The 47711-nt window shown below is 39.5% G+C and carries 44 protein-coding genes and 1 riboswitch; of the genes, 29 read left to right on the plus strand and 15 right to left on the minus strand.

Annotation, left to right across the window (positions count from 1 at the left end; translation table 11 throughout):
- The 6 genes from OCV67_RS10280 to OCV67_RS10305 all read left to right on the plus strand — a co-directional run.
- Positions 1-196, plus strand: a 196-nt coding sequence (locus OCV67_RS10280) for a hypothetical protein (protein ID WP_262644533.1), incomplete at its 5' end; no start/stop codon positions are given.
- 35 nt (positions 197-231) lie between these two features.
- The gene (locus OCV67_RS10285; protein WP_262644534.1) at positions 232-561 is read left to right on the plus strand and encodes a hypothetical protein; all 330 of its coding nucleotides are present in this window, start codon (positions 232-234) and stop codon (positions 559-561) included.
- A gap of 1 nt (position 562) precedes the next feature.
- Entirely contained in the window at positions 563-709 is a 147-nt protein-coding gene (locus tag OCV67_RS10290) for a hypothetical protein (RefSeq protein WP_178085096.1), read from the plus strand.
- Between the two features lie 81 nt (positions 710-790).
- Entirely contained in the window at positions 791-1888 is a 1098-nt protein-coding gene (locus tag OCV67_RS10295; protein WP_262644535.1) for a DNA adenine methylase, read from the plus strand.
- 969 nt (positions 1889-2857) lie between these two features.
- Positions 2858-5473, plus strand: a complete 2616-nt coding sequence (locus tag OCV67_RS10300; protein WP_147643901.1) for a cellulose binding domain-containing protein — start codon at positions 2858-2860, stop codon at positions 5471-5473.
- A gap of 121 nt (positions 5474-5594) precedes the next feature.
- On the plus strand, positions 5595-6545 hold the full coding sequence (locus OCV67_RS10305) for a dockerin type I repeat-containing protein (protein WP_147643902.1): 951 nt from the start codon (positions 5595-5597) through the stop codon (positions 6543-6545).
- A gap of 271 nt (positions 6546-6816) precedes the next feature.
- Here the strand turns inward: OCV67_RS10305 and OCV67_RS10310 are convergent, their stop codons facing one another.
- Together OCV67_RS10310 and OCV67_RS10315 are read right to left on the minus strand one after the other, a co-directional pair.
- Positions 6817-7386 carry an ANTAR domain-containing response regulator gene (locus tag OCV67_RS10310; RefSeq protein WP_147643903.1) on the minus strand — a complete coding sequence of 190 codons (570 nt, stop codon included), beginning with the start codon at positions 7384-7386 and terminating at the stop codon, positions 6817-6819.
- A 15-nt stretch (positions 7387-7401) separates the two neighbouring features.
- Positions 7402-8691: a glutamine synthetase family protein gene (locus OCV67_RS10315; protein WP_147643904.1), complete on the minus strand. Its 1290-nt coding sequence runs from the start codon at positions 8689-8691 to the stop codon at positions 7402-7404.
- Positions 8692-9147: 456 nt separating this feature from the next.
- On the opposite strand from OCV67_RS10315, the gene OCV67_RS10320 reads away from it, so the two are divergent.
- The 4 genes from OCV67_RS10320 (at position 9148) to OCV67_RS10335 (ending at position 16061) form a co-directional block, all read left to right on the plus strand.
- Positions 9148-10902 carry an ammonium transporter gene (locus tag OCV67_RS10320; protein WP_147643905.1) on the plus strand — a complete coding sequence of 585 codons (1755 nt, stop codon included), beginning with the start codon at positions 9148-9150 and terminating at the stop codon, positions 10900-10902.
- A gap of 173 nt (positions 10903-11075) precedes the next feature.
- Entirely contained in the window at positions 11076-13403 is a 2328-nt protein-coding gene (locus OCV67_RS10325) for a glycoside hydrolase family 9 protein (protein WP_178085097.1), read from the plus strand.
- A 99-nt stretch (positions 13404-13502) separates the two neighbouring features.
- Positions 13503-13608, plus strand: a riboswitch (SAM riboswitch).
- 110 nt (positions 13609-13718) lie between these two features.
- Positions 13719-14906, plus strand: a complete 1188-nt coding sequence (gene metK / locus OCV67_RS10330; RefSeq protein ID WP_147643907.1) for a methionine adenosyltransferase — start codon at positions 13719-13721, stop codon at positions 14904-14906.
- A 69-nt stretch (positions 14907-14975) separates the two neighbouring features.
- A complete protein-coding gene (locus tag OCV67_RS10335) occupies positions 14976-16061 on the plus strand; it encodes an SGNH/GDSL hydrolase family protein (protein WP_147643908.1) in 1086 nt (361 codons plus the stop codon).
- Between the two features lie 30 nt (positions 16062-16091).
- Here the strand turns inward: OCV67_RS10335 and OCV67_RS10340 are convergent, their stop codons facing one another.
- Both OCV67_RS10340 and OCV67_RS10345 read right to left on the minus strand, forming a co-directional pair.
- Positions 16092-16418, minus strand: coding sequence for a DUF1294 domain-containing protein (locus OCV67_RS10340; protein WP_317235033.1), 327 nt, complete (start codon positions 16416-16418; stop codon positions 16092-16094).
- A 97-nt stretch (positions 16419-16515) separates the two neighbouring features.
- On the minus strand, positions 16516-19089 hold the full coding sequence (locus OCV67_RS10345) for a cation-translocating P-type ATPase (protein WP_147643909.1): 2574 nt from the start codon (positions 19087-19089) through the stop codon (positions 16516-16518).
- Positions 19090-19392: 303 nt separating this feature from the next.
- Here OCV67_RS10345 and OCV67_RS10350 point away from each other — a divergent pair, with 303 nt between their 5' ends.
- The 7 genes from OCV67_RS10350 to OCV67_RS10380 all read left to right on the plus strand — a co-directional run bounded on the left by OCV67_RS10350 (position 19393) and on the right by OCV67_RS10380 (position 24280).
- Positions 19393-20700: a leucine-rich repeat protein gene (locus OCV67_RS10350; RefSeq protein WP_178085098.1), complete on the plus strand. Its 1308-nt coding sequence runs from the start codon at positions 19393-19395 to the stop codon at positions 20698-20700.
- A gap of 126 nt (positions 20701-20826) precedes the next feature.
- Positions 20827-21138 carry a 50S ribosomal protein L21 gene (gene rplU / locus OCV67_RS10355; protein WP_147643911.1) on the plus strand — a complete coding sequence of 104 codons (312 nt, stop codon included), beginning with the start codon at positions 20827-20829 and terminating at the stop codon, positions 21136-21138.
- A gap of 3 nt (positions 21139-21141) precedes the next feature.
- Positions 21142-21459, plus strand: coding sequence for a ribosomal-processing cysteine protease Prp (locus tag OCV67_RS10360; protein ID WP_147643912.1), 318 nt, complete (start codon positions 21142-21144; stop codon positions 21457-21459).
- 3 nt (positions 21460-21462) lie between these two features.
- Positions 21463-21744, plus strand: a complete 282-nt coding sequence (gene rpmA / locus OCV67_RS10365) for a 50S ribosomal protein L27 (RefSeq protein WP_147643913.1) — start codon at positions 21463-21465, stop codon at positions 21742-21744.
- Positions 21745-21832: 88 nt separating this feature from the next.
- The gene (obgE, locus tag OCV67_RS10370; protein WP_147643914.1) at positions 21833-23110 is read left to right on the plus strand and encodes a GTPase ObgE; all 1278 of its coding nucleotides are present in this window, start codon (positions 21833-21835) and stop codon (positions 23108-23110) included.
- Between the two features lie 6 nt (positions 23111-23116).
- Complete coding sequence (locus OCV67_RS10375) at positions 23117-23524, plus strand: Mini-ribonuclease 3 (RefSeq protein ID WP_147643915.1); 408 nt, start codon at positions 23117-23119, stop codon at positions 23522-23524.
- 27 nt (positions 23525-23551) lie between these two features.
- Positions 23552-24280 (plus strand): YebC/PmpR family DNA-binding transcriptional regulator, encoded by a 729-nt coding sequence (locus tag OCV67_RS10380; protein WP_147643916.1) that lies wholly within the window; start codon positions 23552-23554, stop codon positions 24278-24280.
- 111 nt (positions 24281-24391) lie between these two features.
- Here OCV67_RS10380 and queF read toward each other — a convergent pair whose 3' ends face one another.
- The 10 genes from queF to OCV67_RS10430 all read right to left on the minus strand — a co-directional run bounded on the left by queF (position 24392) and on the right by OCV67_RS10430 (position 31899).
- Positions 24392-24880 (minus strand): preQ(1) synthase, encoded by a 489-nt coding sequence (queF, locus tag OCV67_RS10385; RefSeq protein WP_147643917.1) that lies wholly within the window; start codon positions 24878-24880, stop codon positions 24392-24394.
- Positions 24881-24884: 4 nt separating this feature from the next.
- Positions 24885-25565: a 7-cyano-7-deazaguanine synthase QueC gene (gene queC / locus OCV67_RS10390; protein WP_147643918.1), complete on the minus strand. Its 681-nt coding sequence runs from the start codon at positions 25563-25565 to the stop codon at positions 24885-24887.
- Between the two features lie 11 nt (positions 25566-25576).
- Entirely contained in the window at positions 25577-26155 is a 579-nt protein-coding gene (gene folE / locus OCV67_RS10395) for a GTP cyclohydrolase I FolE (protein ID WP_147643919.1), read from the minus strand.
- A 3-nt stretch (positions 26156-26158) separates the two neighbouring features.
- Entirely contained in the window at positions 26159-26824 is a 666-nt protein-coding gene (queE, locus tag OCV67_RS10400) for a putative 7-carboxy-7-deazaguanine synthase QueE (RefSeq protein WP_262644537.1), read from the minus strand.
- 1 nt (position 26825) lies between these two features.
- On the minus strand, positions 26826-27248 hold the full coding sequence (queD, locus tag OCV67_RS10405; RefSeq protein ID WP_147643921.1) for a 6-carboxytetrahydropterin synthase QueD: 423 nt from the start codon (positions 27246-27248) through the stop codon (positions 26826-26828).
- A gap of 148 nt (positions 27249-27396) precedes the next feature.
- Positions 27397-28557 (minus strand): hypothetical protein, encoded by a 1161-nt coding sequence (locus OCV67_RS10410; RefSeq protein WP_147643922.1) that lies wholly within the window; start codon positions 28555-28557, stop codon positions 27397-27399.
- Between the two features lie 11 nt (positions 28558-28568).
- Positions 28569-29816: a glutamate-5-semialdehyde dehydrogenase gene (locus OCV67_RS10415; protein WP_147643923.1), complete on the minus strand. Its 1248-nt coding sequence runs from the start codon at positions 29814-29816 to the stop codon at positions 28569-28571.
- 16 nt (positions 29817-29832) lie between these two features.
- On the minus strand, positions 29833-30621 hold the full coding sequence (gene proB, locus OCV67_RS10420; protein WP_147643924.1) for a glutamate 5-kinase: 789 nt from the start codon (positions 30619-30621) through the stop codon (positions 29833-29835).
- A 20-nt stretch (positions 30622-30641) separates the two neighbouring features.
- Entirely contained in the window at positions 30642-31589 is a 948-nt protein-coding gene (locus tag OCV67_RS10425; RefSeq protein WP_147643925.1) for a D-2-hydroxyacid dehydrogenase, read from the minus strand.
- Positions 31590-31593: 4 nt separating this feature from the next.
- On the minus strand, positions 31594-31899 hold the full coding sequence (locus OCV67_RS10430; protein WP_147643926.1) for a hypothetical protein: 306 nt from the start codon (positions 31897-31899) through the stop codon (positions 31594-31596).
- Positions 31900-32067: 168 nt separating this feature from the next.
- On the opposite strand from OCV67_RS10430, the gene OCV67_RS10435 reads away from it, so the two are divergent.
- The 6 genes from OCV67_RS10435 to OCV67_RS10460 all read left to right on the plus strand — a co-directional run bounded on the left by OCV67_RS10435 (position 32068) and on the right by OCV67_RS10460 (position 38017).
- The gene (locus OCV67_RS10435; RefSeq protein ID WP_147643927.1) at positions 32068-33465 is read left to right on the plus strand and encodes a leucine-rich repeat protein; all 1398 of its coding nucleotides are present in this window, start codon (positions 32068-32070) and stop codon (positions 33463-33465) included.
- A 106-nt stretch (positions 33466-33571) separates the two neighbouring features.
- Entirely contained in the window at positions 33572-34042 is a 471-nt protein-coding gene (gene greA / locus OCV67_RS10440; RefSeq protein ID WP_147643928.1) for a transcription elongation factor GreA, read from the plus strand.
- A gap of 21 nt (positions 34043-34063) precedes the next feature.
- Positions 34064-35650 carry a lysine--tRNA ligase gene (gene lysS, locus OCV67_RS10445; RefSeq protein ID WP_178085099.1) on the plus strand — a complete coding sequence of 529 codons (1587 nt, stop codon included), beginning with the start codon at positions 34064-34066 and terminating at the stop codon, positions 35648-35650.
- 202 nt (positions 35651-35852) lie between these two features.
- Positions 35853-36269, plus strand: a complete 417-nt coding sequence (locus tag OCV67_RS10450; protein WP_147643929.1) for a TIGR04076 family protein — start codon at positions 35853-35855, stop codon at positions 36267-36269.
- Positions 36270-36419: 150 nt separating this feature from the next.
- The gene (locus OCV67_RS10455; RefSeq protein ID WP_147643930.1) at positions 36420-37841 is read left to right on the plus strand and encodes a zinc-ribbon domain-containing protein; all 1422 of its coding nucleotides are present in this window, start codon (positions 36420-36422) and stop codon (positions 37839-37841) included.
- Positions 37838-38017: a hypothetical protein gene (locus OCV67_RS10460; RefSeq protein WP_147643931.1), complete on the plus strand. Its 180-nt coding sequence runs from the start codon at positions 37838-37840 to the stop codon at positions 38015-38017. The genes OCV67_RS10455 and OCV67_RS10460 overlap by 4 nt, the downstream gene beginning before the upstream one ends.
- Before the next feature lie 185 nt (positions 38018-38202).
- On the opposite strand, the gene OCV67_RS10465 is transcribed toward OCV67_RS10460, so the two are convergent.
- Positions 38203-39033, minus strand: coding sequence for a class I SAM-dependent methyltransferase (locus OCV67_RS10465; protein ID WP_147643932.1), 831 nt, complete (start codon positions 39031-39033; stop codon positions 38203-38205).
- Between the two features lie 704 nt (positions 39034-39737).
- Here OCV67_RS10465 and OCV67_RS10470 point away from each other — a divergent pair.
- The 6 genes from OCV67_RS10470 (at position 39738) to OCV67_RS10495 (ending at position 47645) form a co-directional block, all read left to right on the plus strand.
- Positions 39738-40562, plus strand: coding sequence for a ParA family protein (locus OCV67_RS10470; RefSeq protein WP_147643933.1), 825 nt, complete (start codon positions 39738-39740; stop codon positions 40560-40562).
- Entirely contained in the window at positions 40519-41454 is a 936-nt protein-coding gene (locus tag OCV67_RS10475; RefSeq protein ID WP_147643934.1) for a ParB/RepB/Spo0J family partition protein, read from the plus strand. The genes OCV67_RS10470 and OCV67_RS10475 overlap by 44 nt, the downstream gene beginning before the upstream one ends.
- A gap of 263 nt (positions 41455-41717) precedes the next feature.
- A complete protein-coding gene (locus OCV67_RS10480; RefSeq protein ID WP_147643935.1) occupies positions 41718-45887 on the plus strand; it encodes a SpaA isopeptide-forming pilin-related protein in 4170 nt (1389 codons plus the stop codon).
- 181 nt (positions 45888-46068) lie between these two features.
- Positions 46069-46332, plus strand: coding sequence for a hypothetical protein (locus OCV67_RS10485; RefSeq protein WP_262644541.1), 264 nt, complete (start codon positions 46069-46071; stop codon positions 46330-46332).
- Positions 46333-46344: 12 nt separating this feature from the next.
- Positions 46345-46614 carry a hypothetical protein gene (locus tag OCV67_RS10490; RefSeq protein WP_147643937.1) on the plus strand — a complete coding sequence of 90 codons (270 nt, stop codon included), beginning with the start codon at positions 46345-46347 and terminating at the stop codon, positions 46612-46614.
- Between the two features lie 68 nt (positions 46615-46682).
- A complete protein-coding gene (locus tag OCV67_RS10495; RefSeq protein WP_262644542.1) occupies positions 46683-47645 on the plus strand; it encodes a hypothetical protein in 963 nt (320 codons plus the stop codon).
- The last annotated feature ends 66 nt before the right edge of the window (positions 47646-47711 follow it).

The following is a 47711-nucleotide window of genomic DNA, read 5'->3' on the forward strand; positions in this document are numbered from 1 at the left end:
CCCATTCATTTTGAAAAATCTTTACTTTAATCTTTTTTCTTTTCGCCTTTTTCTGTCCAACTTATTGACTATGGTCCAATATATCCCTTTCGAGGAAGATACTGATCCCAACTTTACAGGCTATACGATGACGCCGCAGGAATTTGCCGATGAGGAACTCGATGAAAATCAGGAATTCGGAGGAATGCAGCTATGAGCATTAAAAAAATCACTACGAAGGATCTTCGCCGGATGAATGACAGCGATGGACTTGTTCTGCAAGGCTGCGGCGGAGATTTGCAGGAATGGCTGGACGAGATCAATAGTCTGTTTACCGAGGAAAAACTGCTGCTTAACGGAACGAAATTTGAAAACATTTATGCTTTCGAAAACGAAGGTTTGACAAACCTCCTCTTCCCGTTTAACGACAGTGCCAAACTTGACATGGGCAGGCTTGCCATATGGCGGCTTGGTTCTCATGAGCAATTCGGCGGCACATGGCTTTCCGATTATGTTCCCAATCGTCTCAGCGATTTCACAGAGGATGAGGCGGAAAATATAGACGAAGGGATGGTGATGTAGGATGAGTGAGCTTGCATGGCTGCTGGCAGGACTTCTGATCGGCGGCTGTATTGCAGTAACGGTACTCTGCTGTGTGCAGATTAACCGAATAAACAACTATGAGCAGGAAATCAGAAGGCTTCAGCAAAAGCTGAACGACAAAATCTAACAAGCTGGTATCAATCGCCCTGAAAACGATTGGTATCGGCCTTTTTTTATTTCAGGGCGGTTGATGTCGCCAAAGGAGGTGGTGATTATCAAAAGCCCTGTCAGTTGGATGGGAAACAAAACTTCCATCCTTCACATTTTATACGCTTTGTTTTCGCTGAGCTACGGGCGGTATATCGAGCCTTTCGGCGTATCGGGCGCTGTGCTGCTGGGCAAAGCTGTTCCCGACAAGTTTGAAGTTTACAACGATTATAACGCAAACCTTGTCAATCTGTTCCACTGTATGCGTGACCGGCCGATGGAATTCATCCGGGAGCTTGGCTTTCTCAATTTAAACGCAAGAGACGATTTTCTCGTCCTCAAGCGTTTTTTTGAGAAGCAGGAATTTACCGATGAGTTTTTGAAACAGGAGCTTGACCTGACGAACATCCTGCTCCCGGCGCCAAAGGCATCGGAAATCAGGCTGCTGTATAAGACGGCCAAAGAAGATTATGATTTGCGCCGTGCGGTGATGTTCTTAAAGCTCGTCCGCTACAGCTATTCCAGCGGAGGAAAATCCTATGCCTGCCAGCCTTTCAACATTGCAAGCCTGTTTTCTCTGATTGAGCAGCTTGCAAAGAGGCTTGCGAATGCAATCATCGAAAATCAGGATTTCGAGGTGCTGATCCGGCACTATGACCGACCGGACGCTTTTACCTACTGTGATCCGCCGTACTTCACCAGCGAATATGTGTATGAGTGCGGCTTCACATGGGATGACCATGTCCGGCTTCACCGTGCGCTTGCAGAAGCAAAAGGCAAGTGGCTGGTCTCCTATAACGACTGTCCTGAAATCAGGAAATTGTATCAGGACTATAATCAGTTCGGATTTAAGCGAATCCACTCAAAGGAATCGCTTATGAAAAAACAAACAGACATGGAAGAAGTAAAATCCATTGCAAAGATGCTGCTCATGACCGATGTTTATGAAACGAAATTCTCGCCAATCGTTGTGCAGCATCCATGCACTTCCTCCGGTATTGTTGTTTTGCCGGAAAAGGACATCAAGAATTTCAAATCGGTGGATATTACGCAGGATGAGGAAAATCTGCAGGCATGGAGAAAGGCGGTCAGTTCAGCAATCGACCATACGGAAAATCCCTATGAGCTGTACATGATGGTCAATAAGCCTACGGTCTGACATTCCTCAAATATTCAGCTCCCCATTTATCCAAGAAAGATTTCTCTGAAATCCTTTCAAGTGCATGGATTATGTGTGAGGCTCCCCACAATGATCCGGATGTGAGTTTAGGTCGTTATGTTTCAATCCGCCGATCCCCAAGTCCTCATGGATGAGGATGAATACAGGGACTTTCAAGGGCTTAGCGATTGTATCACTGCTGCCGAGAGTGATTCTGTAGCCTCCCTTAAACAAACTTTATGCTATGCTTTCAGGATTTAAGTAAATAACGCCTTTAAGGTCTGAAATTATTTCACTTTTTTCTTTACCGTTCATAAGCTCGGACATGAAATCAAGGTTGACGTCTGCTTTTTCAGAAATGGAAACGGCAAGAGCGTCTGCGGTGGTATCAACGTGCGTTATCCTTACAGGAGGCTGTAATGTACGTTTTGTAAAAATGTCCGATTTACCGATAAGCTTGCCGTCCTTGACCTTTTCCAGTGAAAGAACAAGGGGAAGTGAAACGTCCTCACGGAAAATGTTTCTATTGGTTTTATCATTTAATAATCCGTTTTTCTTTGTGAAATCATCATAAAGCTGATTCAGTTCTGTACGCTTAAAATAACTTTAAGATCGGCAATAGCAAGCAATTAGAAAAAGAGATTTATTAAAAGCGTTAGAGCTTGTGGAAAAGTGATTACAAAATAAAAAATGAAACTTATGAAACTATTGCAAGCGGAGAATAGTCATGTTCCAGATCACGAATTATATAAGCAAGATCAAATTTTATAAATACAGAATTTAGAATAAATGTTGAAATTAAATTTATATTATTTAATATTAAATTAACAAAATTAGTTGCTTTTTTCCATATTTTGTGTTAAAATATAAATATGGCTTTTACATTTATCAAGAAGATTAGTATTATGATGTATAATTGATAAATGGAATGCTAATATTTAAATAAAATTTATAAGGAGGAAGTTGAAAATGTTAAAAATCAAAAAGATATTTTCTACTTTTGTAGGTGTGGCTATGGCAGCCAATGCTTTTATTACCATGCCGATTTCTGCTTTTGCAGATGAAGAAACCAGTCATACATATACATATGACGGTTATGAAGTTTCGTATGACGTTACAAATGCATGGGGAAATACGGAAGTTGTTTCAGTAACATTATCCAATACCGGCGACAGTGCAATTGAAAACTGGATGCTGTATTTTGAACCTAATGGACAGGTACACAACACTGTCAATGTTCAGGAAGCACAGACTTCTACCGGAACAACATATTTTAGAAACAGCGGATATAATGCGAATATTAATCCGGATTCGTCAGTTTCGTTCTGCTATATGGTTGATGACTGTGAAGCTGTGCCGGACAATTTTACGCTTTGTCAGACAAGAGAAGAAAAAGAATCTGGTTACGAAGTTTCACTCAAGGTAAACCAAACTTGGGGAGATTCATTTAATGGTGAAATAATTATTCAGAATAACACTGACAAACCTATTGAGTCGTGGGAACTGACAGTTGATACTAACTTTACTATTACAGAGATAACCAACAGTTGGGCGGCAACTGTAAAAGAGCTTGAGCCTTACAGCTATATGCTGAAAGGTACGTATACCGGAACTGTATATCCAAATTCAAGCGTTTCTCTTGGATTTAACGGTGTAAGATCCGGCGAACCGACAATTACTGATTATTCACTGACGGAAGTGGTTGCAGATGAAAATTTAATTGCAAGTGCAGATAATTATCTTACTTCAAGTGTAAAAGAAATACTGGTAGGAAAAGACAACAGTGAAGTGTATTTCTATCTTAATTCCCTTGAGACAGATACTAATATAACATTGTATGAAAATGATATTCCTGTAGCAGTATTCTATGATGATGGTAATTATGCAGCACATGGTGATGATATTCAGGGTGATGGTATCTATTCTGTAAAGTATAATGTAGATATAAATACTGATATTGATTCATCTAATGTTTATTATGCAAAATCTGATAATAATTTTGCTTCAAATGAGATTTCAGTTGACCTCATCATTCCATTTACAGAAAAGGAATTGTCTGATATGGCATACGTGGACAATGCAATATCAGCTGTTATTAATGACAATAGTTATCAATCTTCTACCATTGATGAGAGAAAAGAATCAATGTTAGACCTTCTTAATGAACTTGATATTAATAATAAGATAGTTGAAGATTCAATTGAAATTGATGAAAAAAATAGCATCTTATCTTTTAAGTATACGAGAGATGTAGTTGGAGATATTCTACTAGAAGAGTTTGATGATGAAACTGACGGTATTGATTTAACTGATTCAATAATGCCAAGTGTAGATGCTGTTAACCTTTTAAATACAACTCAACCATTGAGTCAGGTAAATGTTGCAATATTAAATTCATTTGAAAATACACCATTTAGAACTGATTATTACGAATCTCTAGTTTCTGATTGGACTGAACAGGGATTAAATGTATATTATGACGATACTGTTACAGTAAATGATTTGAAAACCGCATTACTTAATAAACAAGTTATTTCATTAAGCGGACACGGAACAATTGAACGTTTTTGTCTTAATGGTGAAGATGAAATTGCAAATTCAGAGAAAGATCAAGAATATGAGACCGATATATTAAAGGGTAGAATAGTTAAAAGCTATAATTACGGCAAGACCTATTTTATTAAGCCTGAATTTTTTAGCTATTATTATGATAAAGGCTCTTTAGATGGTAGTTTTATTTTTGGAAATTCCTGTTCACTCATGGGGCATGGTGAAAAAATTAATGAAGCATTTGCCAACGCATTTTTAGGTGCTTCTGCAGAAGGATTTGTAGGTTATTGTAATAATGTTGAATCAGGATACTCAAGAAATGTCATGAGAAGTTATTTTGAAGCATTGATGACCGGAGTTACTTCAGCTGAAGCTCTTGATATGTCTGTTTCAGAACATGGAGAACATTGTTATTGCGGAGCATACCCGGTGTTACGTGGAGATCCTAATGCTATACTAATAGGAACAGATATTGAAAATGGTGATTTTGAAGGATATACCCAAAAATATGTTTCTACACCGCTAAGTTGGAAATGTACTGGTGATGTTCGTGTATTATCCAAATTAGGTGATGATATTATTCCTTATGACTCAAGAATGGCTTTCTTATCAACAGGAATAGGCTCTAAGGAAGAAAGTTATATTTCTGGAACGCAAGGTAGTTCCATGTCTCAGATTGTAAAGGTAGGTAGCTATTCCACACTTAGTTTTAATTATGATGTTGTTTCAGAAGAACCTGAAGAATGGGTCGGATCTATATATAATGATAAATTTGAGATTCAAATTCTTGATGAAAATGATAACATACTTTCTAGTGAAATAATTGAAGCTGTAAATACGTCAACTTGGTATTCCGTAAGTGGAATTAATTTTGATGGCGGAGATGATACAGTATATCATACTGGTTGGGCAACTAAAACAATAGATATTTCTAACTATCAGAATAAAATTATTCAAGTTCGCTTTTTGGTATATGATGTCGGAGATTCCATTTATGATACCGCAACTGTTTTAGATAATATTAGATTGAACTAATATTTTTATTATTTAGATATCATAATTAGATAGAAAATATTATATAATTAAAATAAGTGTTGACTTTTTAAGCATCACTCTGTTTTATAAATATAAAACTAATGAAAGGAAGTTATTACTTATGAAAAAAATATGTAAAGTCACTAATTCTGCTCTTGTTAGTGGAGCATTACTTTTATCGTTGATTGGTATTACCCCGGTGCATGCTTTAGAAACAGGAGATGATTCTTCATTAAAAAATGTATCAAACTCAGATTCATACGTTTCAGATCCACACGTTGATGAAAGGGTTTTGAGTGCATCAAAAAAAGAAATTCTTGTTGGAAAAGACAGTGATGAAGTGATTTTCTATTTTGAAACGCTTATTGATTCTGATGAGTATGTATTATATCAAAATGATGTTCCGATAGGTTATTTGGTTGACAGCGGAAATTATGCTCAGGATGGTGATGATATCAAGGGTGATGGCATTTATTCGATTAAAATTACTGTTGATGTTACAGGTAATAATGCCAAACCTACAGAAAACAGTAAAATAGTATATAATACATATAGTGTTCGATGTGGCGATTCACTTGTTTCTAATGAGATATCAATCGATTTGATTACGCCTTTTTCTGACCAGGATCTTATTGATATGTCTGTAGTAGATAATGATATTGACGAACTTGTGAAAAGTGATAAATTTAAGTCGATGAACCAACAGGAAAAGATAGATGCTTTAATGGAACTGTTGACAACTCTTTCAGAAAATAAATTAGTAAATTCAATTGTATTAAGTGAGGATCGAATTGAATTTATCTATTCTTCCGATGCGTCAGGAATGATCTTATTTAGTTCTTTTGGTGAAGGAATTGATGGTATTATAACAGGAGATGCGAACGGTGACGGAAAGCTTGCAGCAAGCGATGCAGCATTTATCGCAAAAGAGCTTGCAGAAGCATCAATTAACAGTGAAAAGATAACAGCTGAGGCTTATCCGGCTATGGATTTCAATCAGGACGGTCAGGTTACAGCCAAGGATGCAGCGGATATTGCAAAGTATTTGGCAGAGCAGTCGATAAAGCAATAAATAATAATCATTGATTCTCAAAAACAAATACTATAGCAATGAAACGTCAGAATGTGATCACAGGAAGTGCAGAGCTTTTGACTGAATAAAGAGGACAGAATTCTTTTTAAACTAAAAAATACTGTTCAACATAAGTAAATTGATTTTATAAAAAAAGCACGTCATGAGACGTGCTTTTTTATTATTATTTGCCAACGGCGAATTCATCAAAGTTTCATGCTTATTATCTTTTACTAGATTGATGTATTAATAATTATGCCGCAGTATATTATTATGTTTCATAAGTAGACAGTATACGCTGCGCAACTTCCTTACGGGTCTGACGGGTATCCATAGCCTGTTTTTCAATATATCTGTGAGCCTGTGGTTCAGAAAATTTTAAGTATTGGATCAAGCAGCATTTGGCTCTGTTAACAAGACGTATTTCTTCTATTTTGGTCTGTAGCTTAAAATTTTCATTCTGAAGTCCCAGCATTCGTGAACGTGTTGCAGAAACAAGTCTTACCGACTGGTGAAAAACAACTTTGTTTACCGGTTTTGGAACGACGCATACTCCATAACAGCTGAGTTTGTCTGATACATCTTCTGAAATATCCGATTTACAAATAAGTATGATGCCAGAATTTGAACATTCTGCCGCCTTTATTGAAAATTCATGCCCGAACTCATCAGTAAGAGGTGTGTTAATAACAATAAGCTCATATTCGGTTTGATTTATGCAGCGGCGTGCGTCGTTTCCGCTTTTTGTATTAGTAATTTGATTGTATCCTGATTCCCGCAAAAGCTGTGATAATAATGTTATGCCTTTATCTGAACCTGAAGCCAAAAGCACTCTTTCCATAAAATTCCACAACCTTTAAATACAATTAAAATAAAATTCATCTTCAAATTTAGATTTATCATCTGCCAAATTATATTTTGTAAGAGTATATGATAAGTGTGAGAACATTGTTTCATAAATTTCTTCAGACAGATTATTTTTAACAAAATCGCTTTTTTCAGCAATGGCAACAGCTTCTTCAAGGGTTCCCGGAAGCTCGTCAAAATTAGAAGTAGAACCGCATGTAAACGTTTTTTCGCTTAACGGCATTTTATTTTCAATGCCTTCAAATCCGGCTGCGAGAAGCAGTTTGAATACTATATAAGGATTGCATGAAGCGTCTGCGGAACGCACTTCTATTCTTGGGTGTTTTCCGGCAGTATAAGGAATTCTGATAAGCTGTGAACGGTTTTCAAATGACCAGTTTACATATTTTGGAGCAAAATGCTCTCCCAAACGCTTATAAGAATTGGTTATAGGATTAAGAAAACATGTTATTTCCCTTATTCTGTTTAAAATTCCCGCAACAAACTGACTGCCGAGCTCAGTTTGGGTTTCCGGAGTAGGAGAAAAAATGTGTTCGCCGTTCTTTTTTATAGCTATTCCTATATGCAGTCCGCTTCCGAACTGGTTTTCCAGAGGTTTAGGCATGAAAGTTGCAAACAGACCGTTTTGTGCCGCAACATTTTTAACGACAGTTTTGTAGTATACCATGTTATCGGCAGATGTCAAAGCATCACTTCTTTTAAAATCGATTTCATTCTGTCCTGCGCCGTAGGTATGCCGTGAACTTTGGGGATTAAATCCCATTTCTTCAAGAGAAAGACAGATTTCACGTCTTACGTTTTCACACTTGTCCAGCGGAGCGATATCAAGGTAACCTGCATTGTCATGAGGAATTTTTGTAGGTTCTCCGTTTTCGTCTGTATTGAACAGATAAAACTCGCATTTTGTATCAATTTCGCAGCTATAATTTTTTCGTTTTAAGTTATCAATATAACTGCTGAGTTCATTTCTTAGGTCGCCTTTATAATCAGAGCCGTCAGTACATTTAATGTTGCAGAAAAAACGTATAACCCGACCTGTTTTGGGCCTCCACGGAAGAACAGAAAGAGTAGATATATCCGGAAAAAGCAGAAGATCGGAATGGCATCCGGCAAGAGTTGTTGCGTCAAAAGGAATGCCGTGTTCAAAAGCGTAGGGAAGCTCGTCAGGCATAATGGCGATATTTTTCAGATTACCATGGATATCAGCAAAAGTAAGTCTGATAAATTTAACGTCGTTTTCCTCTACAAAGCTTAATATTTCTTTAGGTGTGTAATTCATATCACTAAACTCCGTTTTCAAATATTAATATACAAAAATAAAGCAGGGATAGCTTCAATTCTATCCCTATTATTATACGATATTTTTTAACCGATGTAAATAGTACAGATTAAAATCATAGTATTTTTATTTACTTAATAATCAGAATAAAGGCGTTCACTAGTACTGTTTCAATTGGATGCAATACTGATGAACACCTTTGTTCTATTTTTAATATAATACTATATTTTTACTAAAATGTCAAGAAAATTCTTAAAAAAATATAGTATTATATATATGCGGGTGTTGAGGACGGAAATAAAAATATTTTTTTTGAAAAAATGCTTGACAAATTGAAATATTTGTTATATACTTAAAACATAGACAGCAAAGGTGCTGAGAAAGAAGTTAAAATTTCTTTTTCAGTACCTTTTTTTATTTTCCGGAAAAGCAGTCAATAAATACATATTTTGGAGGATGATTAATATGGATGCTACTTTTAATGTATGGTTTTTAATCGGCGCTGCGCTGGTATTTTTCATGCAGTGCGGATTTGCAATGGTGGAAACCGGCTTTACAAGAGCAAAAAATGCCGGTAATATTATAATGAAAAACCTTATGGATTTCTGTATCGGAACTGTTGTATTTATTTTAATAGGCTTTGGCTTGCTTTTCGGTGAAGATGCAGTGGGTCTTATCGGTAAACCAGGCTTTGATATTTTTACAAATTATCAGAATTTTGACTGGTCAAATTTTGTTTTTAATCTTGTGTTCTGTGCTACAACTGCTACAATTGTTTCAGGCGCTATGGCAGAAAGAACAAAGTTTATTTCATATTGTGTTTATTCAGGTGTTATTTCAGCTCTTATTTATCCGATTGAGGCTCACTGGATCTGGGGCGGCGGCTGGCTGTCTCAATGGGGATTCCATGACTTTGCAGGTTCATGTGCAATTCACATGGTAGGCGGTATTTCCGCATTGATTGGCGCTAAAATCCTCGGACCTCGTATTGGTAAATTTGAAAAGAAAAACGGTAAAATTACTAAAGTTCACGCAATTCCGGGACACTCTCTTACACTCGGTGCATTAGGATGTTTTATTCTTTGGTTTGGATGGTACGGATTTAACGGAGCTGCTGCAAAAACTGTAGAAGGTCTTGGTTCAATATTCGTAACAACGACAATTGCCCCCGCAGTTGCAACATTTGTTTGTATGATATTTACATGGCTTAAATACGGCAAGCCTGACGTTTCAATGTGTCTAAATGCTTCGCTTGCAGGTCTTGTCGGAGTTACAGCAGGTTGTGATGTTGTTGACGCTTTAGGTGCAACAGCAATCGGTGTGGTTTCCGGTTTGCTTGTTCCGTTTGGCGTATGGCTTCTTGATCATAAGCTGCATATAGACGATCCTGTCGGCGCTGTAGCAGTACATATGATGAATGGTATCTGGGGTACTATAGCCGTAGGTCTTTTTGCAACAGGCAATGCTCCTGAAAATGCAACATATGACGAACCTTTTAAAGGCTTATTCTATGGCGGAGGTTTTGATCTTCTCGGTAAACAGCTTGTAGGTATTCTTGCAGTCGGCGCATGGACAGCCGTTACAATTACAATTACATTCCTTGCAATCAAAGCTACAATCGGACTCAGAGCTTCCAAGAGAGAAGAAATTATTGGTCTTGATGCTACAGAGCATAATCTTCCATCCAGCTATGCTGACTTTATGCCGTCGTTTGAAAGTGTTACAGAAATGCAGACTCAGGGTGCAAAGGCTGGGGTAAATACTGCCGGAGTCGTACCTGTGGCACAGGCTGTTCCGGTTTCCGTTGAAACTAAATCTACAGCTCCGTCAGACGGAACGCCTAAGCTGACAAAGCTATCAATTATCTGCAAACCGGAAAAACTTGAAACGCTTAAATCATCTCTCAGTTCTATAGGCGTAAAAGGCATTACAGTAACTAACGTTATGGGATATGGTACTCAGAAGGGTCAAAAGACATATTACCGTGGTGTTGAACGTGATGAAGTTCAGCTGCTTCCTAAAACAAAGGTTGAAGTTGTTGTTTCCAAAGTACCAGTTGATACGGTCGTTAATACCGCTAAACAAGCTTTATATACCGGTAATATCGGCGACGGTAAGATCTTTATCTTTGACGTAGAAAATGTTGTAAAGGTTAGAACAGGTGAAGTTGGTTTTGATGCCCTTCAAGGAGAAGATGAAGAATCATTTTAAATATAAAAAATCCCTTGATTTTCAAGGGATTTTTTATTTATGATATTGTTAATAAAATGTTAATAAAATGTTAATAAAAAAGCAATAAAATAAAATCGTGAATATTGTATAATATAATTATTGCAATGTGTATTTTTTTATATATTTTTACTGTTAAGAGAGGAAGGATATTTATGAAGAGTTCAGGTATATTGAACAAAATTAAAGCTGCAGCAGTCAGTATATCGGTACTGGCGGCTGCTTTGGTTTCGCCGGGCGCCTTGTCGGAAGATTCTGCCGACGCTGCGGAAAGTATTAACTATGCCAAGGCTTTGCAGTATTCGCTTTATCTTTATGACGCTAATATGTGCGGATCTGAGGTGGGAGAAAAATCACAGCTAGACTGGCGTGACGACTGTCATACTTATGATTCTAAGGTTTCAACGCCGTACGGAACAATGGATTTAAGCGGCGGTTATCATGACGCAGGCGATCATGCAAAATTCGGTCTGCCGGCAGCATATTCTGCCACTATGCTTGGTTGGGGGTATTATGAATTTAAAGACGCATATACCCAGACAGGTCAGGCGAATCACCTCAAAACAATAACGGATTATTTCTGTGATTATTTCAAGAGATGTACGGTATTTAACGGAACTTCTGTTAAGGCTTTCTGTTATCAAGTTGGCGATGGTAATACTGATCATGACGAATGGAAATCACCTGAAAGTCAGACTCTTGCAAGACCTGCATATTTTGCTGATTCAAGTAATCCATGTACCGATGTAGTTGCAGAAACAGCAGCTGCGCTTGCTATGAATTACCTGAATTTTAAAAATGAAGAAGATCTTTATTATGCAAAGGCTCTTTATGAGTTTGCAAAGACAAATAATAAGGGAAACCATAATTCCGCTCCGTTTTATCAAGGCACATGCTATCTGGACGATCTGGCACTGGCTTCAATTATTCTATATAAGGCAACAGGAACTTCTTCATATAAAACCGATTGTGCAAATTGGATCAGTCAGTCTAACTGGGCGTATACAACTCAGCAGCCGCTATGTTGGGACAGTGTGTGGCCTGCTGTGAATGCGATATATGCAAACGAGTGGAACAGGGTGGCTGAAAATATTGACGTACTTAAGGGAAAAGCTAATTCCGAGGGCTATGCTTGTCACGATAATTGGGGATCGGCAAGATATAATACAGCTGAGCAGCTTATATGTCTGGTATATGATAAATATAATAATTCAAATTCTTATACGACATGGGCGAAAGGTCAGATGGAGTATCTTTTCGGAAACAATAAACTTGGAAATTGTTATATGGTAGGTTATAGCAGTAATTCAGTAAAGCATCCGCACCATAGAGCAGCAACAGGCTTTACTAATTTTCCGTCAGAAAATAAGGGAAAAGAACATGCATATGTGCTTGTAGGCGCTCTTGTAGGCGGCCCTGACAGAGACGGAAATTATTACGATGTTACTGATGAATACCACTATACAGAAGTATCTGTTGACTACAATGCCGGGTTTGTGGGTGCTTTGGCAGGACTTTATCTGAAATATGGTTCAGGACAGTCTGTGGATTCAAGTATTCCAGGTGTTTCCGGATCAACCCCTGTAGTTACTACACCGGCAGTTACAACAACTCCAGTTGTTACAAAACCAATTATAACATCAGCTTCAACCAGTTCTTCGTCATCTTCAACTTCATCAAAAGTGACACAAGAAATTACAACTACATCAAAGTCTGTTGTTACCAGTACTTCTGCAACAGGCGGGGCTGATAGCGGAACAAAGGTTGTTAATGTAAATACCTCGCTTAATTATTCCAGTGACAATAATAAGATGTATAAAGTAAATATTTCTGATTTAGTACCAAGCGGAGCAAAAGCAGAAAAATTTATTATAAAGCTTTCTGCTAACGGTAATATTGGTTCTCCGTCTATCGGCGGCGGAATTTCAGTGACTAACAATACTAATAATTGGCTTGATTTAAACGGAATTCAGAATTTCAGCGGTTCGTCGGGTACAATAGAATTTGATGTTTCTTCAATTAAGAATGATATTCAATACGATGGAGGTATTTTCCAGATAGGATACTGGTGGGGAGAACAGTCAAATATAAATGTTGATTCAATAACATGTATTTATACTTCTGAAAGTCAAGCGGTTACTACTGCTTCAACTGCGGTTACTACCAGAAAAACCACGGTGTCTTCAACTGTTTCAACTAAGATAACGGCTGGTACTACTACTGCTGCAACGACGCCGGATTACGGCGACATTGACTGGGATAAGGTAAAGTACGGTGATGTTAATCAGGACGGTTATGTAGATTCGGCTGATATAGTTGTTATTAATAAATACCTGTTGAGTCAAGTTGAATATCCGATGAAAAATGCAACTGCTATGGAAAATGCGGATTGTGACCGTGACGGTGAAATTACAACCAAGGATTCATTTGTGATAATAAATTGCGCTTTGGGATTAATTAATGAAAGTCAAATTGGAAAATAATTAAAATACAGACCGCAAAATAACCAGGTTTTAAATTTATATTTATAGGTATTGACAAAATAAGAGCATAAGTGTATAATATAGACAAGAAATAAATTCGCCTTATCAAGAGCGGTGGAGGAACAGGTCCTGTGAAGCCCGGCAACCTAATTGTGATATAATCAAGAAAGGTGCTAATTCCTGCGGTTTATCCGAGAGATGAGGATTTTAATAAAAATCACAGTGTCCGGATATGATTCGGACACTTTTTCTTTTATACAGGGTGAATTTTTCTTGAAATTTTGAAAGGAGGCTGCCAAATGGCAGCGAAAAGAAATGGCAAAAAAATTTTTTACATCTGAATCAGTTACTGAAGGACATCCTGATAAAATCTGCGATCAGGTATCTGATGCAATTCTGGATGCCCTTCTGGAGCAGGATCCTAATTCGAGAGTAGCTTGTGAAACTGTCTGCACAACAGGTATGGTAATGTGCATGGGCGAAATAAGCACTAAAGCTTATGCTGATATTCCGAAAATTGTAAGAGAGGTTATTGTTGATATCGGATATGATCGGGCTAAGTATGGATTTGATGGCTATACATGTTCAGTGATTACAACAATCGACGAGCAGTCGGGCGATATTGCAATGGGTGTGAACGAGGCGCTTGAATCAAAGGAAGGCGATATGTCGGACGATAATTCAACAGGCGCCGGCGATCAGGGACTTATGTTCGGATATGCCTGCAATGAAACTCCGGAGCTTATGCCTATGCCGATTTCTATGGCTCATAAGCTTGCGCTGAAGCTTACCGAAGTAAGAAAGGACGGTACCTTGCGTTACCTTCGTCCTGACGGAAAAACGCAGGTTACTGTTGAATATGATGATGATAAGCCGGTAAGAATTGAAACTATTGTAGTTTCATCACAGCATGCTCCGGAAATCACACTTGATCAGATAAAGAAAGATATTATTGAATATGTAATCAAACCTGTTGTTCCGGCAGAGCTGATTGACGAAAATACTAAATATTATATTAACCCTACAGGTCGTTTTGTAATTGGCGGTCCTCAGGGCGACAGCGGTCTTACAGGAAGAAAAATTATAGTTGATACTTACGGCGGTTATTCCCGTCACGGCGGCGGAGCATTTTCAGGTAAGGATCCTACAAAGGTTGACAGATCTGCGGCATATGCGGCGAGATATATTGCCAAGAATGTTGTTGCTGCCGGACTTGCAGATAAGTGTGAAGTTCAGCTGGCATATGCAATAGGAGTTGCCAAACCTGTTTCCATACTTATTGACACATTCGGTACGGGAAAGGTTGACGAAGAGAAGCTTTCAGCTGCTGTTGACAAGGTGTTCGATCTTCGTCCTGCCGCAATCATCAAGATGCTTGATTTAAGAAAGCCTCAGTATAGAAAGCTTGCCGCTTACGGTCATATGGGACGTGAAGATTTAGGCGTTGTATGGGAAAAAACTGATAAAGTTGACGCAATAAAAGAGGCTTTGGCGGAACTATAATTTTTAGTAAATGTTGATAAAGCCCGTTAATACGGGCTTTATTTATGATTATAAAAAGGAGGAATAAAAATGCAGTTAAGAAAAATGTTCAGCGGAATTTTGACTGCTGCGGTTTCCTTTACGGCGGTGTTATGTATTGGTCAGAATAGAAGCGATAATCCTGTAAGAGTATCTGCGGCGGAGGAGCCGGTAAAAATTATGGCGTTGGGCGATTCCATAACAGACGGTTATTTCGGGACCGACGGATATCGCAAATATTTTTATCACAATATGACTGAAATGGGTCATGACATTGATATGGTCGGCGCAAAGGATTACAGCGGCTGGAATCCCTCATATACTGACAGTAACGGGGTGACCTTTGAGTATGACGGAGACCATTCCGGCTACAGCGGATATGCAATTCAGTATATGACCGGTACTGAAACAAGACAAGGACTGTTGGAAACAGTGCAGAGTACTGATATGATAAAAAAATGCGATCCGGATATTGTTTTGCTGCAAATCGGAACAAACGATATTTTAAGCAATTATAATGAAGGTATAATAGACCGTCTTGAAAATCTTGTAAACGTTATACTTGAAGATATGAATGATTCTGATGACGTTGTTTTTGTTTCTACTATTCCGTATATGGACGTTTTAATGGTTTATGATTGGTTCTGGTCATACGGGGAGGTTAAATCCGATAATTCTCAGGAGGACTTTGCAAAGATTGTTCATGGATATGTAGACAGTTACAATGATCAGATAAAGCAGATGGTAACGGAAATGCAGACGCAGGGAAAACCCATAAAATTTGCAGATATCAACAGTGTTATTGATCCGTCAACTGATTTGCAGGATGGTATTCACCCTAATGAGACAGGCTATCAAAAAATGGGAACTTACTGGTCAAATCTTGTGGATGATTATTTGAGTACTGAGCCTGAAACTACAACTGAGGAAACAACATCGGCTGATAAGTATAAAAAAGGCGATGTAAATACTGACGGTGAGATTAATGTTTCTGATATGATTGTTTTACAGAAATATCTGCTGAAAAAAGGCGGTATTCTTCCGGAACAGACTTACTATGCAGATATGGACAATAATAACATGCTGAATATATTTGACAGTATTCAGCTGAAACGTTTGCTGATATTAAACGAATAAAAAATAAGAATCCTCCCTTTTGGAGGATTCTTATTTTAATATACAAATAATTCCGTTAATAATAATCAGAATATGAACAATCAGTAATGCCGGAACCAGTATGTAAAACTTAGGATGTTTGGTTTTATGTCTGAAAATTTTCATACCGGCTGCTGCACCGAAGCTTCCTCCAATAAAGGCAGATAAAAGAAGTGCAGATTCTGAAATTCTCCATTGGTGCTTTATAGCACGCTGCTTATCAATATAAAACATAGATATTGATATAATATTAATTAGTATAAAATACAAAATAAGTATTAACGGAAACCTCATAAAGCCGTTACCGATAAATTCAGCAATTTTAAATAAAGTATTCAATTTTGTATCCTTTCAAACTGTTTGGGCAGAGCAGTATATTTCCGCTCTGCCCCTAAGCTAATTATAACATACATATAGCCATGATTCAATAGACAGATTACTTCTTAACTGATTTTTTAATAAACTTAATAAGCTGAATTAAAATCAATGTGCCAATTGATGTGGCTGCAATCATTATAATCTGTACAATATTTAAAGGTTCAGCTTTAAATATTGTAGAAACTGCCGGTACAAACAATACTAAAGCCAGCAGTAAAACACCGATTCCGAAAGCTCCGAAAATAAATTTATTGTTGAAAAACTTTTTGGTAAATAAAACAGGGTTATCAGATTTGCAGTTGAAACCATGAATCAAACGTGAAAGACATATACTCGCAAAGGCCATAGTACTTCCTACGGCAGGACTTGTTTGCAGTCCGAAAAGGAAACATGCAGCAGAAGCCGCTGCAATAATAAGTCCTTCTGACATTACACTCAGAATAAATGATTTTGTAAGAATGGATTCGTTGATAGGACGTGGCTTTTCTTTCATTACATCATTGGTATGAGGTTCAAGACCGAGAGCGATTGCCGGAAGTGAATCGGTCAGCAAATTGATAAATAAAAGATGAACGGCGGCAAAAGGTACAGGAAGCGCAAAAATTGAGGCGAAAAGTACTACAAGTATCCCCGCCGTATTTCCGGAGAGAAGAAATTGAATGGAACGTTTTATATTGGCATAAATATTACGTCCGTTATTTACTGCTTTAACAATTGTTGCAAAATTATCATCAGCTAAGACCATTGAAGCGGCGTCCTTGGAAACCTCTGTACCCGTAATGCCCATTGCGACGCCTATGTCAGCCTGTTTCAACGCCGGAGCGTCGTTTACGCCGTCTCCTGTCATGGCAACAATGTTTCCTCTTTCCTGCCATGCTTTGACTATTCTGATTTTATGCTCCGGAGAAACTCTTGCATAGACAGATTTTGTCGGAACATATTCCTTTAACTGCTCATCGGTAATATTGTCAATTTCACTGCCCTCTGCCGCTTCGGAATAGTCTTTTAATATACCGATTTCTTTTGCGATAGCAGCGGCTGTTACCTTATGGTCTCCGGTTATCATAACGGGTTTTATTCCAGCGCTGATACACTCGGCTACTGCTGCTTTAGATTCTTCTCTGGGCGGATCCATCATTGCAATAATTCCCATGAAAGTAAGACCGGATTCATCTTTAACAGAGATATCTGCACTTTCTATTTCTTTATATGCAAATGCCAGAAGTCTCAGTCCTTGAGCTGAAAGTTGAGCAGTTATCTCAGAAATGGCAGATTTTTCTGGATCAGTAAGATTCATTCGGTCAAGCAGAATGTCTGCCGCACCTTTTGTGATCATTGTAAGGACGCCGTTTACATTGTGAACTGTAGACATAATCTTTCTGTCTGAATCAAATGGAATTTCTGTAATACGGGGATATTTTTCACGGATATATTTAAAATTGAAATTATACTTTAACCCGAAATTGACTAACGCTGTTTCTGTGGGATCGCCGATTTCTTTTCCGTCCTTACAGACAGCGTCGTTACAAAGAATGCTTGAAAGAAGAAGTCTTTTTTGATGATTGATATCAAAGTTACCGTTTTCACAGTCAATTATTTCGTTATCTACATAGAATTTTTTTACGGTCATTTTATTTTGAGTCAGCGTACCTGTTTTGTCAGAACATATTACAGAAACGCTGCCAAGACCTTCAACAGCATGAAGCTTTCGTATTATAGCATTTTCTTTTGACATCTTTTGAGTACCAAAAGACAGTACAATTGTAACGATTGAGCTTAAAGCTTCCGGAATAGCGGCAACGGCCAGAGCTACGGCAAACAAGAACGAATTCATTATATCTTCGCCACGGAAAACATTAAGTCCGAAAACCAGTGCGCAGATAATAAGAATTCCTATAGAAAGCTTTTTTCCGAAGCTGTCAAGATTTGCTTGAAGGGGAGTTTTTCTTTCCTTTGCACTGTTGATAAGTCCTGCAATTTTTCCGACTTCAGTATTCATACCGATATCGGTAACGAGAAATTTTCCTCGTCCGTACGTAACAAAACTTCCGGAATACACCATATTTATTCTGTCGGCAAGAGGAAGATCATGATCAAATGTTTCATCGGATTTTTCAACGTTCAGACTTTCGCCAGTCAGTGCGCTTTCGTTTACTTTAAGACTGGCATTTTCAATAATACGCCCGTCAGCACATATATAGTCGCCGGCTTCCAGTAATACAATATCTCCGATAGTTACCTGTTCTGAAGGAATGATAACAGTATTTCCGTCACGTAATACCTTTGCACTGGGAGCAGAAAGCTTTTTCAGACTGTTTAGAGATTTTGCCGCTTTGACTGTCTGTACTGTGCCGAGAATGGCATTAAGAGTAATTACCGCAATTATTACAACAGTACTTTCAACATCTCCGAGTATTGCTGAAACAACTGCGGCGGCAATAAGTATAATAACTAAAAAGTCTTTAAACTGTTCCAGAAAAATCATAAAAATACTTTTTGATTTTTCTTCAATTAGTTCATTTTTGCCGTATTTTTCCTGATTTTTGTTTGCTTGTGCTGAACTCAGTCCGGTTTCAGAAGAACTCAGTTCAGCAAGCAATGTGGCTTTAGATTTCTGATAATTTTCTTTCATTTTTTTCTCCTTATTTTTTAGGGAAATAAAAAAGACTTTTGCCGAAATCAACTATTAAATACGTTAATAACTGATTTCAACAAAAGTCTTGCCGTTTAGATATGCTACGGACTGGTAAAGCAGTCGTACTGACGCAGACATAAACAGGAAATCCTGCCGGCTACTCCCTTTTATTTGAGTACAATTATATATTATAATTGACAGTTTGTCAAGAGCAAAATTAAATATTTATGTATTTTTATTTGACATTAAGTTTAGTGTATGGTAAAATATAAATATTATTATAAAGGAATAGCGAACGATATGAAAATGAATAAAAAAATTATAAATCTTTTAGCGTCTGTGATATGCATTTCAAGTATTGTCGGTGTTCAGCCTACAGTTTTAGCAGTAACTGAAGATATGACAAATAAATCAAGTGATTTATCTGTGTCGGGTACAGCTGACATTATAGCGTCAGGAGAGTGCGGAGCATACGGCGATAATCTTATGTATAAGTTGAACTCCGAAGGTGTTTTAACAATAAGCGGTCAAGGCGAAATGGCTGATTGGTTTACAAATACAGTGCCATGGAAGGATTACAAAAATAGCGGTAAGATAACCAGAGTAATAATTCATGAGGGTGTAACATCTGTATCGACTAAAGCTTTTGTTTCTTGCGAGAGTTTGGAATATGCGTTTATACCTAGCTCTATGAAAGATATTGACGGCTTTACAGCATGTTCTTCTCTAAAAAGTATCAATTTACCGGAGGGACTGGAGACAATTGGAATTCAGGCATTTTGCGATTGTGACAGTCTGAAAACCGTAATCATTCCTTCAAGTGTTAATAGTATCGGATTCGGCGCTTTTGAATGGTGTGATTCATTAACTGAAATAAAAGTAAAATCCAATAATGCGTATTTTACAGATATTAACGGAGTACTTTACAACAAGGATAAGACGAAGATAATACAGTATCCTAAAGCTAAAACACAAACTTCGTATATAATTCCTTCAAGTGTAACTACAGTAGGTAGGGACGCCTTTGAAGAATGTGAAAATCTTAAAAGTATTATTCTTCCTGAAAAACTTACATCAATAGAAGAAAGTGCATTTAGCAGCAGCGGTATAAAAACAATTGAAATACCAGCAGGCGTTACAACTATAAGTAGGTCTGCGTTTAACAGTTCGTTTATCGAAAGTATAGTGCTTCCAAACAATATTGTAAAAATAGATGAAATGGCTTTCAGAAACTGCAAAAACCTTAAAAAAATATTTATTCAGAATCCTCAATGTGAAATTGATGATAGCTTTGGTACTATATGCAGTAATCTGGCTTTTGAGAATGCATATAGACAATTCGACGGTATTATTTACGGCTATGAAAATTCTACAGCTCATGCTTATGCACAAAAATATGAATATCCTTTTTCTGCCTTTATTTATGGTGACGCTAACAGTGACGGTAAGCTTACAGCCGGTGACGCCGCATTTATAGCGAAAAATCTTGCAGAGCAGAAGGGTCATACATTGCCTGCATATGCAGACTTTACAGGTGACGGTAAAGTAACCGCTTATGACGCAGCAATGATTGCAAAGTATCTTGCAGAACAAAGTCTGAAAAATTAAAAAAACTATTGACAAATTTGTAAAAATGTGATAAAATAACTTTTAGCCGCATGTGTACGGTTTTGAAGTTATGTTTTTATAACACCGTAACTCAGCGAGTTTTATAGAAAAGGCAGGTGCCGGAAAATGTACGCAGTTATTGAAACAGGCGGTAAGCAGTATCAGGTTAAAGAGGGAGATACTCTTTTTATCGAAAAGCTTAACGTTGAAGCAGAACAGTCAGTAAATTTTGACAAGGTAGTAGCAGTAGGAACAGATAATGGTCTTACAGTTGGTGCTCCATATGTTGAAAACGCTGTTGTTGAAGCTAAGGTTTTAAAGAACGGTAAGGCTAAGAAAATTACTGTTTTTACTTACAAGCCTAAGAAGGGTGAAAAGAAGAAACAGGGTCACAGACAGCCTTATACACAGGTTAAGATTGAAGCTATTAAGGCATAATTTATGATCGTCGCTGAATTCTTCAGAAAAAACGGCGAAATTACCGGTTTTAAAGTAAGCGGACATGCAGGATATGATGAATCCGGAAGAGATATTGTATGTGCCGGCGTATCTTCTGCGGTTATGATGACGGCAAATCTGATAACAGAAATTTTCAGATTTGAAGCGGAAGTATCGGCGGTCGACGATACGGTTACTTTAAAAACTGATATTCCGTGTAATGATGTTTTGCAGGGCATTTATAAGGGTCTTGCTTTGCAGATTGAACAGATATTATTGGAATTTAACGGAACGATTAAAATGAAATATTCGGAGGTGTAATAGATGCTTAAGATCAGTATGCAGTTCTTTGCTCATAAAAAAGGTTCAGGTTCTACAAAAAACGGACGTGATTCTGAATCCAAGAGACTTGGTGTTAAGAGAGCAGACGGTCAGTATGTAGTAGCAGGTAATATTCTGGTACGCCAGAGAGGTACGCATATTCACCCTGGCGAAGGCGTAGGTATCGGTTCTGACGATACTTTATTTGCTAAAGTTGACGGCAGAGTCAGATTTGAACGTGTTGGACGCGACCGTAAGAAGGTAAGCGTTTACGCTGAACAGTAATCAGTTACTTCGGTTCATTAAAATCCCGGGCTTCTTGGCTTGGGATTTTGTTGTATAAAATTAATGACTGGAATTTATGAGGTGAAATATGTTTGTTGATAAAGCGAAAATAAAAATTAAAGCAGGAAACGGCGGAGACGGTGCAATATCATTTCATCGAGAAAAATACGTGGCTGCGGGCGGTCCGGACGGCGGAAACGGCGGAAAAGGCGGAGATGTGATTTTTGTGGCAGACGACAATTTTTCATCTCTTATTGATTTCAGATATAAACGTAAATATGTTGCTCAGAACGGTGAAAACGGAGGAGCGAAAAGATGTACGGGAAAAAGTGCTCCGGATTTAATAATCAAGGTTCCCAGAGGAACAGTGATAAAGGACGCTGAAACCGGACGAATTATGGCGGATATTTCTACGGACGAACCTCAGATACTTGCTCATGGCGGAAGAGGAGGCAGGGGAAACTGTAATTTTGCCACTTCTACCAGACAAATTCCGAGATTTGCAAAGCCGGGTTACCCCGGAGAAGAATTTGAAGTAACTCTGGAGCTTAAACTTATAGCAGATGTGGGACTTGTAGGGTTTCCAAATGTAGGAAAATCCACTCTTATATCTGCGGTAAGCGCAGCAAAACCTAAAATTGCCAATTATCATTTTACTACCCTCACTCCGGTTCTTGGGGTAGTTAAGGTAAGCGAGGAAAAATCCTTTGTAATGGCTGATATTCCCGGACTTATAGAAGGAGCCAGCGATGGTGTGGGACTGGGACATGAATTTTTAAGGCACGTAGAAAGATGCAGACTGATCGTGCATGTTTTGGACGCATCAGGAGTTGAGGGAAGAGATCCGCTTGAGGATTTCGACATTATCAATTCTGAACTTGAAAATTTCAGCAGTGAGCTAGCACAGTGCCCGCAGATAGTTGCCGCAAATAAATGCGATATGGCAGATGAAAAGCAGATTGAACATATCAGAAATTATATAGAACAAAAGGGTATGAAATTTTTTGCTGTTTCTGCTGCAACAACTCATGGTACAAAAGAGCTGATAAATGAGGTTGCGGCTGAATTGGAAAAGCTGCCGCCGGTCAAATCCTATGAGGCAGAGCCGATTACTCAGGCTGAAATTGAAGAAAAAGCTCTTTCCCATACTAAGTTTGATATTGAAATTGAGGACGGAATTTACTATGTCGACGCAAAGTGGCTTGAGCCTGTAATGCGTACTATCAGTATGGATGATTATTCATCTCTTCAATATTTCCAGCAGGTTCTTCGTAAAAGCGGAATTATAGACAAACTTGAGGAAATGGGAATTAATGAGGGTGATACGGTTAATATTCTGGGATTTGAATTTGATTATGTAAGGTAATTAAAAATGAATAAAATACTAACTGAAAGAGAAGTAAATCAATATAGTCCCTTAGCGCTGGCATTTTTGGGTGACAGTATTTATGAACAGCTTGTAAGGGAAAAAATCATATTTGCAGCAAATATGCCTGCTTCAAAAATGCATGCGCTTAAAGTTTGCAGAGTTTGTGCGGAATATCAGTCAAAAGCCCTAGAAAAAATAATGCCTCTTCTTGATGAAAAGGAAACGGCAGTAGTAAAACGGGGTAGAAATGCTACAGGAAATACCGTTCCTAAGCATTCCAGTACTGCTGATTACAGACGTGCTACCGCATTGGAATGCTTGTTTGGATATCTTCATTTGCTCGGCAGAGAGGAACGTATTGATGAACTTTTTCAGATTATTTGGGGTATGGAAGAATTTGTTATTAAATAGAAACTTTATTTAGGAGTGTGACTTTTTATGTCAGGACATTCAAAATGGAATAATATAAAAAGAAAAAAGGAAGCGACTGACGCTGCAAAAGGTAAAATTTTTACCAAGATCGGACGTGAAATAACAGTATGCGTAAAAGAAGGCGGTCCGGATCCGAATAACAATTCAAAGCTTCGTGATCTGATCGCAAAGGCAAAATCAAATAATGTGCCTAATGACAATATTGAAAGAGTTATCAAAAAAGCTGCCGGCGGCGGAGATAAAAATAATTATGAAACCAATATTTATGAGGGATATGGTCCTAACGGGGTAGCGGTAATTGTTGAGTGCCTTACAGACAATAAAAACAGAACTGCCGGAGACATACGCCACTATTTTGACAAGTTCGGCGGAAATCTCGGTACAAGCGGCTGCGTTTCTTTTATGTTTACGAAAAAAGGTATAGTTATTGTCGAAAACAACGGTGTTGATGAAGATACGATAATGGAAGATGCTTTTGAATTTGGTGCTGATGATATGTCTGTTGAGGAGGAGGTAGTTGAAATTTCATGTGAACCGTCTGAACTGGGAACGCTCAGAGAAGGACTGGTTTCAAAGGGATATAATGTTGTTTCAGCAGAAGTTGATCAGATTCCTTCAACATATACTACACTTACAGACGAGGAACATATTAAAAAAATGAATCTTCTTCTGGAACATCTTGAGGATAATGATGATGTTCAAAATGTTTATCACAACTGGGAAAATGCAGATTAAGTATTATTAGTAATATATGCTATAACTAAAAGAGCTAACTGAAATATATTTCGGTTAGCTCTTTAAATTATAATCTCTTAAGGCGATAAAATATTTTATATTAAAATAAAATTATCGGTTATCAATCTTTTCCGGATACATATCATGATTAAATAATCTGTTTTCAGCAAGCTTTTCCCATTTTGTACCGGGTTTGCCATAGTTGCAGTATGGATCAATTGAGATTCCGCCTCTGGGAGTAAATTTACCCCATACTTCAATATATTTGGGATCCATAAGATCAATTAAATCCTTCATAATTTTATTTACGCAATCCTCATGAAAGTCACCGTGATTGCGGTAGCTGAAAAGATAAAGCTTCAATGACTTGCTTTCTACCATTTTTACATCCGGAATGTAGGAAATGTAGATCGTTGCAAAATCCGGCTGACCTGTAATAGGGCATAAGCTTGTAAATTCCGGACAATTAAACTTAACAAAATAGTCATTTTCCTGATGTTTGTTTTCAAATGTTTCAAGTACTTCCGGAGCATAATTATCAGGATATTTAGTTTGCTGATTACCCAGAAGTGTTAAGTTTTCCTTTTCTCTATTATCCATTTTTTCACCTCATTGCAGGATCGTTGACACCGTTTAATTCAAATGCCTTTGCACGGTCAATACATGTGCCGCATTGACCGCAAGGTTTATCTCCGCCTTCATAACAGCTCCATGTAAGTTCATAAGGAACCTTTAATTCAAGACCGATTTTTACAACGTCTGCTTTTGTCATATTTACGAATGGCGCTTCAATTTTAAGCTGTTTGCCGCTGCCCTCATAAACAGCTGTATTCATAGCGGTGTTGAAAACAGAAGAACAGTCCGGATAAGCATTGCCGGCAGCGTCGTCAGCGTGAGCGCCGTAATAAATTACACTGCATTTCCTTGACAAGGCAATTGCTGCCGCTGACGAAATAAACAATCCGTTACGGAAAGGAACGTACGTTGAAACAGGAGAACCGTTTGTCTTTTCAAGCTGTTGTGCATATGATTCATGAGGAATGTCTTCATCAGAGCCTTTAAGTAAAGAACAATCTGAAAATCTGAAAATCAGTGACAAGTCCAGATCAATTTTTTCAATTCCATAATATTGTACAATTGCGTTGGCGGCTTCAATTTCTTTTGTATGTTTTTGTCCATATGTTATAGACAGTGCGATAACATTTTCTTTTCCGTATTTTGAAATGGCAAGTCCAAGACAGGTAGTACTGTCAATGCCGCCGCTAAATAATACAAGCGCTTTCATATTAAACTCCTTTATTTTATCTGTAAAAATAATCTGTTTTGCAAAGCTGTATCAGTTTTAAACTTACCTCTTAAAGTTGTTGAACGGGTGTATGAACTGCCGTTTTTAATACCTCTTGCGGTCATGCAGGAATGTTTGCCTTCAATATAAACAGCAACGTCCTGCGAACCGGAAGCTATGGAAATGATTTCAGCAATATCAGCTCCTAGCTTTTCCTGAAGCTGCAAACGCTTTGCTGCCATATCTGCAATACGTGCGATTTTTGAAAGACCTAAAACCTTTCCGTCAGGAATGTAAGCAACAGTAACTTTCATGTCATACATAAGCGCAAGATGATGCTCGCAGTGAGAAAAAACTTCTATGTCTTTTACAATTACCATATCGTCATTTTCTGAGTCCGGAAGTTCAAAAGTCTTGCAGAACATATCTGCGATTTCACGGTTGGTATAATTCATTCCCTCAAAGATTTCTTCATACATATTTGCAACACGTTCAGGAGTTTCTTTAAGTCCTTCACGTTCCGGATCGTCTCCGAGAGCGATTAGTATTCCCCTGATATGCTCTATAATTGCATTTTTATCAATTGCCATTGCCTACACTCCTCTCTTATCAGGATTCCAAATAAATTTATGAAGCTGAAGCTGAAAATTAATTCCGTTCATTTTATTTTCAAGCATGAAATCAACTATTTCACGAGGTTCGATTTTTCCGAAAACCGGACTCAAATAAACGGCGCATTTTTTTGTCAGGTGTTTTTTTTCGATTATTTCAAGTGCTTTCTGAAGATCCTCATTACTGCCGCATACGAATTTTATTGTATCGTTTTTTGTAAGAAAATCGTAATTTTTCATTTCCATAAACCGTTCCATACCGCTTGACGGCAGCTTGTAGTCCAGAGTAAAGGACGGCATTATTTTCATCTGTCTGAAAGGAGATATGTCCTCGGAACCGTTAGTTTCAATTTCAACGTCCAGACCATTTTGACATAGCAAGTCAATAAGCTCGTAAATACCTGTTTGAATAAGGGGTTCTCCTCCTGTTAGTGTAACATTGGAGATACCTGTTTTTTGTATGTAAACAAGAATATCATTGGCGGTCATCATTTCTGCCGGACAATTATCAGAATTTGCCCAAAATGTATCGCAGTAGGAACAGTTCAGATTACAGCCTTTAAAACGTATAAAAACTGCCGGCTGACCTGCTTTTCGTCCTTCACCGTTAATACTTACAAACTTTTCAGCAATGTTATATCTGTACAACTTATCCCTCCTCGTACATAGCGCAGTTGTTTGGCGTTTCATAAACTGTTACATTGTGCGGACGGAAGCCCCGTTCTTTTAAAATCATAAAAAAGTGTCTGGAAAGATTTTCAGCAGTAGGTCTGAATGGCAGTTCAACTAATCTGAAACCGTCTCGTTTAAGGAGTTCCATAGTATCGGGTTTAAGTGTATTTTTTTCATAAATTAACGAGTGGTCGTAATGGTCGGCAATAAGCTGCAAAGCCTTTTTCAGATCGGTAAAATCCATTATCATTCCTTTGTTCTGTCCGTTTCTTTGCAGGAATGCGTTTTGAACTGTCACTTCAATTTTCCATCTGTGACCGTGAATATTGCTGCATTTGCCTTCATAGCCATATAAAAAATGAGCGCTGTCAAATGCGGCTTCAGTTTTGAGAAAATACATTTATTACACTTCCTTTAAAATACAAAAAGGGTATAGAGACACCTATACCCTTAAATTACTTTAAGCTTATGATGTCCTGGTTTTGTTTAGGGACAGGATGGCACAAACGAACTGTCCGTATTTATTGTAACATATATATTGAATTTCGTCAAGATACTGTTTTTGCGGAAATAATATTATAGTAGTCAGAGGTTTTCTTTAAAGTAAATACCATTTTCTTTTCCGGAGCGATTTTCTTTTCCCTGTTCCAGGCGGGAGAATCCTTGTAGCATTCAACATTTAAAGTATAGATATCATCGGAAACGGACACGTTTGTCACTACCGGATACATTGTATAAATATCAGTATTTTCCGGAATGACATAGCCTTTTTGGTCTTTATCATAAATAATAGAAACATCGCCGATTCCTGATGTAATATTTTCAATTTTGTCCTCGCTGCCGAATAGTTTTTCAATTACATATTCAATTTGGGTTTGAGGTATCAGGGTTTCCTCTGTTTCTGAGTTGCGGAATATTTTTATATCTCCGTTAATGATGATTTCCCATACTGAAATATTAATAAGCTCTTCTGCCGGAATATCATCAAAGCTTTCAAAGTCGCTTACTTGGGTTTCAACTAAAGGATATATAACCTTTTGTACCTCTGCTCTTAAAATATTTTCTTTTTCCTGTTTGTCAGCAGGAGTCATTTCAAGTTTTTCAAGACAATAAATTGCAGAACTGAATATGCCGATAATAGTAAACGCTGCGACTACTGCTGTGTATATAATACGCCAAGCAGTTTTCCATGGACTTCTCCTTCTGGGAACATCGTCTCTCATACTGTCATCTTCAGCGTCAAGGAATTCGGCAAATTCCTCCGTATTCATCTGATGTGCGTCATTAAATTCATCGTCATATTCATCATCGCCGTAATTATCATTATATCCGTCGTCGTCACTGCCGTAATCGTTGTTGTTATCATTGTATCCTGAATCGTTATAGCTATGATCAGGTTCATTTTCGGAAATATCGTTTATTGAATAGATCCTTGTAGCGTCACTTTCAGGAGGTTGTGAGGAGGACAGAGAACGGTTATATTCTTCCCGTTCTTCTGCTTCTGATTTTATATTATAGTCGGAATAATTATAAGATGAGGACTGATAAGAGAGTTTCTTTCCGGATTGAATATCTCTGTTTTCAGCAGAAAATTCTCTCAAAAGTTCATCTATCAGGGCATCTGTTTCACTTTTTTCTCTCATAGGCGTATAATTCCATTTTCTCTTTTTTTCATTTAGTGTTTCCTCGATTTCCTCAAGTATATCCATAGGAATTCTCCTTATCTTATTTGACCGTTTCCGTTTATAAGATATTTTACGGTTGTAAGCTCATGCAGTCCCATAGGACCTCTTGCATGGAGCTTTTGAGTTGAGATTCCGATTTCTGCTCCGAATCCGAATTCGCCGCCGTCTGTAAACCGTGTGGAAGCATTTACATATACTGCGGCTGCGTCAACTTCTCTCTGAAATTTTTCAGCGTTTTCAAGGCTTTTTGTAACTATGCATTCGGAATGTCTTGTTGAATATTTTTGAATATGCTCAATTGCCTCTTCAATAGAATCAACCACTTTGACGGAAATAATAAAATCGAGAAATTCAGTAGCATAATCATCATCAGAAGCTAAAGTAACGCAGTCGCCGAGAATCTCCGCTGTTTTTTTGCAGCCTCTGATTTCTACGTTGTGTTCGTCCAGTTTTGATTTAATAACAGGCAAAGCGGCTTCGGCAATATTTTTATGAACAAGAAGGCTTTCTACTGCATTGCATACGGACGGACGCTGAGTTTTGCCGTTATTGACAATATCGGCAGCCATTTGAATATCGGCTGATTCGTCAACATAAACATGACAGTTTCCTGTACCTGTTTCAATAACAGGTACTGTAGCCTGATTGACAACAGCGTTTATAAGTCCTGTGCCGCCTCTTGGAATGAGTACGTCGAGATATTTGTTGAGCTTCATAAGTTCAGCAGCCGCTTCACGGGAAGTATCTTCAACAAGCTGAATTACATCAGCCGGCAGACCCGCTTTTTCAACTGCTGCTCTCATCACATCGGCAAGACATTTATTGGAGTTTATCGCTTCTTTGCCGCCCTTTAAAATAACCGTATTTCCGGCTTTGAGACAAAGGGTTGCGGCGTCGACGGTAACATTCGGACGGGATTCAAAAATAATTCCGATAACTCCAAGCGGTACTCTTGTTTTGCAGATTTTAAGTCCGTTAGGACGGATAACGCCGTAATCGACAGAACCTATCAGATCTTCGGCTTCAATGAGTTTAAGTACGCTTGAAGCGATGTCGCTTATACGTTTTTCATTGAGCATAAGCCTGTCCTGCATTGAAACGGACATGCCGTTTTTTACTGCATTTTCAAGGTCGAGCTTATTTTTTTCAATAATAAGGCTTGTATTTTGAATAAGTGCGTCGGCAATTGACTTTAACGCTTCGTTTTTCAGCTTTGCCGATGCTGACGCAGCAGCGTGTTCCGCAGCTTTTGCCTTTGCGCCGAGTGTTTCAATATAAGTCATAGTGGACACCTCCGTATTAGTGTGAAATAAAAATCGTTCCTGTTTCATCGTTTTCAAAAAGTCCATAAAGTTTGTCAGGATTATTGCCGTTCATAATTATCATATCGATTCCGGCTTCATTTGCAATTTTGGCAGCATTGATTTTTGTAGCCATTCCGCCCGTACCTAAAGAGGTTCCGGCTCCGCCCGCAATATTTTCAATATGCTCATTGATTTCCGTAACCACCGGAATCAACTTTGCTTCTGGATTTTTATGGGGATCGCTGTCATAAAGTCCGTCAATATCAGAAAGAATTATAAGCAAATCGGCTTTTGCAAGCTTTGCTACTATCGCAGATAATGAATCATTTTCACCAATTTCCAGTTCCAGCTCGTCAATGGCAACAGTATCGTTTTCATTTACGATGGGAATAACTCCCATGGAAATCAGCTTATCAAAAGTATTTTCAACGTTTTTCTGACGTTCGGTTTCAATAATGGTTTTAGTCAGAAGTATCTGTGCTACTGTAATGCCGTAATTATCAAATAAATCGTCATACAGATACATTAATTCGCATTGTCCTACAGCTGCCGCAGCCTGTTTTGTAGGAGTATCATCTGGTTTATGGCGAAGTCCCAGCTTTCCCACACCCAAACCGATAGCGCCGGAGGATACAATAATCAATTCTTTTCCGGAATTTTGCAGGTCTGCAAGAACACGTACAAGATTATTCATTCTGCGGATATTAAGCTTTCCGGTTTTGTGAGCTAAAGTAGAGGTGCCAAGCTTTATGACAATCCTCTTTTTATTTGAAATATTAAACATAAGTCTGATCCTTTCGGGGCCTAATTTACCTTGTTTACCGGACTTCCGCTAAGAAACGCCTTAATATTTGAACATACTATATTTATAAGTCTCAGACGTGTTTCCAGAGGAGCCCATGCGGTATGAGGGGTTATAACGCAGTTTTTAGCGGTTTTCAGGGGCGTCTCAGGACTCATAGGTTCGTTTACCAGAACGTCCAGATATGCCGCTGAAATCCGTCCGCTGTTAAGAGCGTCGGCAAGTTCTTGTTCTTTTACAATACCGCCTCTTGCAGTATTTATCACTATCGCATTGCATTTCATGAGTGAAAGATTTTCAGCATTGATAATACCGACTGTCTGTTCAGTCAGAGGACAGTGAATGGTAAGTATATCCGCGCGTTTAAAAGCGTTTTCCAGTGAAACCGTTTCATACGGACAGTTCACGGGAGCAGTTCTGGTATTTACCAATACTTTCATACCGAAAGCGTCAGCAATTTTGGCAACGGCTTTTCCTATACTTCCGAATCCGATTATAGAAATGGTTTTGCCTGAAAGCTCCATAGTTTTTATGGGAAATTTTGAAAAGGTTTTTGAATTTATCCATCCGTCATTTTTTACAAATTTATCGTATTGTGAAATTCTGCTGTAGTGGTCTAGTATATAAGCAAATGTCTGCTGTGCGACTGCGTCTGTAGAATAGCTGCCTGCATTGCATACTGTTATGCCGTGTTCCGAGGCACTTTTAAGGTCAATGTTATTATATCCTGTAGCAAAAAGTCCTATGTATTTTAAATTAGGACATTTTTTTATTACATCGTCTGTAATAAGTACTTTATTGCAAAGAACCATATCGGCGTCTCCGATATACTCAGCCGCATGTTCATTATCAGTGAGCTCATAGCACTTGATTTCGCCGAATTCTCTGAAAATATCAGAGCTTATATCGCCTGAGGTTACAGTTGTCCAGTCTAGAATACAGATTTTCATAAGCTTATTCCTGTGTGTTTTCTTTTGGATTTTCAACAGTCTGTTCTGCTGCCAAAGCTTTTTCTTTTCTTTTTTCAATGATTGCAGTTATAAGAGCGGCAATCAAAAGAATTAGTTCGCCGAATCCAATTATATAAAACCATGTTTTGTTTGAATTTACATAAAGTAGAAGCGTTGCCGGCACAGCGACAGCCATTATAAGCTGATGTTTATGCTTTACCCTTGCGAACTGAATAATAAAAAATAAAAATGCAATGCATGAGAAAACCAGATGTGCTGTAAACGGAAGAGGAAAAATATTATTGTTCATAAAAAACTCCTTAAAAAATACATAATTAACCAAGCTTAATTATAACATTCTGCAACTTTTTTGTCAAGAAAATATGTATGACGTTGGAATTAAATTATAATTCAATTGACAATATGTTCTGTAAATGTTAAAATAATATCATATTTTATTCTGAGAAAGGTAATTATTATGAAACATGTTAAAAAAATTTTAAGTATTACATCGGCTTTATTGTGTACTGTCGGTTTATTGGGAACGCAATTTCCAGAAGTTAATGCAGCGGAAAATGTTTACGGTGAGTTTACTTATGTTCTTTATGACAGCAATAATGACGGAAAAAATGATTCTGTTGAAATAACAGATTGTGATGAGTTCGTTACTAGGGCAGACATTCCGGATGAGATAGAGGGAATGCCGGTAACGAGGATAAAAGATTTTGTATTTGCATTCTGTTTTGGTCTAACAGAGATAACTATACCAGATAGTGTTATTTTTATAGATGATGCTGCGTTTAATATTTGCGTTAGTTTGGAAAATATAAATGTATCTGAAAATAGTAATAATTTTTGTTCTTTAGACGGAGTTCTGTTCAATAAAGAAAAAACAGATTTAATTAAGTATCCATCTGCCAAAAAAACGGAGAGATATACTATTAGCAACGGAGTAACAAAAATATCTGAAAATGCATTTGAAGATTGTAATAATTTAATAGAATTGACAATACCGGAAAGCGTAAAATATATGGGAAATACGGGAGAATGGGCAATTTCCGGTTCTGAAAAACTTGAGAGTATAAATGTATCAGAAAATAATGCCGATTTTTGTTCAGTAGACGGTGTTTTATTTAATAAGGATTGTACAACGTTAATAAAATATCCAATCGGTAAAACAGAAACGGAATATACGGTTAAGGAAAGTGTAACAAAAATAGGCGGGGGAGCATTTGCCGGCTGTTATATTCTGGAATCAATAATTCTTCCCGATAAAATAAATTACATAGGTGAATTTGGTTTTAGCAATTGCAGGGGTTTGAAAACAATAAATATGCCAGATAAATTAACAAGCTTAGGAAAGTATGCGTTTTGGAACTGTACAAGTCTTAACGGGATAGTTATACCCGAAGGCGTTACAAATATAGGTGAGAATACATTTTTCTGTTGTGAAAGTTTAAAAAGTATAACAATAAAAAACCCAAAATGTGAGATATATGGTTATAATCTTCTATACAATTACAATAATACAATTTGTGATAAATATGACGAAGTAAACGAAGAGTATATTTATACCGGTATAATTTACGGTCATGAAAATTCAACAGCTCAGGCTTATGCAGAAAAATGTAATATAAAGTTTGCAGTTATAGGTACAGAATACAATGGCGTTAAAGGCGACGCCAACGGCGATGGAAAGCTTCGTGCCAGTGATGCGGCGTTTATTGCAAAAACACTTGCAGAAGCGTCTGTTAAAGGTGAAAAGGTAACTGCGGAGAATTATCCGAATGCAGATTTTAACGGTGACGGAAAAGTAACAGCAGCTGATGCAGCGGCTATTGCAAAATACCTGGCAGAGCAGAGTATAAAAAAGTAAATGCATTAAATTTGTATATTAGTAATCCATTGACAAAGTACGGAAAATCATATATAATAATATGATGTAATGTTTAATTGAATTTTTAATAAGGAGAAATAAAGTTATGGCAAAAAAGCAGATGTCCCGTGAAGGCTTTGAAAAGCTCCAGGAGGAATATACACGATTAGTAACAGTCAGAAGAGCAGAAGTGGCTCAAAAACTTAAAGAAGCCAGAGCGTTCGGCGATTTGTCAGAAAATGCCGAATACGATGAAGCAAAAAACGAACAAGCTATGCTTGAAGCGACAATTGCACAGATTGAAGAAACTATTTCCAATGCTGAAGTTGTAGAGGGAGACAGTATTTCTGTTGATGAGATCGGTGTTGGTTCCGTTATAAAAATTAAAAGAGATAACAGCGATGAAATTGAAGTTTTACAGATTGTCGGTACGACTGAAGCAGACGCTGACAATAATAAAATTTCTGATGAATCTCCTATAGGCAAGGCGGCTATGAAGAAAAAAGTCGGTGACTTCTTTATAGTTGAAGCGCCAGTCGGTGAAATACGATTTGAGGTTATTGAAATATCAAAATAAATTGGACGGTGGAATTTAAAAATGAGCGACATTCAGAACAATAATATTGCTGAGGAAGAAATTACTGAGCAGGATATAAACATACTGAAAAAAGTTCGTCTTGAAAAGCTTAATGAACTTAAAGCGAACAATGCCAATCCTTATGAAATTACAAAATTTGATGTAAATGCAAAAAATGCTGAAATTAAATTAAACTATGAAGCAGAAGAAAAAGCAATAATTGAAGCGGCTGATGGCAATGAAGAAGTCGTTTCGGCAGGACTTGACAAAATCAAGGAAAGAATCGTGTTTATTGCCGGACGTATTATGAGCTGGCGAGATATGGGCAGGGCAAACTTTATTGACGTAAGAGATGAAAGCGATCGAATTCAGGTTTATGTAAGAATGAACGATATCGGTAAGGAAGAATTCAAGGAATTCAAGAAATGGGATATTGGCGATATAATCGGCGTTGAAGGTTTTGTTTTCAGAACAAAAAAGGGAGAAATTTCAGTTCATGCTCAAAAGGTTACCTTGCTTTCAAAGTCGCTTCTTCCTCTTCCGGAAAAATGGCATGGTCTGAAAGATCAGGATACACGCTACAGACAGCGTTATGTTGATCTGATTGTGAATCCGGATGTTAAAGATACGTTTGTAAAGAGAAGTCTTATCCTGCGTGAAATTAGGAATTATCTGGATAATCTTGGATATCTTGAAGTTGATACTCCGGTACTTCATACATTGGAGATTGGTGCGGCAGCAAGACCGTTTAAAACTCATCATAATGCTTTGGATTTGGATATGTATCTGAGAATTGAAACAGAGCTGTATCTGAAAAGACTAATTGTAGGCGGTTTTGAAAAGGTTTACGAAGTAGGACGTATTTTCAGAAATGAGGGTATGGATACTTCACACAATCCGGAATTTACAACAATTGAAATGTATCAGGCATATACTGATTACAAGGGTATGATGGAACTGATTGAAAATATGTATGAAACGCTTGCAAAGAAAATCTGCGGTGATACTGTAATTGAATATCAGGGTGAAAGTATAAACCTTTCTGCTCCTTGGGAAAAGCTTACTATGGTTGAGGCTGTGAAGAAATATGCAGGCGTTGACTATAATGAATGGAAGTCTGATGAAGATGCAAGGGCATGTGCAAAGGAAAAAGGCGTAGAGGTAGAAGAAGGAGATTCTGCTACAAAGGGTCATGTTCTCATAGCTTTCTTTGATGAATTCGTTGAAGATAAGCTTATTCAGCCGACTATTATTTATGATTATCCGGTTGAAAATTCTCCGCTTGCTAAAAGAAAACCGTCTGATCCGGCGTTTACCGAAAGATTTGAATATTTTATTTATGCTAGAGAAATGGGTAATGCTTTCTCTGAACTTAACGATCCTATTGATCAGAGAGAACGTTTTGTAAAACAGGTTGAAGCAAAGAGAGCGCAGGGTGCTAATGCAGAAGTTGATGAAGATTTCGTTACCGCTCTTGAATACGGTATGCCTCCTACAGGCGGACTTGGTTTGGGACTTGATCGTCTTGTGATGCTGTTGACTGACAGTGCGTCTATAAGAGATGTACTTCTGTTCCCGACAATGAAACCTTTACCGAGCGACAAGTAGGAAAAACCCAGTATTTATGCGGGTTTGCAAGGTTCGGCAAAGCCGAAAATCTTACACCTTACACCAAACTTACACCAATCGGTGCAGGAAAATGTGCAGAGGCGAAAAAATCGCATAATTAACAGAATGAATGGGCAGTCCCATAGTGGGATTGCCCATTTTCAAACAGATAGTGAAGCAATGAATGTTTGGAGGAATGATGATGGAATATAGATGTAAAGTAACTGTACTGGATAAAAAATTGTTTCCTGAGCTTCAGGAACAGTATTGTGCCGTCCCAGACAGCGGCAAATGCCCTTGCTATAATGTGGGTGACGAGTTTATTTTCTATCGTAATGACGAAAGAGATGATTATTGGCATTGCGGTGAGGGAACATTAGTCAAATCAGGAACGCCAGACGAAGGCTGTTTGCAGTCCCCCGGAACAGCGCACTGCGGCAGTAAAGGTGTTCCGTTTTGTTCAGAGGCGTGGGACGCTATCAGTAGATACATATATACGGCGCTTCAAGGCGGAAGCATCATGCACGGCTGGACAAAAGATGACCGGGTGATGATTGCTTGTTGTAACGATGGTACAAGACCTGTTATTTTCAAAATCGAGAGATTGGATTGCGAATAAGACACTAAGTGACATTTGATTGGATTGCTATATTGCCCTTTGAGAGAGTAAATTTTCTCCCAAAGGGCTTTTTCTTTTGCCTGTTCGCAAACTACGAAAAAATCTCCTTTTCCAATATAATGTAATCGCAGAGGAAGGAGAGGATTTGATATGAGTAACATTTTATCAACAGTCCACCCTGAGCTTGTTTCGGAATGGTCGGAGAAAAACCTGCCTTTAACGCCGGACAAGATTACATACGGTTCAAATAAGCTGGTATGGTGGAAAGGCGCTTGCGGTCACGAATGGCAGGCAAGCGTTAAGGCTCGTTCAAAGGGCGAGAATTGTCCTATCTGTTCGGGTGCAAGAGTTGTGGAGGGTATCAATGATTTGGCGACAGTAAAGCCGGAGCTTGCGGCAGAATGGTCGAAAAAAAACAAAGATTTAAAGCCCACAATGGTAACGGTCGGCTCTCATAAGAAAGTGATTTGGAAAGGAAAATGCGGTCACGAGTGGATAGCTACTGTTAAAAGCAGAGCGATAATCGGCACAGGCTGTCCGTATTGCTCCCACAATGCAATCTTAGAAGGCTTCAATGACCTTGCTTCACAAATGCCGGAGATAGCGGCGGAATGGTCGGAAAAGAACGCTCCCTTGCTGCCTAATCAGGTTACAGCGTTTGCCAACCGTAAGGTGTGGTGGAAATGTAAGAAGTGCGGCAATGAGTGGCATACGCTGATTTCCACTCGCTCCGGCGGCAGTAAATGTCCCTATTGCAGCGGACAAATTCTGTTGAAAGGTTTTAATGATTTTGCCACTACCCACCCGCAGCTTGCAGAGGAATGGTCGGTGCGTAATCTTCCGCTTGCGCCGGATATGGTAAATGCAAAATCCCGCAGAAATGTGTGGTGGAAATGCAGAGAGTGCGGGTATGAGTGGAAATCGGTGATTAATGCAAGAGTGAAGGGAACGGTATGTCCGGTATGTGCCGACCGTGCGGTGTTAGCCGGATACAATGACTTGGCAACGACGGATTCGGAGCTTCTTTCTGAATGGGACTATGAGAAGAATAAGAACATATCCCCTGAAAAGATTTCAAGGAATTCAATGCAGAGTGTATGGTGGAAATGCCCTCTCGGTCATTCTTGGAAAGGGAAAATATCAGAAAGAACGATTGAGGGAAAAGGCTGTGCGGTGTGCGAGAGAGAATACCTCACTGCCTTTCCAAAACTGGCGGTTATGTTCTATGCCGGAATGAAAAAACTGAGCGTTCAGACGGATTATGATGAGGTTATCGGCATACCGCTGGAAATATACATACCTGAAGAAAAGGTTGCTATTGAAACCTGCAACGGAACAGAAAAGATAGAAAGCCTAAAAGAACATCTTTGTAAAAAGCGAAATATCAGGCTCCTGAAAGTACCTTATAAAGTTGGTAATGATGAAACCGAATTTGCAGGCAAAATAAAAAAGGCGTTCCGCAGCATACATATTTTCATAACCTCTGATGAAACAAAAGACGCAGAGTTTATCCGAAAGAGATTTTTTGAATGGCGAAGAAAACAAAATCAAAATAGGAGGTTGTCAGAATGAGAGATATTACATATCATCTTTATCTTGATGAAACGGAATACAGCAGAGTTATCGAGTCGCTTATCAGCCTGAAGAACAGCCTGATCCGGCAAGGCAGATACACCGACGCAGTAGATGATGTCCTTTGTAAGTTCGTGAAAGCAAGAAAGAAAAAAATCAAAATTGAATACAGATAAGAATAAGACCTCTTACCACATTGAACGGTAGGAGGTCTTGTGTGTAGTTATTGAGGTTGATAAACAGGAATTTGTTTATTAAATTCTCGCCAACCCTTGTATTTTCAAGAAATTTTCGCTGTCAAAAGCCAAATCCTTGCGCTTTCAACATATTTATATCTGAAATCTTGTCATTTTTAATAGGCTCAAAAGTCAATTCGTACAATTTTCATTTTCATCAAGTTATCCCCGACTTTTGCCAATCCCCGATACATTTTTTTGACAGAGGGTACATTCAGACTTTGATAGCCCAACATATAGCCCCGACACGACAGCCGAAATTTTTCTGACCACGGGGCGATCTCCTTTTGGACATCTCCAACCGAAAAGTATGCGTTTACATCTTTGATTTCTGCTTGTTTTAGCCATGTCTTCGATATCATTTTGCTACCCGTCTTTCCGCAGGTATCAAATACGATTCTGCCTTCCGAAAAATGCTCTGACATTGCCAAAAACAAAGTTTTTACTTCTTCTGTCAGAAAATAATAAAACACTCCTGCAGCGAAGAAAATTACCCCGCCGTTTGCATTGATTTCGTCAAACCATGATGTGTCTTTTAAATCAGCGGCGATATTTTTTTCACGTTCTCCCGCAGGAAGCAAGTGGTTTCTGACTTCAATAACATCAGGGAAGTCGATATTATAAATATGGCAGAATCCGTTATCGCAATTTCTCCCGGTATTGTCTAAACCGCAGCCCATATTTACAACAGCAGCCTTTGGGTGGCTTTTCAAATATTCCTTAACTTCATAAGCCAAATCATTCTGGCGCATAGCAATCTCTAAAAAGCCAAACTCCTGTATAAAACTATCGCTCTTTTTTTCCACTTCGGAAAAATCATAATCAATCTGTTCAATTAAACGTGTAGCGGTTTCATCACTATAGAGCTGCGGAAATTTTTGGGCGCATTTTTTTCTCCCGTATAAGGGAATAATCAATGTTTCCTGCACTGAATTTTTTTCAATATGGTATTTCATAACAGCCTCCTGTACATTTTTTATTATAAACTCAAGTTCTATACTGATTAGCTTAAACTAACTGTTATTTTAGCATAATTCCATAGCAAGTCAATGTGTACTTACCATTTTGCGAGAAGTTCAGTGTTTAGAAATGGTGTTTTCGCATAAATATGAAAAAATCAATCAACAGTCTGTTCCTTAATCGGAACAGGCTTTTTTGCGTTATAGGGACAATTTTCAAGGTCGAGAAATTTTTTTGAAATTTTTTTCTGAAAATAGGGTGTCATTTGGACTTCCAATTCCAAATAAGTGAGAGGGTTATTTCCCCATGCGGAAGTGTATCCCCTCACGGACTTTGAAAATTGAATACACATTCACTAAGACTTTATTTCTGATGATGAGCCGCAGCGTCGGGTACGCCAAGACTTTTAATAAACGAGCGAGAACTCCCGGCACAAATATCGGGTTGCCACCGATATGGCGAAGACAGTCAGAATGACAATGATACTTCTCTACGGAGCTGGCGGAGAAACCGGCAGAGGTGAAATTCCTATGATACAGATTAGCAGTCTGTTCCTTAGTGACTTCCCATAGCAAGGGGTGTTGAGAACAAATATTGCTATAATGAATATTTCAGCCGGGGAAACGGTGCGTTTTCTCGGCTGTCTACATAGCCGCTTTTGGCAGGCGGCTATAAATCTAACGGAAGGAGGAACGCAGCAATGCCAAACTGTAAAACGATTGCCATATGCAATCAAAAAGGCGGAGTTGGTAAAACCACAACGGCAGTCAACTTGGGCGTAGGTCTTGCTATGCAGGGGAAGAAAGTCCTGCTTGTAGACGCTGATCCGCAGGGCGACCTTACTACTTGTCTTGGGTGGAAAGATACGGACAATCTTCAAAACACCATATCGGACAAAATGATGGAGGTCATTCAGGGCAAAGAAGGCAATCAGTATAATGGAATACTGAAGCACAAAGAGGGTGTTGATCTGTTACCGTCAAGCAGCGACCTGTTTGATTTTGAAATCAGCCTTGTAACTGCGATGAACAGAGAGGTTCTTTTGAAATCATATTTAAGCGAAGTTAAGGACAGATACGATTTTATTTTAATCGACTGTTCTCCCTCGCTTGGTATGATGACGCTGAACTCTTTATCGGCGGCAGACAGCGTAGTTATTCCGGTTCAGGCGCACTATCTTCCGGCAAAGTGTATGACGCAGCTTCTCAGAACCATATCTAAGGTAAAGAGATGTATCAATCCGGATTTGGCGATTGACGGTATTCTATTGACTATCGTGGATAACAGAACCAACCTTGCTAAAAGCACCGTGGAAGCGCTCAGGCAGAATTTTGGCTCGCACATTAAGATTTACAAATCCCAGATTCCAATGGCTGTAAAAGCTGCCGAGGTTGCTTCAAAGGGCGAGAGCATTTTCGCCTATGAGCCAAACAGTCCGGTGTCAAAAGCCTACTCCGAATTTACGAAGGAGGTGTTAGCTGATGGCAAACAGAAAGAGCGACTTCACTCTGCCCACATTCGATGATATTTTTTCAACGCAGGAGCAGCGTGACGACGCTAAGCTATCCAAAATCCGGGATATTCCCATAAGCGAGATAGATGATTTTCCCGACCACCCGTTTAAGGTGCGTGACGATGAAGATATGTTGCAGCTTGTGGAGAGTGTCAAGGAAAGAGGCGTCATTACACCGGCTACGGTAAGACAGAAGGAAGATGGCAGATATGAGCTTGTGTCAGGTCACAGAAGAAAGCGAGCCTGTGAGCTTGCCGGATTTGATACCCTGCGCTGTGAGGTTGTAGACCTGTCAAAAGAAGAAGCCACTATCCTGATGGTCGAGAGCAATTTTCAAAGGTCGCAGATTTTACCGAGCGAAAAGGCGTTTGCCTACAAAATGAGATTGGAAGCGATGAATAGGCAAGGAAAGCGTACAGATTTAACTTCGACACCAGTGGTGTCGAAGTCGAGAACGAATGAAATGCTCGGAGCAGAAGTCGGCGAAAGTCGAGAACAAATCCGCCGATATATTCGCTTAACAGAGCTTGTTCCCGAACTGCTTGAGTTTGTCGATGAGGGGCGGATAAAAATGCGCCCTGCGGTGGAACTTTCCTATCTCGATGAAGATTGCCAGCGTGATATTGTTGATGAAATCGACTTAAACGACGCTACCCCGTCACACGCACAGACCATAAAAATGCGAAAGTTCTTTGAGGAGGGAAAGCTTACGACAGAGGTTATTTCCTCGATTATGGCTGAGGATAAGCCAAACCAAAAAGAGAAGATTGTGCTGAGGGGCGACAGAGTGCGTCAGCTTATCCCCAAAAACATTCCAATCAGCCAGACCGAGGAATATGTCTGCAAGGCATTGGAACACTACAACAAGTTTTTGCGTAACCGTGCCGAGCGTGACAGCAGATAAGACGAGTGTGTCTTTTCATTCCCCCCTTTCTCACACTCTAACCCCTGATTTACAAGCTAACTTACCGAAAAGGATATATACAATCTCCCTGAGTATATCTATCTCAGAGTATATGTCTATCTCAAAGGGCAATCGCACAGTTGAAGCACAAAGGAGGTGTTTGTTAAGATAAAAAATTAGCTTTAAAACAAAATAACAGTTAAGGACAGACACATCGTAGAAATGCGGTGTGCTTTTTATTTTAATTAGGAGGAATTTTAGAGATGATTAAGTCCAAATTCAAAAAGGTCACATCGCTGTTAATGGCAGCGCTTATGTGTGTGACCGCATTTGCAGGAATTGGCACGACGACCGTTTATGCGGCGGGTGATATTGGAACAATCAGTTTTTCCAATACCTATGACAGTAACGGCAATGCAATGAGATACAATGGCAGCGCTAATATTGGAGGCTATACCGCAGGCGGTACGGGAAACTATAAATACCGAATGTTTGTAGACGGAGAAACCGCCTTTTGTATTCAGCCGGGTGTTCCGTTGAAAACAGGAAATACCTTGAAAAAGGCTTCTTCGGAAACTTGGAACGCTTTATCTTCCAATCAGAAAAAAGCGGTCGGTCTTGCATTGCTTTACGGCTATCAGGGAAACCGCAGCAATCTTTCGGGAAGTGATGATGAGAAATGGCTTGCCACACAGACGCTTGTATGGGAGTTTGTAACAGGCTGCCGGGAAGCGACAGGCTCTTACCGCAAGACGAGCAATAAGGTTTATAACCTTCACTTTGGCTCTAATTACGCAAACAGCGGTGCGAAAGCAGTTTATGACAAGATTGTGGATATGCTTGAACAGCACAGCACGATTCCGAGCTTTATGGCAAGCGGAAAGAATGATGTGACCAAAAAGCTTGCCTATAAGGATGGGAAATACAGCATTACGCTTACAGATAACAACGGCGTTCTTTCCGATTTCAGTTTTGTAAGTGCAGACTCTGATGTAAAAGTTTCAAAATCGGGCAACAAACTGACGATTACTTCTGCCAATGCTTTCAGCGGCTCTGTCCGTATTTCTGCAACAAGAAATAATGTACCTACGGTAAGCAGCAGCGCAAAGCTGATTGCCTACGGCGATCCGGATTTACAGGACTTGGTGACCGGCGTTGAAAATGCGGACAGCGTAAATGCCTATATCAATGTGGAAACGCCTACCGGAACAATCGCTTTGAAAAAGACATCGGAAGATGGAGTAGTAGCGGGTATCCGTTTTACCATTGAGGGCGAAGGCATTAAGAAAACGGTTGTGACTGATGAAAACGGCAATCTGACAGTTGAGGGATTGTTCCCTGCCACTTATACGATTACAGAGCAGAGTATTGACCGTTATGAGCCGCAGCATACGCAGAAAGTCACTCTTATCGGAGGCAAAACGACTACGGTAAACTTTAACAATACCTTAAAGCGTGGAAAGTTGGAGGTTGTAAAGACTTCTGAGGATAATTTAGTGGAGGGAGTGAAATTCCATCTTTACGGAACATCTTTAAGCGGTCTGAAAGTAGATGAATACGCCGTAACAGATAAAGAGGGAGTTGCAAGATTTGAGAATATCCTGATCAGCGGCAATACGCCGTATGTCCTTGAAGAAGTGGATACAGCGGTGCGTTATGTTGTGCCTGATACACAGACAGCCACGGTGGAATGGAATAAGGTAACAAACAGGACTTTCCATAATGTGCTGAAAAAATTTACTGTAACTGTAACCAAAAGTGACGCTGAAAAAGGCGAAGCTCAGGGGGACGCTTCCCTCGCCGGTGCGGTGTATGGAATTTATAAGGGCGATACACTCGTCGATAAATATGTGACGGACAAGAACGGACAGTTTACTACGAAAGAATATATCTGTGATAACGACTGGACTATCCGAGAAATCACTCCGTCTGAGGGATATTTGCTTGATACCGCAGTTCATAAGGTCGGCGCTGAACCGGAGCTTTATACTGTGGAACACAACCTTACTTCAAATGATGTGACAGAACAGGTTATGAAAGGCAATATCGCTATCATCAAGCATACGGACGATGGCGAAACGCAGATTGAAACACCGGAAAACGGAGCAGCTTTTGAAGTGTACCTGAAATCCGCAGGAAGCTATGACGCAGCAGGTGAGGACGAAAGAGATATGCTTGTCTGCGATGAAAACGGATTTGCACAGACGAAGGATATGCCATATGGCATTTATACGGTTCATCAGACTTCCGGTTGGGAAGGCAGAGAACTGATGGACGACTTCGATGTGTTTATCGCACAGGACGGTCAGACTTACCGCTATATCATCAATAACAGAAACTTTGAGAGCTTTGTCCATATCGTAAAAGTGGACGCAGAAAGCGGGAAATCCATTCCTTATGCGGGAGCCGGCTTCAAGCTTTACGATCCTGACGGAAATCAGGTAACAATGACTTTCACTTATCCGACTCCGACAACGGTTGATACTTTCTTTACAGACGCCGAGGGTTCTCTGGTCACGCCTGAAAAACTGGATTACGGCAAGGGATATTCGCTTGTAGAGGTGCAGGCTCCGTATGGCTATGTGCTTGACAGTACGCCGGTTTACTTTGATGTTACGGAGGAAAATTCTTCTGACGAGGGCGGCATTACGGTTGTCAAGGTAAACAAGCCGAATATGGCGCAGAAAGGCACAATCAGTGTGGAAAAGACGGGAGAAATCTTCGCCGATGTCACCGTCAGCGGCGGCGAGAAAACGCCGAAAATCTATCAGCCGGTATATGAAACTGCCGGACTTGAGGGCGCAGTCTATGAAATCCGAGCCGCCGAGGATATTTACACGCCGGACGGTACGCTCCGCTATTCCAAAGATGAAGTGGTGGATACGGTTACCACAACCTCTGACGGCACGGTTAAGAGCAAAGAACTGTATCTTGGCAGATATACCGTAACGGAGGTTGAAGCGCCGTTCGGTATGGTATTAAACAGCGAAACGCACGAAGTGGAGCTTACCTATGCCGGTCAGGAGATTTCCGTAACGGAAACTTCCACTTCGTTCTATAACGAAAGACAGAAAGCGGAAATCAGCCTTGAAAAAACGCTTGAAACCAATGAAATTTTCGGTATCGGCAAGGGCGATGAAATTAAAAATATCAGCTTCGGTCTTTACGCCGCCGAGGATATTGCCGCTGCAAACGGTGCGGTAATTCCTGCCGACAGCTTGATTGAGATTGTAACCCTTGATGAAAACGGGAAAGGGGTTGTCAAGACGGATATTCCGCTGGGCAGCTATTATGTCAAAGAGATTGCCGCCGATGAGCATTATATCTTAAACGACGCCGAATATCCCGTTGTCTTTGAATACGCCGGTCAGGATACTGCAAAAGTCGAGATCAGCGTAAACGATGGTAAGAAAATCGAAAACAAGCTGATTTACGGTTCTGTTTCCGGTAAAAAAGTCGATGAGAACGGAAAAGCGCTCGGCGGAGCTGTTATCGGTATCTTTGCTTCTGACGATATGGAGTTTACCGAGGAAAATGCGCTTATGACGGTTACTTCCGCAGAGGACGGCAGCTTCGCTTTTGACAAAGTGCCGTATGGTATTTGGTATGTCAGGGAAATCAGCCAGCCGAAGGGATATGTGCTTGATGATACCGTCTACGAAGTGAACATTGCTGAAAAGGAACAGGTTGTTGAAGTGGAAATCATCAACGAATTTGTGCGTGGCAATATCACGCTTACAAAAGTAGACGCAGACTATCCGGACAACAAACTGACGGGAGCAGAGTTTGAGGTTTACAAAGACACCAACGGGGACGGAAAGCTCGATAAGGGCGATGAACTGCTTGGAACGCTGGAAGAAACTTCCAAAGGCATTTATGAAATGCGTGACCTGCTCTACGGGAAATATCTTGTGAAAGAAACGAAAGCGCCGGAGGGATTTGTCCTTGATACAGGCGTGTACTCCGTATCCGTAGAGGAAGACGGCGAAAGCTATTCTGTGGAAAACAAAGCGGGCGTCGGCTTTATCAATGAAGTGATGAAAGGCAGCCTGAAAATTGTCAAGACTTCCTCAGACGGAAAGGTGGAAGGCTTCTCGTTCCGTGTGTTTGGTGCAAACGGATTTGAGCAGATTTATAAGACGGATAAAAACGGGGAAATCCTGATTGAAGGACTCCGTATCGGAGATTACACCATTTCCGAAGTGTCCGATCAGGCTTCTTCCGCCTATATCCTCCCTGCCGATAAAGAGGTAACGGTAAAGGCAGACGATACCACGACCGTAACCATGCACAACGAGCTTAGGGATACGCCGAAAACCGGAGATGACACCAATATGAGCCTTTGGTATGCGCTTGCCGGACTTTCCGCTGCGGGCATTGCGGCAACCTCTGTGATCGCCTTCAGAAAGAAGAAAAAGGAGGGGAAAGACTGATGGAAGCAAAGACAATCATCGCTGTTGTATTGGTCGCTGTGATTATCGGCGGCTTTATTTTTCTTCAGGTCAAAAACCGTAAGAAATAAATCATCACACTTGGGGCGGAGCGTAAAAAACTCCGCCCTTATTTTGTTTTAGGAGGAACGCTATGAACCAATCAAAAACGGTGGAGAGCCGGGTGCTTGAAATCTTGAAAGAGTGTCCGAGGTCGAGATACGACGATATGCTGCTCATTCTCCATTACTATAACCGTTACAGCTATATGCGTGTGGGAGAGCTGCCGCTGGAGGACATTGTGTTTAATTATAAGCTCTATGGACTGCCCTGCTTTGAAACCATACGAAGGGCAAGACAGCGTGTGCAGTCTTTATTTCCGGAGCTTTCACGCAGTCCGCAGCCGAAGCCGCAGGATTGTATTTCTATCGTCATCAACATAGGGTAAGGAGGATTTTATATGGCAGGCAAAAACAATGCAACATTTCAGAACAAGGTCAAGGTGCTGAATAAGCTCTTTGACGCAGGCTGTGATACCGAAAAGAAATTGCAGCAGCTCGATATGGCGGCGATTTTGGCAATCCCGAATATCACGATACCCGATATGACTTTGATAATGGAGTTTCAGAAGCAGACGAAAGCCGGCAAGCTGTTCTCGTACTTGGGCGGAGGCAGTGAGGAAGCGGGAAAGAGTCAGCGAGGTGACGGCAATGGAGCAGAACAGGAATAAGGTTGAGCCAGTAAACCAGCCGAACAAGATAAGAATAAAGAAAAAAACGATAAGGAGGGACTTGGGGTATGGCACGAAAATATGACCTGATTTCTGAGCTGTATAACCGCACCTGTAAAACGGTTGTATCAAATCCTCAGAGCTGGCAGGCGTTTTTGCAGTCGGCTTGTCGGAACTATAAGCTGCGCTATGACGAACAGCTTTTAGTATTCGCACAGCGACCGGACGCAACGGCAGTCCTTGAGATTGAGCGTTGGAACAGAAGCTTTGGTCGTTGGGTAAATCGTGGGGCAAGAGGCATTGCGGTATTTGCCGATGAGAACCGTGAAAGGCAAAGGCTTACGCATTACTTTGATATTTCCGATACCCACGAGAGCAGATATTCCCGTCCCGTTCCCCTTTGGAATATGCGGCAGGAGTATGAAGCCGATGTAATCGAAACGCTGGAAAGTACTTTTGGAGAAATTGACAACAAAAGCAATCTTGCGGAAGCTGTTATATGTGCGGCGAAAAATGCCGCCGAGGACAATCTTCCCGACTATATCCGAGATTTGCTGTACTCGGTAAACGACAGTTTTTTGGAAGGACTGGACGAGGACAGTATCACTTCTCTATATCGGGTGGTTGTTACTAACAGCGTGGCGTATATGATGATGTCCCGGCTCGGTATTGATACGGAAAGCTATTTTGAGGACGATGATTTCAGAGATGTTACCAACTTTAATACGCAGGAAACGCTCAATGCGCTTGGATTTGCCACAAGCGATATTGCGGAAATGGGATTATCTGAGATAGCAAAGACCGTTATGGCTTTGGATCGGCAAAATCGCATAATTGCCGGTCAGAACAGAAATGAGTACAATGGGGTTGAAAATAAAACCGAAAGGAGCTTTAGCGATGAACGAACTGACCTACACGATGGTGGGCGATTACAGCCTGCCGAACCTGAGATTGCCGGAGCAGCCGGAAGTGAGTGGACCATAGTCAATAATCTGGACACAAAAAGGCGAAAAGAATTAAGAAGAAAGTAAAGATTTTTCAAAATGAATGGGCGACAAATAATTAATAGCCGAGTGAATGCGATTAAGATTATAAAA

The sequence above is a fragment of the Porcipelethomonas ammoniilytica genome, assembly GCF_025567485.1.
GTDB classification, from domain to species: domain Bacteria; phylum Bacillota; class Clostridia; order Oscillospirales; family Ruminococcaceae; genus Porcipelethomonas; species Porcipelethomonas ammoniilytica.

What these genes read in the sequence shown, in the direction of transcription:
- OCV67_RS10285 (WP_262644534.1), top strand. Translation starts at nt 232, where the DNA reads ATGAATGACAGCGATGGACTTGTTCTGCAAGGCTGCGGCGGAGATTTG.
- OCV67_RS10290 (WP_178085096.1), top strand. Translation starts at nt 563, where the DNA reads ATGAGTGAGCTTGCATGGCTGCTGGCAGGACTTCTGATCGGCGGCTGT.
- OCV67_RS10300 (WP_147643901.1), top strand. Translation starts at nt 2,858, where the DNA reads ATGTTAAAAATCAAAAAGATATTTTCTACTTTTGTAGGTGTGGCTATG.
- OCV67_RS10305 (WP_147643902.1), top strand. Translation starts at nt 5,595, where the DNA reads ATGAAAAAAATATGTAAAGTCACTAATTCTGCTCTTGTTAGTGGAGCA.
- OCV67_RS10310 (WP_147643903.1), bottom strand. Translation starts at nt 7,386, where the DNA reads ATGGAAAGAGTGCTTTTGGCTTCAGGTTCAGATAAAGGCATAACATTA.
- OCV67_RS10315 (WP_147643904.1), bottom strand. Translation starts at nt 8,691, where the DNA reads ATGAATTACACACCTAAAGAAATATTAAGCTTTGTAGAGGAAAACGAC.
- OCV67_RS10320 (WP_147643905.1), top strand. Translation starts at nt 9,148, where the DNA reads ATGATTAATATGGATGCTACTTTTAATGTATGGTTTTTAATCGGCGCT.
- OCV67_RS10325 (WP_178085097.1), top strand. Translation starts at nt 11,076, where the DNA reads ATGAAGAGTTCAGGTATATTGAACAAAATTAAAGCTGCAGCAGTCAGT.
- metK (WP_147643907.1), top strand. Translation starts at nt 13,719, where the DNA reads ATGGCAAAAAAATTTTTTACATCTGAATCAGTTACTGAAGGACATCCT.
- OCV67_RS10335 (WP_147643908.1), top strand. Translation starts at nt 14,976, where the DNA reads ATGCAGTTAAGAAAAATGTTCAGCGGAATTTTGACTGCTGCGGTTTCC.
- OCV67_RS10345 (WP_147643909.1), bottom strand. Translation starts at nt 19,089, where the DNA reads ATGAAAGAAAATTATCAGAAATCTAAAGCCACATTGCTTGCTGAACTG.
- OCV67_RS10350 (WP_178085098.1), top strand. Translation starts at nt 19,393, where the DNA reads ATGAAAATGAATAAAAAAATTATAAATCTTTTAGCGTCTGTGATATGC.
- rplU (WP_147643911.1), top strand. Translation starts at nt 20,827, where the DNA reads ATGTACGCAGTTATTGAAACAGGCGGTAAGCAGTATCAGGTTAAAGAG.
- OCV67_RS10360 (WP_147643912.1), top strand. Translation starts at nt 21,142, where the DNA reads ATGATCGTCGCTGAATTCTTCAGAAAAAACGGCGAAATTACCGGTTTT.
- rpmA (WP_147643913.1), top strand. Translation starts at nt 21,463, where the DNA reads ATGCTTAAGATCAGTATGCAGTTCTTTGCTCATAAAAAAGGTTCAGGT.
- obgE (WP_147643914.1), top strand. Translation starts at nt 21,833, where the DNA reads ATGTTTGTTGATAAAGCGAAAATAAAAATTAAAGCAGGAAACGGCGGA.
- OCV67_RS10375 (WP_147643915.1), top strand. Translation starts at nt 23,117, where the DNA reads ATGAATAAAATACTAACTGAAAGAGAAGTAAATCAATATAGTCCCTTA.
- OCV67_RS10380 (WP_147643916.1), top strand. Translation starts at nt 23,552, where the DNA reads ATGTCAGGACATTCAAAATGGAATAATATAAAAAGAAAAAAGGAAGCG.
- queF (WP_147643917.1), bottom strand. Translation starts at nt 24,880, where the DNA reads ATGGATAATAGAGAAAAGGAAAACTTAACACTTCTGGGTAATCAGCAA.
- queC (WP_147643918.1), bottom strand. Translation starts at nt 25,565, where the DNA reads ATGAAAGCGCTTGTATTATTTAGCGGCGGCATTGACAGTACTACCTGT.
- folE (WP_147643919.1), bottom strand. Translation starts at nt 26,155, where the DNA reads ATGGCAATTGATAAAAATGCAATTATAGAGCATATCAGGGGAATACTA.
- queD (WP_147643921.1), bottom strand. Translation starts at nt 27,248, where the DNA reads ATGTATTTTCTCAAAACTGAAGCCGCATTTGACAGCGCTCATTTTTTA.
- OCV67_RS10410 (WP_147643922.1), bottom strand. Translation starts at nt 28,557, where the DNA reads ATGGATATACTTGAGGAAATCGAGGAAACACTAAATGAAAAAAAGAGA.
- OCV67_RS10415 (WP_147643923.1), bottom strand. Translation starts at nt 29,816, where the DNA reads ATGACTTATATTGAAACACTCGGCGCAAAGGCAAAAGCTGCGGAACAC.
- proB (WP_147643924.1), bottom strand. Translation starts at nt 30,621, where the DNA reads ATGTTTAATATTTCAAATAAAAAGAGGATTGTCATAAAGCTTGGCACC.
- OCV67_RS10425 (WP_147643925.1), bottom strand. Translation starts at nt 31,589, where the DNA reads ATGAAAATCTGTATTCTAGACTGGACAACTGTAACCTCAGGCGATATA.
- OCV67_RS10430 (WP_147643926.1), bottom strand. Translation starts at nt 31,899, where the DNA reads ATGAACAATAATATTTTTCCTCTTCCGTTTACAGCACATCTGGTTTTC.
- OCV67_RS10435 (WP_147643927.1), top strand. Translation starts at nt 32,068, where the DNA reads ATGAAACATGTTAAAAAAATTTTAAGTATTACATCGGCTTTATTGTGT.
- greA (WP_147643928.1), top strand. Translation starts at nt 33,572, where the DNA reads ATGGCAAAAAAGCAGATGTCCCGTGAAGGCTTTGAAAAGCTCCAGGAG.
- lysS (WP_178085099.1), top strand. Translation starts at nt 34,064, where the DNA reads ATGAGCGACATTCAGAACAATAATATTGCTGAGGAAGAAATTACTGAG.
- OCV67_RS10450 (WP_147643929.1), top strand. Translation starts at nt 35,853, where the DNA reads ATGGAATATAGATGTAAAGTAACTGTACTGGATAAAAAATTGTTTCCT.
- OCV67_RS10455 (WP_147643930.1), top strand. Translation starts at nt 36,420, where the DNA reads ATGAGTAACATTTTATCAACAGTCCACCCTGAGCTTGTTTCGGAATGG.
- OCV67_RS10460 (WP_147643931.1), top strand. Translation starts at nt 37,838, where the DNA reads ATGAGAGATATTACATATCATCTTTATCTTGATGAAACGGAATACAGC.
- OCV67_RS10465 (WP_147643932.1), bottom strand. Translation starts at nt 39,033, where the DNA reads ATGAAATACCATATTGAAAAAAATTCAGTGCAGGAAACATTGATTATT.
- OCV67_RS10470 (WP_147643933.1), top strand. Translation starts at nt 39,738, where the DNA reads ATGCCAAACTGTAAAACGATTGCCATATGCAATCAAAAAGGCGGAGTT.
- OCV67_RS10475 (WP_147643934.1), top strand. Translation starts at nt 40,519, where the DNA reads ATGGCAAACAGAAAGAGCGACTTCACTCTGCCCACATTCGATGATATT.
- OCV67_RS10480 (WP_147643935.1), top strand. Translation starts at nt 41,718, where the DNA reads ATGATTAAGTCCAAATTCAAAAAGGTCACATCGCTGTTAATGGCAGCG.
- OCV67_RS10490 (WP_147643937.1), top strand. Translation starts at nt 46,345, where the DNA reads ATGGCAGGCAAAAACAATGCAACATTTCAGAACAAGGTCAAGGTGCTG.
- OCV67_RS10495 (WP_262644542.1), top strand. Translation starts at nt 46,683, where the DNA reads ATGGCACGAAAATATGACCTGATTTCTGAGCTGTATAACCGCACCTGT.